Below are 45,063 nucleotides of genomic sequence, written 5' to 3'. Positions count from 1 at the left end.
GCTGGCTGGGCTGGCCCTGCTGCGGCTGGTTCGGTTGGCCCTGCTGGCCCTGCTGCGGCTGGCCCGGCTGGTAAGGCTGGTGCGGTTGCCCCGGCTGGTGGTTCTGCTGGTATGGCTGCTGGTAATCGCGCTGCGAGTACGCACCCTGGCCAGCGGCGGCGTCCGAGCGGGTCATGGGCAGCTGCTGCAGGAGCCGGCGGGCCTCGTGCGACGCTTCGGGTGCCACAATAACGTCATAGTTGGTGGCAACCACCTGGCTGGTGGAGGTGAAGTCCCGCTTGCCGCGCTGGGCTGCATACGTGACGATGCCGAACAGCATAAAGAAGGCGGCGCCCATCAGCACTGACGTGAGGATGGAGAAGTATCCGGGGGACGGGGCGAAGAAGGACAGCATCACCCCGACAAACAGGCCGAACCACATGCCGCTCAGGGCTCCGGACAGTGCCACCCTAGGGTAGCTGAGGCGCCCGGTGACACGTTCCACCATCTTTAGCTCATTGCCCACAATGGACACCATCTGGACCGGGAACTGCTGGTCGGCGAGGTAGTCCACTGCCTTCTGCGCATCCAGGTACGAGGTGTAGGAGCCAACGGTGTCGCCGGTGGGGACGGCCCGGGACTGGTCCAGGCCGTTCTGGCCACTTGCCTTGGGAGCGCCAAAAATGTTTGCCATACCCCCATTCTTGCCCATCAGCATGTGTGCTGCCTGTAAATTCAGCTAAAAGAGAGCAGACTCGGTAGCCTGTACGGGTGAGCACAACACCTACCCGCGTCTTTGTAGCGCGCCTTCTGGGACTCGACGTCTTCGACCCGCTGGGAGACCGGCTGGGGCGGCTGCGCGATGTTGTGGTGCTTTCCCGGGGAACCCAGGGTGCACCGCACGTGGTGGGCATCGTGGTGGAGGTCCCCGGCAAAAAACGCGTTTTTGTGCCCATGACGCGGATTACCTCCATTGACCAGACCCAGGTCATCTGCACCGGACTGGTCAATCTCCGCCGGTTTGAACAGCGCGGGGCCGAGACTCTGGTGGTCGCCGAGATGTTCGACCGCCGGGTCACCCTCCGGGACGGCAGCGGTGATGCCACCATCGAGGACATCGCCATGGACCAGCACCGGTCCAGGGACTGGTTCGTCAGCAAGCTCTTTGTGCGCCGCGGCCATTCCCTGTCCCCCTTGAGCCGGCTGCGTCGGAACGAGACCCTGATCATCGACTGGGCGGACGCGCTGCAAGGCGCCCACACCGAGCCCCAGGCCGCCACGCAGTTCGTGGCCAACCACGAAGACCTGAAACCGGCTGACTTCGCCGAGGCCCTTCAGGAGATGAGCGACAAGCGCCGCTTCGAGGTGGCCAGCGAACTGCAGGACGAGCGCCTGGCCGACGTCCTGCAGGAAATGCCGGAGGACGACCAAGTGGAGATCCTCTCCGCCCTGGACGTCCAGCGTGCCGCCGATGTGCTGGAAGAGATGGACCCGGACGACGCAGCTGACCTCCTTGGCGAGCTCCCCTCGGCCCAGGCCGAGGAACTGCTGCAGCTCATGGAACCCGAAGGCGCCGAAGATGTCCGTCGGCTCCTCGAATACGACGAGGACACCGCGGGCGGCCTGATGACGCCGGTTCCCGTGATCCTCCCGCCTGAAGCCACCGTGGCGGAAGCGCTTGCCCATGTCCGGCGCGAAGAGCTCTCCCCCGCACTGGCGTCGTCGATCTTTATTGCCCGGCCGCCGCTGGAGACACCCACCGGGCGTTTCCTGGGCGTGGTCCACATCCAGCAGTTGCTGCGGTTCCCGCCGTTTGAGCCCCTGGGCAACCTCGTGGACAAAAACCTGGAGCCGCTTTCCGACCAGGCCCACATCAGCGAAGTGGCCCGCACCCTGGCCACGTACAACCTCAATTCCCTCCCCGTGGTCAATGACGCCGGCCGGCTTGTGGGGGCGGTGACTGTTGATGACGTTTTGGATCATCTGTTGCCGGACGACTGGCGCGCCCATGATGGCGAAGCCCCGATAAGGAAGCTCGGTGGCCGCATTGGCTGACAGCAGTGCTCCGAAGAACCCCAACCAGCGCGGCAACGGCAAGGCTGCAGGCAAGGGAAGCCTCGACACCCCGTTGAGTGGCAGGCAACGGATCCTGCCTAAATTCTCGCCGGACCCGGATGCATTCGGCCACGCCACCGAAGGCTTTGCCCGGTTCATGGGGACGCCCCAGTTCCTGGTCTACATGACCGTCTTCTGTATCTTCTGGCTGGTGTGGAACTCCTTCGCTCCGGTGGACTGGCAGTTCGACTCCAAGGAACTCGGCTTCACGCTCCTCACGCTCATGCTCTCGCTGCAGGCCTCCTACGCTGCCCCGCTGCTGCTCCTGGCCCAGAACCGCCAGGACGACCGCGACCGTGTCTCGCTGCAGCAGGACCGCCAGCGTGCCGAGCGCAACCTCTCGGACACCGAGTACCTGACCCGGGAGCTGGCCTCCCTGCGGATCGCGCTGCGCGAGGTGGCCACCCGTGACTACGTCCGGGCGGAGCTGCGCTCCCTGCTTGAGGACATGCTGGAGGCGCAGGAGGAACTGCGCACCCACGACACCACCGGGCCGGGTCATCACGAAACACCGCGGGACAAGGTCAAGGAAAAGCTCAAGGAGAAGCGGGACCGGCAACGCAACCCGAAGACCCAGCAGATCCCCCGCGTCAAACCCAACCACTCCTCCCAGGACCGCTGACGCATGGACACCGAACATTCCCCGGGCGGCCCGCTGTCGGAGGCCGTCCAGCAGGCCCTGGCCGGCGTCATGGATCCGGAGCTCCGCCGCCCCATCACCGAGCTTGGCATGGTGGAGTCCGTCATCGTCTCCGCAGAAGGGCACGTTGACCTGGCGGTCCTGCTGACCATTGCGGGCTGCCCGCTCCGCGACACCATCACCAAGGACTCCGAACGCGCCCTGCTGGCCGTCCGCGGTGTCACCGGTGTCACCGTCACCCTGAACGTGATGGACCAGGCCCAGCGCGACGCCCTCAAGGAAAAACTCCGCGGCGCCGGCGGCCAACGCGGTATCCCGTTCAACGAGCCGGACTCGCTGACCAAGGTCTTCGCCGTGGCCAGCGGGAAGGGTGGCGTGGGTAAATCCTCTGTCACGGTCAACCTTGCCTGCTCCCTGGCGGCGCAGGGGCTCCGGGTAGGCATCGTGGACGCGGATGTGTACGGCTTCTCGGTGCCCGGCCTGATGGGCATCACCCAAACGCCCACGCGGGTGGATGACATGATCCTGCCGCCCGTCGCGTACGGCGTGAAGGTCATCTCCATCGGCATGTTCGTGACGGGCAACCAGCCGGTGGCCTGGCGCGGACCCATGCTGCACCGTGCCCTGGAACAGTTCCTGACGGACGTCTACTTTGGTGACCTGGATGTCCTTTTCCTGGACCTGCCGCCGGGTACCGGGGACATCGCCATCTCCGTGGCCCAGCTGCTGCCCACAGCGGAGATCCTGGTGGTCACCACCCCGCAGGCGGCAGCGGCGGACGTCGCCGAGCGCGCAGGCGCCATCGCCACCCAGACCGGCCAGAAAGTCGCCGGGGTCATCGAGAACATGTCCTACCTGGAGATGCCCGACGGCGGCAGGATGGAATTGTTCGGAAGCGGCGGCGGGGCGGTCCTCACCCAGCGGCTGAGTGCCGCCGTGGGAACCACGGTGCCGCTCCTGGGCCAGATCCCGCTGGACATCCAGCTCCGCGAGGGCGGGGATACGGGTGTTCCCATCGTCATCGGCCAACCCGGCACGCCTGCTGCTGCGGCGCTCTCCGGCATCGCCGGCTCACTGGCGGCCAAGCCGCGCGGGCTGGCCGGGTTGAAGCTCGGGCTGCAGCCGCGCTGACGGCCCCGCCCGCGGGGCCTAGGTTGCTTCGGTGTCGAACGGTGCGGCTTCGCCGGCCGGGAGGCGCGGCACCACGCGTTCGGGCCGCTGGGGTGCAGCGGCTGCGGCCCCTGCCACGGCGGCGACGGCGGCCGGCGCACCCGCGCTGACGGGCTTGGAGTCGTCGTCCATCAGGGCTTCCTTGATGATGCGGCGAGGGTCGTACTGGCGCGGGTCGTACTTCTTCCAATCGACCTCGTCGATGTCGATGCCGACTTCTTCCTTGATCTGCTCGCGGGCGCCGGAGGCCATGCGCCGGACTTCCTTCACCAGGTTGGCAAGCTTCTGGGTATATTCAGGGAGCCGCTGTGGACCGATCACCAGGATGCCAATGATCAGCAGGAGGAAAAACTCCGGGCCGTTGATTCCAAACACGTTAGGAAGATTACCCTTTCCGGGCTGCCAGCGGCGATTCCCGCCCGGCGGGGGCAGCAACCGCCCGCTTTACTGGGTCAAAAGGGTCACAATCCTGTTCAGTCCGCGCTGCAGCCGGTGGGCCAGGGACTCTCCCGCCACAGTACCCGACGCCGGCGCTTCCGCCGCGACACCCGCGCCGGCCTGCGCGCTGACGCGTTCCAGGATGGGCACGGCGTCATCGGCCTGCTCGGCGGGAAGGTCCGATTCGTAGGTGAACGTCCGGCCCTCGGCCCGGTAGGTCACGGACCAGGGCGAGGCGCTGCGGAGCTCCACGCCGTCCGCCGCGGTGCGCAGCGCGGCGGCGGACGAATGCTGCTCCGTCACGGTGGCGTAATGGATGCCGTCCGAAAGCCGGATCTCCACGGCAGGCTGCCCGTCGATTACCAGGGCCCGGGCCGATTCAAGGCGGAATCCCAGGCCGGCCAGTTCCGGGCATGCCCAGCCCTCGTCCCGGAGCAGGGCAAGCTGGCTGGCCGTGAGGGCACGGCCGTCCGCGGGCGTCCGGGCCGAAACATGGGACAGCGCAGCCGGGGAAGTGGAATCAGGCAGCGGCGAGCCGGAGACGGCCAGGGCACCCACGGCAAGGACCCCGGCGGCCGCCAAGGTTCCGCCTGCAGTCAATGCCACGGCACGTGCAAACCTGCGGGGCGGCTCAGGCTGTGCTGCCGGTTGCCGGGCAGCGAACTCGTGGGTCCGGGCCAGCAGGCGGGCTGTCAGGTCCTCGCTGGCCTGCGGAACAGGCGCATCGCGCAGCCGTTCGAGGTATTGGCGTTCCCTGCGCACAGCGCCGGCACAGTCGCTGCATTCCTGCAGGTGGCTGGCTGTCCGCTGGTGCCGGCCGGCAAAGGGATTGGGGGGCCTCATGCGCCGATCAGAGGATGCCGGCGATGCGCGGCAGGGACAGCTTCCGGCGGGCCTGCTGCGGGCGCGGGTCCCGGTGGGCCAGCTTTTCCCGGAGCATGGTGCGGCCGCGGTGGATCCTGGAACGCACGGTGCCCAGTTTGACGTCCAGCGCTGCGGCCACTTCGTCGTAGGACAACCCTTCGAGATCGCACAGCACCACGGCTGCGCGGAAGTCCGGCGGCAGGTCCTCAAGGGCAGCCTGCACATCGAGGTCAAGGTTGTTGAACTCGAAGCTTTGCTCGGGTCCGGGCTCACGGCCGGGAAGGCGGGACTCGGCGTCGTCCGACAGGGCGTCGAACCGGATCCTGGTCTTGCGCCGGGCCTGGTCGAGGAACAGGTTGGTGGTGATGCGGTGCAGCCAGCCGTCCAGGGTCCCGGGCTTGAAGTTTTCAAGGGACCGGAAGACGCGCACAAACACCTCCTGGGTGAGGTCTTCGGCATCGAACTTGTTGCCGGTCAGGCGGTAAGCGAGCCGGTATACCTTGGCGGAGTGGTTGGTAACCACTTCCTCCCAGGTGGGCCGGACCCATTCGACCTCAGGCTGGTGTACTGCAGGGACAGGTGCCACAACTGGTGATGACATCGTCCACTCCCCTCGTGGAATTACAAACGCCCGGATACTGTTGACATCTCTGATTCGGCGCCGATCACCTTTTGGATGAGCGGATATTCATCCTTTCAAACTTGGCTGGGAATTTCCTGATTGCGTCGTAACTTCAGCCTTGGGCGCAATGCCCGCCGGCACCGACGTTTCGGCCGGACACAGTAGGCTGTAAAAGACATTTCCCGCCCCGCCCAGAAAGCGAAATCCATGAGCGCCGACAAATCCAGCAGCTGGTCCTATGCAGAAGATCTGCCCGCTGAGGATGAGGTCATGCTGCGCGCCCGGGAACGCTCTTTTGAACTGGGTGTAGCGCCTATCGGACCGGGCGTCGGTGCTGTCCTGACCGTGCTGGCCGCCGCTTCCAAGGCCCAGACCGCCGTCGAGATCGGAACCGGCGCCGGCGTCTCCGGCGTCTGCCTGCTCCGGGGCCTCGGCAAGCAGGCAGTCCTGACCACCATCGACGTCGACGTTGAGCACCTCAGGGCGGCACGGGAGGCGTTTGCCGAGGCCGGCAGCCCGGCCAACAGGACCCGGACCATCTCCGGCCGCGCCGGCGACGTGCTGCCGCGCCTCACGGACGGCGCGTACGACCTCGTCTTCATCGACGCCGACAAGCCGGGACTCCCCGGCTATGTTGAGCAGGGCATCCGCCTCCTGAAGCGCTCCGGCCTGCTGATCATCAACGACGCCCTGGACAAGGACCGGGTGTCCAACCCGGCCGGCAGGGACGCCAACACGGTGGTGCTCCGCCAGGTGGGCCGCTCCATCCGCGACGACGACAGGCTGGCCTCGGCAATGCTGCCCACCGGCGACGGCCTCCTGGTGGCAGTCAAGAAATAGGACAGGGCCCGCAGCCCACGGGGCTGCGGACCCTGTCCGCTGGAACTGCTATTCGGTAACGCCCACCAGGCATTCCTTCAGGTTGGCCGCTTCTGCAGCGTTCAGTTCCACCACGAGTCGCCCGCCGCCTTCGAGCGGGACGCGCATGATAAGACTGCGGCCCTCCTTGGTGACTTCCATTGGGCCGTCGCCGGTGCGTGGTTTCATAGCCGCCATGAGGAATTCCCCTCCATTTTGTCCCAGGACTGATCAACCCGGTCGGGCTGTGTCCGCATGTCGAGCATGCTGCGATGCCGGAGAGTCAGTCCCCCGTCAAGGCTGCGCGTATTCTGAATGCTTTTGTCCTTGCTTGCTTATCATTATCCCGGAATTACCCGGCTGTAGCTAATCGATGGACATTTTCGTCCACCGGGTATTCGCAGCAGGCACACCGGGTGGCGCTTGGCGGCTACGGCGGATAATCCCCGCCGCCGGGCAGTTGCGCCCAGGCCCACAGCCACACGATCCACACCATCTGCAGGAGCAGGAACATCACCACCACGGTCCCGCGGTACGCCCGGGACCGGGACAGCAGCACCGCGCCGAGCGCCAGCGGGAACAGGGGCAGCAGCATCCGGAACGTGCTGGTCTGCGGGTGCAGGAACATCACCAGGTAGCCCATGTAGCAGGCACACCAGAGCCGGATTTCGGCGCCGAGCCGCACCACGGGCGGCAGGAACAGCATCGCACCGAAAAGGGCCACAAAAACAAATGGAGCCAGCAGGCCCAGGACAGGACCGAAAAGGTCGACGCCGGTGTCGAACCAAGGCTTGAAAGGCACCAGGTCGTGGCCGCGCCACACCGTTTCGGTACGGGTATACGCCTGGATGTCGCCGGTGGCCACCCACGCGGCTGCAGGCCATGCCAGCGCGGAAAGGCCGGCGACGGCGGTCAGTCCGGTAAGGGCGGCGAGGTCACCCCTGGAGTGCGCAGCCGGGGTTGCGGTTCCGTCCCGCTGGCTGCGCAAGTGTTCCATGAACCGGTACACCAGGAGCAGTCCCACCATGGCAGCGAACGGGACACCCACGGGCCGGGACAGGCACAGCAGCACCACCACCGGCATGGCCAGGAAGTAGCGGCGCCGGATCACCAGCAGCAGGGCGACGGCGAGGAGCAACAGGTTCAGTGGTTCGGCGTAGGGGACCTGCAGGACCGCCGACACCGGGAAAGCGGCGAAGAAGGCCACGCCCCACAACGCCGGCGCGTGCGCCGCCTTCTGCCGGAACAGCAGGTACACGGCCAGGGCCGCCCCCCACCCGGACAGCATGGCCACAACGGTGAGGGCGGCCGCGGGGCTCAGTCCCGTGAGCGTGCTGAGGCCACCGGCCAGCGCCGGGAAAAGCGGATAAAACGCCCACGTGTTTTCCTGGACATTGCCTGCAGCGTCGGTGGGCAGCACCGCCGGGTAGCCGTTGGCGATCACCTGGCCGTACCAGCGGGCGTCCCAGATGTTGATGAAGTTCCAGTAGTCGGGTTTGGGCGGGAACCACGGGTTGACGCCCTGATGCAGGGCTGCGGCCATAAAGATGCCTGCACTGACCAGGCGGGCGGCGAGGTAGATGGCCGAGGCCTGGACCCACCAGGGCCAGTTGCGCACCGCCGATCCGGTCCTGGCGGCGATGGACTGCGCCGAGGCGGTGAAGCCGGGGCGGCGCACTGCGGTGCTCACTGGCTGCCGGATTCCGCGGCTGGTGCGGCGGATTCCGGGGCCGGGGACCCGCCGTCGGCCGCCGACTCCAAGGCGAGCACCCGGGTCCGGAGCGCGGTCACCTCACGTTCCCTGGCAGCCAATTGGTCCCGCAGCTCGTCCAGGACCTGGTCCACCTGATCCATCCGGTAGCCGCGGAGCCCCAGCGAAAACCGCACCCGGTCCACGTCCTCCGGACGTGCCCGGGCCGGGAGCAGCACCGGCGGAAGGTTCGCGGCAGGCTGTTCGAAGCCGCCCTCAAGCAGGTCAGGAACCGGCCGTGCCGCCACCTTCCGGGCACGCCGGCCCACGCTGACCCACAGGACAGCACCAACAAGCGCGATCGCAACAAAAACCAGGAAAAAGCTCACCGTTCCATCGTGCCAGACCAGAGGGCTGCGCTACTCCGGGCGCTGCTCGCCGTTTGTGGCCGGAGAGACGGCCATGTGAAGCACATGGTCCACGGCTTCAGCAGGATCATCCACCACCTGGATCAGGTCCAGGTCCTTTTCGGACACCATGCCTTCGGCCACCAGGGTGCCCCGGATCCAGTCGACCATAGGGGACCAGAAGTCAACGCCGAGCAGCACGATGGGGAACGAGGTCACCTTTCGGGTTTGGACCAGCACCATTGCCTCAAAAAGTTCATCAAGGGTGCCCAGCCCGCCGGGAAGCACAATAAAGCCCTGCGCGTATTTCACAAACATGGTTTTGCGGGCAAAGAAGTAGCGGAAGTTGATCCCCAGGTCGACCCACTGGTTCAGGCCCTGCTCAAACGGCAGTTCGATGCCGAGGCCCACGGAGAGGCCTTTGCCCTCCACGGCACCCCGGTTGGCGGCTTCCATGGAGCCGGGCCCACCGCCGGTGATGACGGCCACGCCGGCTTCGGCCAGTTTCCGGCCCACTTCCACTCCCATCTCGTAATACGGGGTGCCGGGCTTGGTCCGGGCCGAGCCGAAAACGCTGACGGCTTTGCCAATGCCCGCCAGGGCGCCGAAGCCTTCAACAAACTCACTTTGGATCCGCAGCACGCGCCACGGATCGGTATGCACAAACTGGCCGGCGCCGGTGGTATCCAGCAGGTGCTGGTCGGACATATCCACGTGTGCCTGTTCACGGCGAAGTTCAAGGGGGCCTTTACGGCGCGGCTGGGAATTCTTGGCCGGATCTGCGTTGATGCTCATATCCCAAGGCTAACCTCAGGCGGGAGGTATCTCTTGAATCACGATCGGCGCGAACTTGGCGTGATTCGCATCATAAGGCCCGGTTGTTCGCTAGATTCTTTTTTATGACTACTCAAGTGCCCGGCGATTCGCTCGTCTCCCTGACGGCCGTCAATAAGCATTACGGCCAGCTGCACGTTCTCAAGGACATCAACCTCAACGTCCGCAAGGGCGAGGTTGTTGTGGTCATCGGGCCCTCCGGTTCCGGTAAGTCCACTCTTTGCCGCGCTATCAACCGCCTGGAAACCATCGAGGACGGCACCATTTCCATCGACGGGAAAGTCCTCCCCTCAGAAGGCAAGGAACTCGCGCAGCTCCGGGCCGACGTCGGAATGGTCTTCCAGTCGTTCAACCTGTTTGCACACAAAACCATCCTGGAAAACGTCACCCTGGGACCCATCAAGGTCAAGGGCGTGGCCAAGACCACCGCGGACAAGGACGCCATGGCGCTGCTGGAGCGGGTGGGCGTGGGCCATCAGGCGCCCAAGCTTCCCGCCCAGCTCTCCGGCGGCCAGCAGCAGCGCGTCGCAATTGCACGGGCTTTGGCAATGAAGCCGAAGGTCATGCTGTTCGACGAGCCCACGTCAGCCCTGGACCCGGAAATGATCAACGAGGTCCTGGACGTGATGGTCCAGCTCGCCAAGGAAGGCATGACCATGATCGTGGTCACGCACGAGATGGGCTTCGCCCGCAAGGCCGCCGACCGTGTGGTCTTTATGGCGGACGGCCAGATCGTCGAGGACGCCACTCCGGAAGAGTTCTTCACCAACCCCAAGAGTGACCGGGCCAAGGACTTCCTGTCCAAGCTCCTCACGCACTGATTTACGAACCTCAACTCTCAAGTTCGCATCCAGGCCGTAACCCACGGCCTTCAATGAAAGGAATGTCATGAAGGCATTTATGACCCGGCGGAAGTCACTCCTCGTGGCAGCTACCGCTGCCCTTGCACTCTCCCTGTCCGCTTGCGGCGACGGCGGCAGCACCGCCGGCAGTGACCCCACCGTGGCCGAAAAGCCCACGTTCGCCGCCGGCACCACCATGGAGAAGCTCGCCTCGGCCGGCAGCATCAAGATCGGTACCAAGTTCGACCAGCCGCTCTTCGGCCAGGTGGGCCTCGACGGCAAGCCGGTTGGCTTCGACGTGGAAATGGGCAAGCTGATTGCCGCCAAGCTGGGCATCGCTGCTGACAAAATCGAATGGTCCGAGACCGTCTCCGCCAACCGCGAGCCCTTCATCGAGCAGGGCAAGGTTGACCTGGTGATCGCCACGTACACGATCAACGACAAGCGCAAGCAGGTTGTCAGCTTCGCCGGACCGTACTACGAAGCCGGCCAGGCCCTGATGGTCAACAAGGACAACGACTCCATCAAGACCCCCGAAGACGTCAAGGGCAAAAAAGTCTGCTCCGTCACCGGTTCCACCCCCGCCGCCACGATCGTGGACAAGTACGGCGCTGAACTCGTTCCGGCAGCCACGTACTCCGCGTGCCTCGAGCCGCTGCGCAACAAGCAGGTTGAAGCGATCACCACGGACAACGTGATCCTGGCCGGTTTTGTGGACAAGGAGCCGGACGCTTTCAAGCTGGCCTCTGACGAGACCTTCACCAAGGAGCCCTACGGCATCGGCCTGAAGAAGGATGACACTGAGTTCCGTGGCTGGATCAACGACCAGCTCGAGGAATTCGGCAAGGACGGATCCTACAAGAAGGCTTGGGAGGCCACCGCCGGTTCGGTCATCAAGACCGCGCCCGAACTGCCTGAGATCAACCGCTACTAAGGCTCAACGGCAGTGCCGGGGCGCGCTTCGGCGGCCCGGCACTGCATTGCTCCCCCACCCTCCGCTTCTTGAGCCGAAGGATCATATGGACGTCATCATTGAAAGTCTGCCCCTGTACTGGGAGGGCTTTCTCCGCACCCTTTTCCTGTCAGCCGTCTCCGGGGTGATCGCGCTGGTACTGGGAACCCTCTTGGCAGCTGCCAGGGTCTCGCCCGTGGCTGCCCTCCGTGGCTTCAGCACTGTCTACGTGGAGATCCTCCGCAACACTCCGCTGACCATTGCCTTCTTCTTTGCCGCAATCGTGCTTCCCCGCCTGGGCGTCCAGTTCGCCCAGTTTGAGGTGGCGGCCATCATTGCCCTCAGCTCCTACACCGCGGCGTTCATCGCTGAAGCTGTCCGCTCCGGTGTCAACAGCGTGCCGGTAGGCCAGGCCGAAGCGGCCCGCAGTATCGGCATGAACTTCGGCCAGGTCCTGAACCTCATCATCCTCCCGCAGGCACTGCGGACGGTGATCCCGCCGTTGATCAACATCCTGATCGCCCTGGTGAAGAACTCCTCCGTGGCCGGCGCATTCTTCGTCCTGGAACTGTTCGGTTACGGCCGGCAGCTGGCCAACGCCAACGGTGACCAGGTCATCACGGTCCTGCTGGGCACAGCGTTCTTCTATCTCCTTCTCACCGTCCCGCTGGGCATCCTTGCCAGCACGGTGGAGCGAAAGGTGGCGATTGCCCGATGAGCTCGGTACTTTACGACGTTCCCGGCCCCAAGGCCCGCCGGATATCCCTGATCGGCTCCGTGGTGGGCGGCCTGGCAATCCTCGGGCTGCTGGCCTGGATCATCTTCACTTTGGGCCAGCAGGGCATCTTTGAGGGCCGGCGCTGGCAGATCTTCACCCGGGCGGACGTGTGGCGCCTGCTGGGCAACGGGTTGGGTGCAACACTGTCGGCCGCGGGGCTGGCCGCCGTCATTGCCTTCCCGTTAGGCCTGCTGCTGTGCCTGCTCCGGATCTCCGACCTCAAGGCCATCCGGATTCCCACCCGCGTTGTCCTTGAGTTCCTTCGCGGCATGCCCGTGGTCCTGATGATGCTGTTTATCCTCCTGGGCTTCGGCACATCGCAATTTATTGCGGTCGTTGCCGGCTTGGTGGTCTACAACGCCGCAGTCTTCGCGGAAATCATCCGGGCAGGCATCCAGTCCCTCCCCAAGGGCCAACGCGAAGCGGGCCTGGCCATCGGCCTGACCAGCTTCAAATCACGCATGCTGATCGAACTTCCGCAGGCTGTCCGCCGGATGATGCCGTCCCTGGTGGCGCAGCTGGTGGTCCTCCTGAAGGACACCTCGCTTGGCTACATCGTGGCCTACGGCGAATTGCTGCGGGCAGTCCAGCTCATGGCGGACGTCCTGGGACCGGCCTTCCTGTTCCCCGTGTTCTTCGTGGCCGCGGCAATGTACATCGCCATCAACATCGCCATCTCGCGGCTCGCCGTGTGGATCGAACGGCGCGGTTCCAAGAAAGCCGCCGGCGGCACAGCCAAGGCTGACCCGGTGGCTGTCGAGGCAGCTGCTCCCTAACCAGCGAAGAGAAATGGCCCGGATCGAACGATCCGGGCCATTTCTTTGCAGTGCGCCTAGCCCGCCAGCCAGTCCTGCAGCGCCTTGAGGCAGGTGCGGATGGCCTCCGCGTCCACGTGCTCATTGTCCTTGTGGGCCAGCAGCGGGTCTCCGGGGCCGAAGTTCACTGCCGGGATCCCCAGTTCGCTGAAACGGGCGACGTCGGTCCACCCGTATTTGGGCTTGGGTTCGGCTCCCACAGCGGCCACAAAGGAGGCGGCGGCCGGGTGGTTCAGTCCGGGCCTCGCTCCCGCCGCCGCGTCGGTCCGCACCACATCGAAACCGGCAAGCAACTCACGCACGTGGGCCTCCGCCTGGTCCGGGTCCTTGTCCGGGGCAAAGCGGTAGTTGATTTCCACCACGCATTTGTCCGGGATCACGTTGCCGGCGGTTCCGCCGTGGATCTTCACGGCGTTCAAGCTCTCGCGGTAGTCCAGGCCGTCCACGTTGACCGTCCGGGGCGCATAGTCCGCGAGCCGCGCCAAAATGGGAGCCGCGGCGTGGATGGCATTGCTGCCCATCCAGGCCCGCGCCGAGTGGGCGGACTCTCCCACTGTGGTGGCCTCGAACCGGCTGGTGCCGTTGCACCCACCCTCGACTGTGCCGTTGGTGGGCTCGAGAAGGATGGCGAAATCGCCATCCAGAAGGTCGCCGTGGTTCCGGACCAGCCGGCCCAGGCCGCTTTTGACCGCTTCCACTTCCTCATGGTCGTAAAACACAAAGGTGACGTCGCGCGCAGGCTCCGCACCGCCGTCGAACATGCCTGCGGCGAGTGCCAGCTGGACCGCAACCCCGCCCTTCATGTCCGTGGCACCCCGGCCGTACAGCACCCCTTCGCCGGGCACGCCGGATTCCCAGGTGGAGGGCACGGTGCCTTTGGAACCAGCCACCAGCGGCAGGGGCACAGTGTCCAGGTGGCCGGCCAGGATGACCCGTTCGGATCGGCCCAGCTCCGTCCGGGCGATCAGGGCGTCCCCGTCGCGGACAACGCTGAGCTGCGGAATGGCCAGCAACGCCTGCTCCACGGCGTCGGCGAGCTCCTTTTCGTTGCCGGAGACACTGTCGATGTCCATGATGGCGGCGGTCAGCTGCGCCACATCCTGCCTGAGATCAAGCCGTGCGGGCGCCTGGACGGCATCCGTTTCCAGGCTTGCGGCGGCGGGAGGGGGCTCGGGGGAGGTTAGGGCAGTCACGAAGCCAGTCTAGTTCGAAGCCGGTGCCTGCCCTCGTTAGACTGGAAGGCATGACTGAGACTGCCGCTTCCGCTGTGCCCGAAACCTCGACCACCGCCGCCGGAGAGCGTTCCGCATACGGCTTCGGCGTGGCCACCATCGCCACGGCCAACGGATCCGCCACCGTACTGGACGCCTGGTTCCCCGCCCCCGCCCTGGGCGTCGCTGCGGAGAACCTCCGCGCCGTCGAGAATGCCGACGAAGCCCTGACCCTGATCGCCGAAAGCGGCGACGACGCCGACCGCGGCACCGAGCAGAAGGTGGTGTTCGTCCAGATCGACCTGGACGCAGCGCCGGCCGACACCGTCGATGCCTACCTCCGGCTCCACCTCCTTTCACACCGCCTGGTGCAGCCCAACAGCATCAACCTGGACGGCATCTTCGGCAAACTGCCCAACGTGGTGTGGACCAACTTCGGCCCCGCCGCCGTGGACGGCTTTGAACTCACCCGCGCCCGGCTCCGCAAGCGCGGCGCTGTCACCGTTTACGGGGTGGACAAGTTCCCACGCATGGTTGACTATGTGGTCCCCACCGGTGTGCGGATTGCCGACGCCGACCGGGTCCGCCTGGGCGCGCACCTGGCCGAAGGCACCACGGTGATGCACGAAGGCTTCGTCAACTTCAACGCCGGCACCCTGGGCACCTCGATGGTGGAAGGCCGGATCTCGGCCGGTGTGGTCACCGGCAACGGCAGCGACGTGGGCGGTGGCGCGTCCATCATGGGCATGCTGTCCGGCGGCGGCAAGGAACGGATCACCATCGGCGAGCGGGTGTTGCTTGGGGCCAACTCCGGCGTGGGCATCAGCATCGGCGACGACTCCGTGGTTGAAGCAGGCCTCTACGTCACCGCCGGTACCCGCGTCCGCGTGGTGGGACCCAAGGACGCCGACGGCGAAGACACCACCAAGGTGGTTAAGGCCGCCGAGCTCTCCGGCGTGCCGAACCTGCTGTTCCGCCGGAACTCCACCAGCGGCGCCGTGGAGGTCCTGGCCCGCAAGGGACAGACAGTGGAACTGAACACCGCCCTGCACGCCAACTGATTCCCCGGTGGCACGAAGACGCGGCCTGCGCCGCCTCGCAGTACTCCTGCTGGCTGTGGCGCTTGTGGCCGGCGGAATCTACGCCGCCGTCTTCTTTGTACAGCGTTCCGAAACCCTCGTTTCGGAACGCTGTACGGCCGAGGCCGGTGGGAGGACTGCCGAACTCGCGCCGGACCAGGCGCTGCACGCGTCCCTGATCACCGCCGTCGCCGTCCGCCGCGGGCTGCCGGCCCGTGCCGCCAGCATCGCCCTTGCCACGGCCATGCAGGAATCAAAACTGCGCAACATCGACCACGGCGACCAGGCCGGCCCCGACTCCCGGGGGTTGTTCCAGCAGCGGCCCTCCCAGGGCTGGGGCACCGAGGCGCAGGTCATGGACCCGTACTACGCGGCCAACGCGTTTTACGACGCGCTGGTGAAGATCCCCGGCTACGAGACCCTGGAAATCACCGACGCCGCCCAGCGGGTCCAGCGCTCGGCCTTTCCCACCGCCTACGCCCAGCACGAGGACATGGGCCGGTCCTTCGCGTCAGGGCTGACCGGCCAGACACCCGAAGCCGTGCAGTGCACCCTTCGCTCCGTTGATGAGGCCGGGGATCCTGCGGAACTGGCCGCCGAACTGGAGCGTGCCTACGGGCCGCTGGGCGCCGCCGTCGACGGCCTGACCGTGACGGTACCCGCCGGCGGAAGCCAGGCATGGTCAGTGGCGCAGTGGGCGGTGGCCAATGCCAAGGGTATGGCCGTGGTCCGGGTGGACGTGGCCGGCCGAAGCTGGACGCGGGAGAACCAGGCCGGGTGGGCGGACTCCCCCGGAACCGACGGCGAAGTCCGCATCACGGTGGCCCCGGCGGACTGAGCCGGCTTATCACGCTGGGTCAGACCAACATCTCCACGACAGGCTGCACGTAGCTCCGGAACAGTTCCGGCTGGCCCATCAGCCCGTGGCTCATGATGATTTTGTCCGGCTCCAGGTACCAGGCCCGCTGCTCATTGAGAGGAAGCTCGATGATGGTCAGCGAAAAGTCCCGGGCGTCGCGACCCACCTCCATCAGCCTGTCGTCCACCAGGTCGGCGATCAGTTGGTCCGATCCGCTGGCGGCACGCTCGGCCTCAAGCTCGGCATATTCGCTCCGGCGCTCCCGGGCCCAGGTCAGAGCCGCACCGAAGTGCGCCTGGAGCACGCGCTGCAGGGCAGGGGAATTGCCGAACGCTTCGAATTCGGGCGGCGACAACTCCGGCGAGGGGTGCGGGTGGGCCTTCAGGAGCTGCTCCCACCAGGCTTCCCATTCGGTCTTGAGGGCGCTGATGCCGCCTACCTCGGCGGTGAGGTGTGTGTGGTCAGCCCGCCGGATCTTCGGTGCCGCATGGGACAGCGCCGGGGAGCCTGCGCCATCGAGCCCGGCGGTGTCCCGGACATACAGCGCGATGATCATCGGCCCGGACGTATCCGTGCTGATCTGCCACCCTGACCCGCTTGCGTGATGCATTCAAAGTCCTTCCCTGGCGTGCCCGTGCCGGGCCTGGTGCGCCAGCCCGGTGTCCCCTGGCTACAGTCTATTCCCGCGTGCTTCCGGCGGAAGTGCCGTTCACGCCTGCAGCCCGTCGAGGTGGCGTTCGAGCACGTCGGCGCACATTGCCGCGGTCATCCACTCGGGTTGCAGCAGTGCGTGCAGGCACAGCCCGTCCAGTGTTGCCAGCAGCCGTTCCGCCTCCACTACGAGGAGTTCGTCGGGGCAGTCCGCCGGCAGCAGCGTGGCCACCACCTGCCCCACCACTGCTGCCACTTCCCGGTGGCTGCGCCCTGCCATCGGAGCGAGGAAGGGCCGGATCCTGGCGGCGTTACGGAAGGCAATCCACGCGCAGAGATCCACGGCGCGTTCCTCGTCCAGGGCCAGGAGTCCGCCCAGCAGGGTTAAGACTGCCGAGCGCTGGCCGGGGGTTCCGGCGGGTTCCCGGAGCAGGTCCGGCAGCGCAGCTGCCAGGCGGCCCACCACCCGGTCCACCACGGTACCGAAGGAATACTCGAGCAGTTCTTCGCTGCCGGCAAAGTAGTGCCGGACCGATCCGACGGCCAGGCCCGCCTCATCCGCTACTTCCCGGAGGGATGCCCGTTCCAGACCGTCCACGGCGATGATCCGAAGGACCGCTTCCACAACGTCAAGGCGGCGGGCATCGGCATCTACGATTTTTGGCACCCCTTTTATTTAGCACACATGTGCCCAATAATCCGGGGACCCGCCGGGCGTGACCGGCATCCGGAACGCGGCGGTGGACGGCGGCCCGGGTGGGATAGCGTTGAGTCATGAAAATTCTGGTTACCGGGGGCACCGGTTACATCGGCTCGCACACTGTCCTTTCGCTGCAGGAGGCGGGCCACGACGTGGTTGTCATCGACAACCTGGTGAACTCCAGCGAGGAGTCACTGCGCCGGGTCGCTGAGCTGAGCGGCAAGAAGGCCGCGTTCCACCATGTTGACCTGGTGGACGAGGCCGCCGTGGAGCAGGTCTTCGCCGGCAGCGGCATTGACGCCGTCATCCACTTCGCCGGGCTGAAGGCCGTGGGTGAGTCGGTCCGGGAGCCGCTGCAGTACTACTACAACAACCTGGTGGGCACTCTGAACCTCCTGCGGGTCATGGACCGCCATAACGTGCGCACCATCGTGTTCAGCTCCTCAGCAACCGTGTACGGCGAGCACAACCCCACGCCCTATGTCGAAAAGATGGAGATCGGGGCCAACAACCCGTACGGCCGCACCAAGGAACAGATCGAGGACATCCTCTCCGACCTCGGCGCTGCCGACAGCCGCTGGCACATTGCCCTGCTGCGCTACTTCAACCCGGTGGGCGCCCACCCGTCAGGCCGCATCGGCGAGGACCCGCAGGGCATCCCCAACAACCTGGTACCGTTCATCGCCCAGGTGGCCGTGGGCCGGCGGGAAAAGCTTATGGTCTTCGGCGGGGACTACGACACCCCGGATGGCACGTGCCAGCGCGACTACATCCACGTGGTTGACCTTGCCGGCGGACACGTCGCTGCCCTGGACCACGTGGCGGACCGCACGGGCGTGTTCCGGTGGAACCTCGGTTCCGGCAAGGGGTCCTCCGTCCTGGAGGTCCTGCGCTCCTTCGAGAAGGCCGTGGGCCGGCCGATCCCCTACGAGGTCACGGGCCGCCGCGCCGGGGACCTGCCGGCATTCTGGGCGGATGCCTCCTCAGCCCTCGCCGACCTGAGCTGGGCCACCACCAAGACAGTGGACCAGATGTGCGAGGACCACTGGCGCTGGCAGAAGAACAATCCGCAGGGATATGCCCCGCAAAGCTGATTAACGCCGCCGGCCGCCCACCTCCAGGAGGTGGGCGGCCGGCGTCGTACGTATGGGGACTAGCGTGCGGGGTAGTCCCGGGCCGGTTCGCCGATGTACAGCTGGCGGGGGCGGCCGATCTTTGTTTGCGGGTCCTGCGTCATCTCGCGCCACTGGGCAATCCAACCCGGCAGGCGGCCGATGGCGAAGAGCACCGTGAACATCTTCTCCGGGAAGCCCATGGCCTTGTAGATCAGGCCGGTGTAGAAGTCCACGTTGGGGTAGAGCTTGCGCTGGATGAAGTAGTCATCGTTGAGCGCCTTCTCCTCCAGGCGGAGCGCGATCTCCAGCATCTCGTCGTTGCCGCCGAGCTTGGAGAGGATCTCGTGTGCGGTGTTTTTGACGATCTTGGCGCGGGGGTCGTAGTTCTTGTACACCCGGTGGCCGAAGCCCATAAGCCGGACGCCGTCTTCCTTGTTCTTGACCTTCTCCATGTAGTCCTCGGGCTTGGTGCCGTCGGCCTGGATCTGGCGGAGCATTTTCAGGACGGCCTCGTTGGCACCGCCGTGGGCGGGGCCGGACAGGGCGTGGATGCCTGCCGAGACGGAAGCGAAGAGGTTGGCGTCCGAGGAACCCACCAGGCGCACGGTGGACGTGGAGCAGTTCTGTTCGTGGTCCGCGTGCAGGATCAGGAGCAGGTCCAGGGCCTTGACGATGACCGGGTCCATCTCGTACTGCTCGGCCGGCAGGCCGAAGCTCAGCCGGAGGAAGTTCTCCACGAGGTTGTGGGAGTTGTCCGGGTACAGCATGGGCTGGCCGATGGACTTTTTGTGTGCGTACGCGGCGATGACCGGAAGCTTTGCCATCAGGCGGATGGTGGAGACCTCCACCTGCTCGGCGTTTTTGGGGTCCAGCGAGTCCTGGTAGAACGTGGACAGCGCCGACACCGCTGAGGACAGCACGGGCATCGGGTGCGCGTCCCGCGGGAAGCCGCTGAAGAAGCCCTTCAGCTCCTCGTGCAGCAGCGTGTGGTGGCGGATCTTCTGGTCGAACTCTTCGAGCTCGGTGGGGGTGGGCAGGTTCCCGTAGATCAGCAGGTAGGACACTTCGAGGAAGCTGGAGTGCTGCGCCAGCTGCTCGATCGGGTATCCGCGGTAGCGCAGAATGCCGGCATCGCCGTCGATGTACGTGATGGCGGAAGTGGTTGCTGCGGTGTTCATGAAGCCGGGGTCAAAGGTGACTGCGCCCGTCTGCTTCAGCAGCTTGGAAACGTCGTATCCTTCGTTCCCTTCAACAACCTGGATGCGCGGGAGCTTCAGCTCGCCACCGGCGTGGTGCAAGGTGGCGGCGTTGTTGGTCTCAGTCATGGAGTCCCCTTCATGAGGCTTCTGGGCCTCTGTCGAAAGCTTGATCCAACATCAGGTGAGCCGCGCACTGATCCTGAGTAGACAGGTTCCAACACCCGGGCTGCCTTCTTGTAGAAAGCCACCATTGATAGTCACTTAAAAAATACCGCTCCTTGGCGGGTGTCACTAATCCGAGACAGCCCAGGAGGCCCCGAAACGGCCGCTATGTGGCGCGAGTCACTCTATTGTTACAGCCCCGTTGCCGGCTGCGCGGTCAGGCGGGATACTGCGGCGTCGATCCGTTCGTCGGTTCCCGTCAGCGCCACCCGGACAAAACCGTTGCCGGCTTCACCGTAGAAAACGCCCGGCCCCACCACAATGCCAAGCCCGGCAAGGCGTGCCACCGTGGTCCAGGTGTCCTCCCCCGCTGTCGACCAAAGGTACAGGCCGGCATCGGAATTCCTGATGTCCAACCCGAATCCGCGCAGGGCCGGAACCAGCCGTTCGCGGCGGCCGCGGTACAGGTCTTTTTGCGCTTCAACGTGCGCGTCATCGCCCACCGCCACCCGCATGGCTTCCTGCACCGGGTACGGCACGATCATGCCTGCGTGCTTGCGGCTGTTGACCAGGTTGGCCATCAGCGCCGGATCACCGGCAACAAACGCGGCGCGGTAGCCGGCCAGGTTGGACTGCTTGCTCAGGGAGTAGACGGCCAGCAGGCCGTCATGGGAGCCACCGGAAACGCGGGGGTCCAGGATGCTGGGCACAGGGTTTCCGCCGCGCTGGACGTCCCATTCGCCCCAGCCAAGTTCCGCATAGCATTCGTCCGAAGCCACCACGGCTCCGATGTCACGGGCCTGGGCCACCAGTGAGCGCAGCGATTCCGCGTCCCGGACACTGCCGGTGGGGTTGCCGGGTGAGTTGACCCAGATCAGGCGCACACGGGCCCGGGTGGCGGCGTCCAGCTCATCCAGGCTGTCCGTAGCAACTGAGGTGACGCCGGCCAGGGTGGCGCCAATATCGTAGGTCGGGTAGGCAACCTTGGGACGGACGACGACGTCACCGGGCTTCAGGCCCAACAGCAGCGGCAGCCACGCCACCAGTTCCTTCGAGCCCACCGTGGGCATCACGTCGCGGGGATCAAGTCCCGCTACGCCGCGGCGGCGTTCGAACCACCCTGCGATGGCCTCGCGGAGAGCCAACGTGCCGTGCACGGTGGGATACCCCGGGGCGTTGGCGGCAGCTGACAGCGCGTCCTGCACCAGCGCCGGGGTGGGATCCACAGGGGTGCCGATGGAGAGGTTGACGGCTCCGCCGGGGTGTTCCGAGGCCTTGGCCAGGTACGGCGCCATGGCCTCCCACGGGTAGTCGGGCAGGGCAAGGCCAAAGGTGTTCACTGCAGGGCTCACGGGTGCGCCGGGGTCAGTGGTCTTGGTTCTGCGGCGGCAGCGCAGCGATCATGGGGTGGTCCTTGCCGGTGTTGCCAACCTTCGCGGCACCGCCCGGGGAACCAAGGTCGTCGAAGAACTCGACGTTGGCCTTGTAGTAGTCGGCCCACTCATCCGGGGTGTCATCCTCGTAGTAGATGGCCTCAACGGGGCAAACGGGCTCGCAGGCACCGCAGTCCACGCATTCGTCCGGATGGATGTACAGCGAACGCTCACCCTCGTAAATGCAGTCGACGGGGCACTCCTCAATACATGCCTTGTCTTTGACATCTACACACGGCTGCGCGATTACGTACGTCACGTCCCTGGCCTCTCCACGTTGGTTCCGGCGTCCCGCCGGCTCTTGCATCCGGCAACTCTGGCCGGACCCTGACTCTGTAGCCTATTATCCCCCTGCCCGTTACCGCGAACCTAGCCGGGGCGCTTGTGTGAAGCCGTTTAGTATGTTCAGGTGAGCCTGCCTGCCCCGACCCCCGCCGGATTCCTTGCCGCTGCCAAGACCGGAACGCGGGTTGTGGTCCGCTACCGCATCCCTGAAGGCTTCACGGACGCCTTGGGCGACCTGGTGGCGTGCGACGCCGGTTCCGTCACCGTCCAGACCCGGCAGGCCGCCGTCGTGATCCCCCTGGGCGCCGTGGTGGCGGCAAAGTCCGTTCCCCCGGCACCGCCGCGGCGCCGCCCGCGCAGCTGACGCCGGGTTCACTACGCACGGACGGTTCCTGCGGCCTGGCCGGCGGGTTCGGTGCGCGCATGCGTCCCGAAACGACGAATGCCACCGGCATGGCGCCGGTGGCATTCGTTGGTGCTGCGGGTTTGTTAGACCTTGGCGCGGGCGCGGTTGGCCTTGGAGCGGTCGCTGGCGTCCAAGATCACCTTACGGATGCGGATGGACTCGGGCGTCACTTCGACACACTCGTCTTCGCGGGCGAACTCAAGGGACTCTTCGAGGGTCAAAACCTTCGGCGGCGTCATGTTCTCGAAGGTGTCCGAGGAAGCTGCACGCATGTTGGTGAGCTGCTTCTCACGAGTGATGTTTACGTCCATGTCATCAGCGCGGGAGTTCTCGCCAACGATCATGCCCTCGTAAACCTCGGAGGTGGGCTGAACGAAGAAGCTCATACGTTCCTGGAGCTTGATTATCGCGAACGGGGTGACAACACCTGAGCGGTCAGCCACGATCGAACCGTTGGTGCGGTACTCGATGGGGCCGGCCCACGGCTCGTAGCCCTCGGCCAGCGAGGAAGCGATACCGGCACCGCGGGTGTCGGTCAAAAAGCGCGTGCGGAAACCGATCAAGCCACGGGCCGGAACGATGAACTCCATGCGGCACCAGCCGGTACCGTGGTTGGCCATGTTGGTCATGCGGCCCTTGCGGGAGGCCATGAGCTGGGTTACGGCGCCGAGGTACTCTTCCGGCACGTCGATGGTCATGTGTTCCATCGGCTCGTGGATCTTGCCGTCGATGGTCTTGGTGACAACCTGCGGCTTGCCCACGGTCAGCTCGAAGCCTTCACGGCGCATCTGCTCAACCAAGATGGACAGAGCCAATTCGCCACGGCCCTGAACTTCCCAAGCGTCGGGACGCTCGGTGGGGAGAACGTTCAAAGAAACGTTACCGATCAGTTCCTTGTCAAGACGATCCTTGACCTGGCGTGCGGTGACCTTGTGGCCCTTGACCTTACCGGCGATCGGGGATGTGTTGATACCGATGGTCATGGAGATTGCCGGCGGGTCAACCGTGATCAGCGGCAACGGCTGCGGGTTGTCGACGTCGGTGAGGGTCTCACCAATGGTGATTTCCTCGATGCCGGCGACAGCAACGATTTCGCCCGGTCCCGCAGAATCGGCCGGAACGCGGTCCAGTGCCTTGGTGGCCAGCAGTTCGGTGATCTTGACGTTCTTGAGCTCGCCGTTGGCGCGGGCCCAGGCGACGGTCTGCCCCTTGCGCAGGGTGCCGTTGTAGATGCGAAGCAGTGCAAGACGGCCCAGGAACGGTGAGGCGTCCAGGTTGGTGACGTGTGCCTGGAGTACGCCGTTCGGGTTGTACGTCGGCGCGGGGATGTGCTCGATGATGGTCTTGAACAGCGGCTCAAGGTCCTCATTGTCCGGAGCGGAGCCGTCCGCCGGCTGCACCAGGGAGGCACGGCCTACCTTAGCGGCTGCGTAGACAACCGGAACTTCAAGGATCTTGTCCAGGTCCAGGTCCGGAACTTCGTCGGCGAGGTCGGAGGCCAGGCCCAGCAGGAGGTCCATGGACTCGTGGACAACTTCGTCGATGCGGGAGTCGGGGCGGTCCGTTTTGTTGACGAGGAGGATGACCGGCAGGTGCGCGGCCAGGGCCTTGCGCAGCACGAAGCGGGTCTGGGGCAGCGGGCCCTCGGATGCGTCAACGAGGAGTACCACGCCGTCCACCATGGACAGGCCGCGCTCCACCTCGCCGCCGAAGTCGGCGTGGCCGGGGGTGTCGATGACGTTGATGGTGATGGTCTCACCGTTGGAGGACGGTCCGTTGTAGGCCACCGTGGTGTTCTTGGCCAGGATGGTGATGCCTTTTTCGCGTTCCAGGTCACCGGAGTCCATCACGCGGTCTTCGAGGTGGTTGTGCTCGGCAAAGGAGTTGGTCTGCTTGAGCATGGCGTCGACCAGAGTGGTCTTGCCGTGGTCAACGTGGGCCACGATCGCGACGTTGCGCAGGTCACTGCGGGAAGCAGTGTTCAGCGCGGTGTTGGTGGTGGTTTCAGACATGCGTAATGACTCGATTCAGTGGGTCAGCTGTTGTATCGCGACATTTCCAACTGGAACGCACGAAGGATCCGGCCCTTAGCACAGGGCGCCTACCACAAGTTTACCCCCTGCGGCATTTATTGGCCTAAAAACGGACGGCGCCCGCCCGGCCAGCCGGAAGCCCCCGGCCCGGCGGCCGACAACCCATGGCACGCCACACCGGAACTTTGGGTCACCATGGCTGGCGAAACCGCGCTCCATGCCACATGATTGCTCTGACACCTAATGCGAGCCCGGAGACACCCGATGCGAACTGTTTTATCCCGGACCCGCGGACGCGCTTCCGCAGCCGTCACTTTGGCGCTCTCCGGCATGGTCCTGATCGCCGGTTGCGGTGCCCCCAATGTTCCGCCGCCCGCTGCCGCACCTTCGGCAACCCAGGCACCCGCGCCATCGCCGCAACCTGCCGGCGCCTCCCAGCCGCAGGCCGCCGGAGCGAACACCAAGGCGCTGCCCGCGGGTACCCAGGTAAGGAACCCTGCCAACGGCCGGCTTGAAGTGGTGGTTCCGGACATCAGCAAAACCGTGCTGCTGATTGGCGACTCCCAGTCCGCCCCGCAGGACGGCTGGCCCCGCCTGGGCCTCGCCTCGGCCGGCTATAGCGTCTACTTTTGCGGACTCGGCGGCACGGGCTACGTCGCCGCCAATGGTGGCGTTGGAAACTACATCGACGCGCTGCTGAACGGCAACTGGCTGCTGCCTTCGGGCACGCCGGCAATGATCGTCATCCAGGGTGGTGGCAACGACGCCGGCACCGGGGCCAGCAACAGCCAGATCTCCGCGAACGCGGACCGCCTCATCGCCGAACTGAAGACCCGCTACCTGGGCACCCGGATTGTGCTTATCGGCACCCTGGCCAAGGGCGCGGCGAACGGTGGCGGCCGCCGCACCGAAGTGGACACCCTGCTGGGATCAGTGGCAGCCGCGCATGGCCTGCCGTTTATCTCAGCCGGCGACTGGCTGACCAAATACGGCGCCACCAAGGACCTTGCCGACGCCGTGCACATGAATCCGGCTGGCCGGAAGACCCTGGGTAAGGTCCTGGACGGCAAGCTGCGGGAGCTCAACCTGGAACGGAAAACCACTGTCGACCCCGACCGGCTGATGGCCCAGGGCAGCCTGGCTCCGGTGGGATCCAACCAGGATTGAGGACCGGACCCTTTACGTCCTGCTGATGAAAAGACAGGAGCCGAAGTCCTTGCGGACTTCGGCTCCTGTTTTGTGGAACGGTACGACTATGCGACCTCAGGCGGAAGCATCAGGGTAGCCCCGGGGATCGCGTTGAGAAGGGCCTTGGTGTAGTCCCTCTGCGGCGAATCGAAGACGTCGTCCGTCGTTCCGGTCTCCACCAGTTTTCCCTTCTCCATAACGCAGACGTGATCCGCGATCTGGCGGACCACAGCAAGGTCGTGGGTAATGAAGAGATAGGTCAGGCCGAGACGGGACTGCAGTTCCGCCAGGAGGTTCAGGACCTGCGCCTGGACCAGGACGTCCAGGGCCGAGACGGCTTCGTCGCAAATGATCACCTCGGGGTCGAGCGCCAGTGCACGTGCAATGGCAACACGCTGGCGCTGCCCACCCGACAGCTCGTTCGGGTAGCGCTTCATGGTGGACTGCGGCAGCGACACCTGATCCAGGAGCTCCCGGACCTTCTTTTCCCGGCTTGCGGCATCGCCGATCTTATGGACGCGCAGCGGTTCCTCGATGGTGCGGAAGATGCTGTACATCGGGTCCAGGGATCCGTAGGGATCCTGGAAGATGGGCTGCACACGCCGGCGGAATTTGAAAATATCCTTGGTGTTCAGCGTCGACGTGTCCACACCATCAAAAACAATCCTGCCGGATGTGGGTTTGAGGAGGTTCAGGACCATCTGCGCCACCGTGGACTTGCCGGACCCCGACTCCCCCACGATCGCCGTTGTGGTTCCCCGTTTGATGGAGAACGAAACATCGTCCACCGCGGTGAAGTCGGTTGACCGGGCGAACCCCGAGCGCAGCTTGAACACTTTGCTGAGGTTTTCGATCTGGAGAACCTCAGCCGGCTTGGACTTTTCAACCACGACGTCGTCGCTGGTGAGCAAATCGCTGGACTCGAGCCCCCGGTCCTTCGCCACCTGGATACGTCGTGAGGCGAGCGAAGGAGCGGAATTGACCAGCCGCTTTGTGTAGGGGTGCTGCGGGTTGCGCAGGAGCTCAAGCGACGGCCCTGCCTCCACAACCTGCCCGCGGTACATGACCACTACCTTGTCAGCGCGTTCAGCTGCGAGCCCGAGGTCGTGGGTAATCAGCAGGACCGCGGTACCCAGTTCGGATGTCATCTTGTCCAGATGGTCAAGGATCTGCCGCTGGACCGTCACGTCCAATGCGGATGTGGGCTCATCGGCGATCAGCAGGCGCGGCTGGCACGACAGGCCGATGGCAATCAGCGCCCGTTGGCGCATGCCTCCGGAGAACTCATGCGGGTACTGCTTGGCACGCCGGGCCGCGTCGGGCAGCCCGGCCTCCGTGAGGACCTTTGCAACGTCCTCGGGACCGCTGGGCAGCCCGTTGGCCTTGAGCGTCTCCTTAACCTGGTAACCGATCCTCCAGACCGGGTTCAGGTTGGACATCGGGTCCTGCGGCACCATACCGATGCTGTTGCCCCGAAGCTCAATCATGCGCTTCTCGCTGGCATGGGCAATGTCTTCGCCGTCAAAGAAGATCTGTCCGGCGGAGACCCTTCCGTTTCCGGGCAGAAGCCCGATTGCAGCCAGTGCAGTGGTGGACTTTCCGGAGCCTGATTCACCTACGATAGCCACCGTCTCGCCGGGCATGATGGTCAGGTGGGCATTCCGGACCGCGTTGACGTCGCCATTGCTTGTAGCAAACGTAATAGCCAGATCCTTGATCTCCAGGAGCGGGCGCCCGGTACGGCTTCCTGTTTCACGTATGTCGATGGACTCGTTCACAGCATCCCCTCTCAACGCTTCCGCGCCTTGGGATCGAGAGCGTCACGCAGGGCATCGCCCAGCATGATGAAGCTCAGCACGGTAATGGACAGCGCAATGGCGGGGTACAGCAGGGGCAGCGGATTGGACCGCAGCGAGGACTGGGCGGCCTGGATGTCGTTGCCCCAGGACATCACGCTGGGCGGCAGCCCAATGCCGAGGAACGACAGGGTCGCTTCCGCCACGATGAAGGTTCCCAGCGAGATGGTCGCAACCACAATGATGGGTGCCAGCGAGTTGGGCAACACGTGGCGGACAAGTGCGCTGAACTTCGAGACGCCCAGCGAACGGGCGGCCGTGACAAAGTCTGCATTGCGCACTTCAATGACCGCGCCACGGGTGATGCGGGCAATCTGGGGCCAGCCGAAAACAACGAGGATGACTACCAGGGTCCACGGATTCCTGTTCGCCCGGAAGTAGGGAACCTGGATCAGGACGATGGCACCAAGGATCAGCGGCAATGCGAAGAAGATGTCGTTGATCCTGGCCAGGACGGCGTCAATCCAGCCGCCATAGTAGCCGGCAATCGAGCCGACAATGCCGCCGATCAGCAGGACTCCCAGGGTGGTGAACAGGCCCACCGTTACGGACGCCTGGGCACCGAAGATCATGCGCGCGTAAACGTCACAGCCCTGCTTGGTGAAACCCAGGGGATGCCCCGCCGTGGCAGGCCCGTTGGAACTGGACAGCTGGCATGCTTCGGTGGCGGGGTTGATGGGAGAAAACAATCCCGGGAAGAGCGACACCAAGGCCACGACCAGGATCAGGAACGCCGAGATCAGGAACAGCGGTTGCTTGCGGAGGTTTTTCCAGGCCTCGCCCCACAGGCTGAGCGGGGCTGATTCCTCTTTGACCTGATCCACAGCCTGGAGCGGTGTTTCGGCGACTTCCGCGACGAAATGCTCCAGGCTGCGGGTGGTTCCTGGCGTTTCGCCGGGACGGTTGGGATTGTTATCAGGAGTCATAGCGGATCCTTGGGTCAAGCCAGGCGTACAGAAGGTCTACCAGCAGGTTGGATACAACGTAGATGAGGACCAGAACAGTCACAATGGACACGACTGTGGGACCTTCACCGGACAGCACGGCCCGGTATAGCCGCTGCCCCACACCTGGGATATTGAAGATGCCCTCGGTAACGATTGCGCCGCCCATCAGCGCCCCAAGGTCAGCACCAAGGAACGTGATCACGGGGATGAGCGAGTTGCGCAGGATGTGGACCCGGACCACGCGGGAGCGGGACAGACCTTTGGCCGTGGCGGTCCGTACATAGTCCGCGTTCATGTTTTCAAGCACGCTGGTTCGGGTGAGCCGCAGAACGTAGGCGAACGAACCCAGCCCCAGCACGATGGCCGGAAGAATGAGGTCCTGCACTGACGCGCCGGCGCTCACGGTTGGTTTGGCCCAGCCCAGTTGGACGCCGATGAAAAACTGCAGCACGAAGCCGAGAACGAAGATCGGGATGCCAATGACGATCAGCGAGGCTACCAAAACGGTGGCGTCGAAGATTTTTCCCTTGCGCAGGCCTGCAATCAGGCCGAAGAGAATGCCGAAGAAGCCCTCAAAGATGAGGGCCATGACGGCCAGGCGGGCGGTCACGGGGAACACTTCACCCAGGACGGCAGCGATAGGCCGGCCAGAAAAGTCCAGGCCGAGGTCGAAGGTAAAAATGCTCTTGAGGTAGAGCAGGTACTGGATCCAGAACGGCTGGTCAAGGTTGTACTGCTTGCGGAGCTGGGCGGCGACTGCCTCGTTGACGGGCCTGTCGCCGAACAGTGCGGCGATGGGATCGCCGGGGAGGCTGAAAACCAGGAAATACACCAGCAGCGTGGCGCCGAGGAAAACGGGGATCACCTGGAGGAAGCGCTTGAGGATATATGTGGTCATCAGAGGATGCCACCCCTTGAAGCGTTCAGCTTCTCCAGGTGTGTGGTGGAGCTGTTCATCAAAGAACCTTTACAGTCAGGAGCAGGTAGCGCCGGAATAGCACCGACCGCCAACCGCGATAATACTCCCGGAGTCCGGGCGAAGGATTGAGGGCAACAAAACGACGGCGGAGGTACCCCTGAAGGGAGCCCCCCGCCGTCGTCCTATTCAGTTACTTGCCGGTGATCTGGTAGTACAGCGGTACGCCGTTCCAGCCGTAGTCGACATTGGTGACGTTGTCACTCCAGCCGCCCTGGGAAACCTGGTACCACAGCGGGATGGCGGGGAGATCCGTCAGCAGGGTCTCCTGCGCCTTGTTCATCGCTTGGTTGCCTTCGCTCACAGAGGAGGCTCCGAGGCCCTTTGAGATCGCTTCATCAAACGCCGGGTTGGCGTAGCGGGCGTCATTGGAACCTGCACCGGTCTTGTAGATCGGTCCGAGGAAGTTGTACAGCGACGGGTAGTCTGCCTGCCATCCCGCACGGATTGAACCGGTCAGGGTGCCTGCGGTTGCATCGTTGCGGGCTTCCTTGAAGGTGGGGTACGGCTTACCTTCAGCCTTGATGCCAAGGGTGTTCTTGATCTGGTTCACAACAGCTTCAACCCAGGCCTGGTGTCCGCCCTTGTCGGCGTTGTAGGCGATGGAGAAAGTGCTGTTCGCGTCCCACTTCTGGATGGCATCGGCTTGCTTCCACAGGTCCTTGGCCTTGGTCTCGTTGAATTCGAGGTTTTCGTGGCCGGGGATGCTGTCGCTGTAGCCGTCCAGCACGGGGGCCGTGAAGTCCTTGGCGGGCTGGCGGGCACCGTTGAAGATGACCTTGGTGATCTCATCACGGTTGATCGCCATGGAGATGGCCTGGCGGCGGAGCTTGCCCGCCTCGCCGCTCCACTCGGGAAGGTATTCCGGGATGGCGATGGTCTGGTTGCCGGCGTACGGCTTGTTGATCGTACGGTCGCCCAGGTCGGACTCGAAGTTGGCCAGCGCGCTGGTGGGGATCGTCTGGAGTACGTCGAGGCTGTTGCTCAGGAGGTCCTGGTAGGCAGTGTCATCGTTCTGGAAAATCTTGAACGTAACGCCGCCGTTTTTGGGCTTGCGCGGACCGTCGTAGTCCGGGTTCGGAACGAGCTGGATCTGCACGTTGTGCTGCCAGCCGCCGTCGGCCAGCTTGTACGGGCCATTGCCAACAGGGGTTTCACCGAATCCCTTGGGGTCAGCGAGTGCGCCCGCGGGGACCGGAGCAAACGCGCTGTAGCCGAGGCGGAGCGGCCAGTCGGACTCAGGCTGGCCGAGTTCAACGGTAAACGTCGTATCGTCAACGACCTTCAGGCCGGACATGGTGTCAGCCGTTGAACCTTCTGCGTTGACTTCGTCGTAGCCCTTGATGGACTCAAAGAAGGAGCTGCTCAGCTGGGCGTTCTTGGCGGCCGCACCGAAGTTCCAGGCATCCACGAAGGTCTTGGCCGTGATGGCCTCGCCGTTGGTGAATTTTTCGCCGGACTTGATCTTGATGGTGTAGTTCTGGCCGTCCGGCGCCTCGATGGACTCTGCCATCTCGTTGACCGGCTTGCCGCTCGGGTCATAGCTGACGAGGCCGGCGAAAACCATATCGATGATCTTGCCGCCACCAACTTCGTTGGTGTCTGCCGGCATGAGCGGCCGCTGGGGTTCAGAACCGTCCACGATGATCACACGGTTCGTGTCACCACCGCTGGCACCGTCATTGCTGCCGCCTCCGGCGCCGCAACCGGTAAGGGCAAGCGCGGCGATTGCCGCCATGCCCAGTGCTTTGGAAGTGCGCGTGAAACGCATTCCGCCTCCTATGAGTTGTGGGAGATAACGAGGGGAATCTTGTGTTTCCCCGCAGGCCGGGCACAGCTGTCCGCTGTGACGGGGCCTACATATACGAGTAGCCTAACCGCTTGAAGTCCAAATACTGGTACTCCGTTGCCAAACCGTAACCGGCGCCGTTCGCCGCGCTAGTCGGTAAACGGAAGTTGTGCAAGTCACATGCTACTCGCGGGTAGTGGCAGCTGTGAAATCGGGAGTGGAACCGCTCCCAGCCGGAGTCCGTCGCCGCCACTTTGTGCGGCAGCCGATCAGAACGCGGCTACGCCAGCCGCCATTCCCAGACATTCCACCAGACGCCCAGCGGCCCGGCGCTGGATTTCACACCGGTGATCCGCGGCCCCACGGCGGTGGCCCCGACTGTCTGGTACAGCGGGAGGCCGTAGGCGTTCTCCCACAGCCGTTTGTCCACGGCGACCAGCAGATCATCCTGTTTGCCCAGGTCCGTGGTGCCGGAGAGCTCCGCCATGGCTTTATCCGCAGCGTCATCGGAGAACCCGTTGAAGTTGCTCCCCGCCCCGGTCCGGAAAATCTGCGGCACGCGGCTGACTCCGGCGCCGGTTCCGATCCACCCGAGGAGCGTGGCGTCGTGGTTGCTGCTGCCCAGGGACCTGGTCCAGTCGGCGTTTCCTTCGCCGGCGTCCACCACGGTGAAGCCGGCAAGCTTCGCGGAGTCACGGATCAACCCAAATGACTCCGCCCGGTTGGGGTTGTCGCGGTTGAACAGAATGCGGATGGTGGGCGTTTTGCCGGCCAACAGCTTTTTGGCGCCCTCGATGTCCACGTCCGCATAGGCTTCCGAACCGTTGTTTTTGACGGTGTCGCCGTATTTCGGCTGCGCAGGAAGGAACACGTGGGAATCCAGTGGTTTGGCATCCGGAAGCAGGTCCCCCACCACGGCCTCAACGATGGCTTCCCGGGGAACTGTCTTCAGGAACGCTTCGCGGACTTCCCGGGCGGCAAACGGCCCGGTGAAGTTCAGGTCGAGGTGGTCATAGCCGGACTGGCTGTACCTTTCCACCGTGACCCCTTGCGAGGTCAGGCCGGCGAAAATGGCCTCATTCCCGGCGGAGGGCTGCGGCGCGATGATGTCCGCCTGGCCGTTCCGGAGGGCGTCGACAGCTGCGGGGAAACTCGCGGTGAACCGGACGTTGATCTCGTCGAGCCGGGGTTCCTGGCCCCAGACGTAGTCCCGGTTCCGCACCAGTTTCATGGAGACGTCCGGCACGATGTCCTGGACGATGAAGGGGCCGCTGGAGAGGTAGAGCGAGGGGTCATCGGGGATGGCCGAAGTATTGAACCCGGAGTTCCAGAAATCCGCCACCTTTTTCAGGTCGGCGTTGACTGCCGGCTTTTCCGGGTTGCCGCGCGGTGATTCCTCGAGGAGTTTGACCAAGGCGTCCTCGTCGCTGAGGCCGCCCTTGGCCGCGACCACATGCGCCGGCAGGCCGACGTCGAACGCCACCTCCCAGTCGGCGTAAGGCTGGGTGTACTCCAGCGTGATGGACCGGCCGTCATCGCCGAGTTCGGGGAGAACCGTGCCCGCGAGGCCGCCGGTGTCCGCGGCCGAATCGAAGTACGTGGTGCCGGTACCGAGGGCCGGATCCTCGTCGTCGAAGTATCCTGACCCGGCCGCCCACGCAAGGAGAAGGTCCCCGGCGTCGATGGCCTCGCCGTCGGACCATTTGACGCCTTCGTTGACCGTGTAGCGGACCTTGAGCGGCTGGTCGGAGATCTTTTCGTAGCTGCCGAATTTGTCATTCCGCACCACCCGGGCCGTTTGGTCCAGGAAATGGAAGCCGGAGTGCGTGACGGCGCCGATCTTGGAATTGATATCGGTGTTGCCGTCAGCGCTGAAGGGGTTGAACGAGGTGAAGGCGTTTACCTCCGCCACGGTGGCAATGCCGCCGGTTTTGGTTTCCCCCACCACTACCGGTGCGCTGCCGCCGCCCTGGCAACCGGACAGAACCAGGACGGCTGCCAATGCCGCGGCGATGAGCCGCATCAGATGCCTGACAGGCATGGAGCCTCCTTGTGTTGTCCTCCCGGGAAGGGGGACCTGCCATCAGCACGTCACGCCCTCTAAACAGGATAAGCCGTCTGCCTGGTCATGGCCGGTGCTGCGGCGGGCTCAGCAACCGCGTCGCCGCGCCGTCGGGACTCTTCAGCAGGGCATCCGCACGACGGCGGTGCTCCCGCCGCTTCCCATCCTCCATGCCGTCGAGCAGGGACACCACCATCTTGGCGCGGTGGTTCCGTTCGAAGACGGGCCGGTGGTCCTCGACGAAGGCCCAGTACAGGCCGTCCCAGTCCGGCATCCAGTCGCCGGCGGGCAGGTCCGACATTTTCTTCAGGTAGTTGCTGCCGGACACATAGGGTTTGGTGGTGATGTCGGCACCTGCAGCGAACTGGCTCATGGCGTAGACGTTGGGCACCATGACCCAGTCATAGGCGTCGATGAACAGTTCCATGAACCACTCGTAGGCGTCGTCGGGGTGTATCCGCAGCAAGGACATCGCGTTGCCCAGTACCATCAGCCGTTCAATGTGGTGGGCGTATCCGGTGGCCAGTACACGGGAGATGACCAGGTCCACAGGCGCCAGGCCCGTGGTTCCATCCCACCACCCCTCCCCCAGCCCGTTCCTGTGGTTGAGCCCGTTGGCGCTCCGCATCTGGCGGCCGCGCGTGCGGTACGTGGCGCGCATGTATTCCCGCCACCCGATCACCTGCCGGATAAAGCCCTCGAGGGACGCCAGCGGGGTGGATTGGTCCGCGCCGTCCAGGACCGCCTGGACAACTTCCCGGGGGTCGAGCAGCCCGATGTTGAGCGCCGGGGTCAGCAGAGCGTGGTTGATGAACGGATGCTCGCGGGAAATCGCATCCTCGTACGGCCCGAAGTCCGCCAGCCGTTCAGTGATGAACTCCTGGAGGTGCCGGCGGGCTTCGTCGGCGCTGGTGGGCCAGGCGAACAGGTGCGGGTCGCCCGGGGCCGCCGGGAATTCCTTCGCAACCCATTCAATCGCCCGTACGACGTCGGGCGAAGGCTCCCCGGGCTGGTCGCCTTTTGCCTCGCCAGGGTAAGCCGTCAGGCTTTCGAGGTCAAAGGTTCCCTGTTGCTGCGGGTCGGAATGGCGGGCGAAGAGGCCTACTGTGGGCGGCACATAGCCGCGCGGAAGCTTCTTCCGGTTCTCGGCATCGAACGACCACTTCCCGCCCACAGGATCCCCGTTCTGGACCAGGACGTTCAGCCGGCGGCGCTGCCAGACGTAGAAGTCGTGCATGCGGGCCGGGTTATCGGCGAACCAGGAATCGATCCGGCTGCGGTCCGTAAGGAAGTTGGGCGTCTCCAGGACGTCGTCGGCACGCATCCGGTAGCCGGTGTCCCCGAGGCCCGCCACCAGGTCCTTTTCCAGCCAGTCGTCCACAACATCGAACCAGGTCACCTTCGCCGGATGGCGGTGCCGGATGAATTCCGCGAGCTGCGCCCGCGACGAGCGGTTGGCGGAGCTCTCCAAAACAGCCACGTCATGCCCCTGATCCCGCAGCCTGCGGGCGAACCGGGTCATGGAAGCACGGTGCAGGACCAGTTTGTGCGAATGGAACGAGTACTGGCGGAAGAGCAGGTCGTGCTCGATCAGCACGAACATTGTCCCGTCGGTCTCGTCGAGGTGCTGGTCAAAAAGCTGATGGGGCAGGACGAGGCGGACGTGGAGGCCGGATGTCATGACGTAACGATAATGCGAACTGCCTCCATCTGGAGCGAATACTGTGGGGATCAGCCCACTGCAGAACTTCCCGGAGGACACCGTGCCCGACTCCCCACGCCCGCTGCGCAAGCTGGGTTTCCTGACCATTGGCCTGTTTGATCCTGCGGATCCGGCCGCCGGGCACGAGAGCACGCTGCAGGTCATCGAACTGGGTGAGCGGCTGGGGTTCGACAGTGCCTGGCTGCGCCACCGGCACCTCCAATACGGGATCTCCTCCCCCATCGCTGTCATGGCCGCTGCCAGCCAGCGCACCTCCCGGATTGAACTTGGTACCGCGGTGACGCCTTTGGGGTGGGAGAACCCGCTGCGACTGGCTGAGGACCTGGCCACGGTGGACCTGCTATCCGGCGGCCGCATCAATCCGGGCGTCAGTGTTGGGGAACCGATGCAGTGGGACACCGTGAGGCAGGAGCTGTACCCGGATTCCGCGGACGTGGAGGATTTCGGTTACACCCGCGTGGACCGGCTGGGACGGATGATTGCCGGCGAACCCGTCAGGGAGTTCAGCGGCAAGCAGGGCGTGGTGGAGGAGTTCTCCAACCGCGTTGAACCGCACTCCAAGGGACTGCGGGGCCGGCTCTGGTACGGCGCTGCCAGCCGGAAGTCTGCCGTGTGGGCCGGGGAAAACGGGTTCAACCTGCTCTCCAGCAGCGTCATTTTTCCCGGTGAGGGCGAGGCCCCGGACTTTGCCCGGATCCAGCAGTCCCAGATCAGGGCCTTCCGCGCAGCGGCGGGAGCCCGTCAGCACACCCCTGCGCGCGTCTCACAGGGTCTGGTGGTCATCCCTACCGACTCCGCTTCCCCCGGACAGCGTGCCAAGTACCAGCGGTACGTCGACGAGCGGACGCCCCGCACCGCCGTGCCACAGGGGCCGAAACGGATGATGTTCGCTCCGGACCTCATCGGGACCAGCAGCGAGATTGCGGAGCAGCTGCAGGCGCACGCGGGTTACCAGGAAGTTGACGAGGTGGCGTTCGCCCTGCCGTTCAGCTTCGACCATGAGGACTATGTACAGATCCTCACGGACATCGCCACCGGCCTGGGCCCGGCGCTGGGATGGGCGGCCGCCAACCGGCAGGGATCTAAGCTTGGTGCCATGAGCCGCGACGATGAGAAGAACCCGCCCATTCCTGCCGATGTGGAAGGGAAGATCCCCAGGCGCGTGTTCGGCGACCGTCCATCCGGGCACGCGGAGCCGGAGCACGCCAAGGACTCCAAAGAAGGCCCGGCCGGCAGTTAACCCGGCCACACGGCGCCCTTCACCGGCCATCCCCGGGACAAAGGTTTGCCTTGGTGAAGGAACTGGGTGGCCTGGGCGAGGCGCTTCGATCTCGTGGTCGCCAATCAGCTCCCTATCCTTGGCAATCACTGCAGCTTCGCCTGCTGGCAGTACCCGCAGCCAGGGGCGCCAGCTGAAAGTTGCAGGACCTTGGCCGGGCCTAGAAAGATGTGGCGGGCAAATCTTTCTCGCCATCAACGATCGCGAGAATAATCCGCGCTGCCACCATGTCCGGATCCAGCCCGTCCCCGAATCGCGGCGCTGACCCGGCGATCGGATGCCCGGACAGCGCGGTGCCCGTGTGGCCTGGACGGGCGTCCATAAGTCGGATGCCTGCGCGGCGGTACTCGCGCCCCGCGGCGACAACAAAGGCCGCGAGTCCGGCCTTCGACGCCGAGTATGCCGCCAGACCGGCGACGGGCGCCTCGGCGACAACACCGCTCAGCGTGACCACGAAAGGCTCCCGGCCCTCACGTGCCGAGTCTTCGAGGTATGGCTGGCTCTGGGCAATGAGCTGGATCGGACCGGTCGTGTTCACAGCAAACAGTTCGTCCACCGTCGCGGGTTCAAGCTCCGATGCCGCGCCGAAGGCGACAACACCGGAGGCAATAACCAGCCCGTCGAGACGTCCGTGCTGCGCATTCGTATGATCCAGCACCTCATGGATCACAGAGGATTCGCGCAGATCGTGCCCAAGAGACTTTGCTGCCCGGGCGACGATGGCGCCCCGGCTCTCCAACTGCGCGGCGATGCGCGAACCCAGTCCGCCGGTGGCGCCGACCACCAGAACAACCGCACCCTGAAGAGTCGTCATGGCTAGATCCTAGGTCACGTGCTGCAGGTAGCCCAGCACCAACAGAGACGGCCCCACATGCGGAAGCATGCGGGGCCGTCTCAAAATTCTTTGGGATCAGACGTTGAAGCGGAACTCCACCACGTCGCCGTCGGCCATGATGTATTCCTTGCCTTCAATCCTGACCTTGCCGCGGGACTTCGCTTCGGCCATGGAACCGGCGGCCACGAGGTCGTCAAAGGAGACCACTTCGGCCTTGATGAAGCCGCGCTGGAAGTCGGAGTGGATCACGCCGGCAGCCTGCGGGGCGGTGTCGCCCTGGTGGATGGTCCAGGCACGTGATTCCTTCGGTCCTGCCGTGAGGTAGGTCTGCAGGCCCAGGGTGTGGAAGCCGACGCGGGCCAGCTGGTCCAGGCCGGATTCGTCCTGGCCGTTCATCTCCAGCATTTCGCGGGCTTCCTCCTCGTCCAGTTCCACGAGGTCGGATTCCAGCTTGGCATCGAGGAAGATGGCGTCCGCGGGGGCCACCATAGCGCGCAGTTCGTCCTGCTTCTCCGGGCTGCCCAGGATGCCTTCGTCAGAGTTAAAGACGTAAATGAAGGGCTTGGCCGTCAGCAGGCCGAGCTCCCTGAGGTGCTCCATCTCCAGCTTGTCGCTCTTGATGGAGGAGAACACGGTGTCGCCGCGTTCCAGCACTACCTGCGCCGCCTTGATGGCAGCGAGCTCAGCGGCTTCCCGCTTTTTGATTTTGACTTCTTTTTCGATCCGCGGGATGGCGTTTTCGATGGTCTGGAGGTCGGCCAGGATCAGCTCGGTGTTGATGGTTTCCATGTCCGAGCGCGGATCCACCTTGCCGTCAACGTGAATGACGTCAGGGTCATCGAACACGCGGACCACCTGGGCGATGGCCTCCGCCTCGCGGATGTTGGCCAGGAACTTGTTACCCAGGCCTTCGCCCTCGGACGCACCCTTCACAATGCCGGCGATGTCAACGAAGGACACCGGCGCCGGGAGCAGCCGCTGGGAGCCGAAGATCTCAGCGAGCTTCTGCAGCCGCGGATCAGGCAGGTTCACGACGCCGACATTGGGTTCGATGGTGGCGAACGGGTAGTTCGCCGCCAGGACCTGGTTGCGGGTGAGCGCGTTGAAGAGAGTTGATTTGCCGACGTTGGGCAGTCCGACGATGCCAATAGTTAGAGCCACGAGCATAGATTCTACCTGCCGCAAATTGTCGGAGCCCCATGCAACAGTAAGGACATGGATGCATTTGCCCTGATTCTGGCCTTGTTCACGTTGCTGCTGGGCGTCTTCGCTGGCGCCGCCGCCGTCTTTTTGGCGCTTCGGAAGAAGTCCCGTGGGCTGGAGGAGGACTTCGATGCCGTCTCGTCCCGGCTTTCGGAGGTGAGCGCCAGGTTCGCAGCGGCCGACGCCGAGCGGCGGCTTTTGGCGGCACAGAACCGGGAGCTCGGCGAGGCCAGGTCGCAGGACGGCAGTGTGCTCCGCGCCCTGGCGCCGGTGGCGGAGAAGCTCACCGCTGTCCAGCAGCAGGTGGCGCTGCTGGAGCGGGACCGGGTGGAACAGTACGGCCAGCTGGCCCAGCAGCTGCAGGAGGCGCGGCTCTCGGATGAACAGCTGATCCGGTCCACCCACGCCCTCGAATCGGCATTGCGGTCCAACAGTGCACGCGGCCAATGGGGCGAGGTGCAGCTGCGCCGCGTGGTGGAAGCCTCCGGCATGCTCCGCCACGTTGATTTTGTGGAGCAGCTCCACAGCACCGGCGGCGAGTCCGGCGTCCGCCCGGACCTGGTGGTCCAGCTGCCCGGCCAGAAGCAGCTTGTGGTGGACGCCAAGGTGCCGCTGTCCTCCTACCTGGAAGCCCAGGAGCTCGGCACTGCGGACACCCGTCCCGCCGGCCTTCCGTCCGCCATGGAACGCCGCAACCAGCAGTCCCTGCTTGTGGCGCACGCCAAAGCGCTCCGGGCGCACGTGGACGCGCTGGGCAACAAAAAGTACTGGGATATTCCCGGCAATTCACCGGAACTGGTGATCTGCTTCCTGCCCGCCGAATCGATTCTTGCCGCCGCCCTGAACGCGGACCCGGAGCTCCTGGACCATGCGCTGTCCCGCAACGTGGTGCTGGCCTCCCCCAGCACGCTGCTTGCGGTCCTGAAATCCGTCGCGTTCACGTGGCGCCAGGACGTCCTCACGGACAGTGCCCGCGAGCTGTTTGAGCTGGCCAACCAGCTGTACGACCGGATGGGGACGCTCGGTGAGAACGTCACCAAGCTGGGCGCCTCGCTGAAGTCCTCAGTGGACCGTTACAACTCGATGGTGGGGACCCTCGAGGCCCGGGTCTTGCCCACTGCACGCAAACTCAACTCGCTGGACGCCGCCGGGCTGGCGGCACCGCCCGCCATCGAGGTAACACCCCGGGCAGTGGCGGCGCCGGAACTGCAACGCGACGAAGAAGCGGCGTAAGCCAGGGCAGCGCAGGCGAGGTCAGTCGCGTGCCTTGCGCCCGCCCAGGGCGCGGGTCACGTCGCCGGCCTGCTTGAGGGTGGCCCGGAGTTCCTTGGGCAGCGAGAACAGCAGGTCTTCCTCAGCGGTGACCACTTCTTCAACGCTGCCGTAGCCATAGTCGGCCAGCAGGCGCAGCACGTCCTGGACCAGGACTTCCGGGACCGACGCCCCTGAGGTCACGCCTACGGTGGCAACACCCTCAAACCAGGCTTCGTCGACTTCGTTGGCAAAGTCCACCCGGTAGGAGGCCTTGGCGCCGTACTCGAGGGCCACCTCCACCAGCCGGACCGAGTTCGAGGAGTTGGCGGATCCCACCACAATGACCAGCTCTGCCTGCGGCGAGATCTTTTTGATCGCCACCTGTCGGTTGGTGGTGGCGTAGCAGATGTCGTCGCTGGGCGGATCCTGCAGCGTGGGGAAGCGGGCCTTGAGCAGCCGGACGGTTTCCATGGTTTCGTCCACGCTCAATGTGGTCTGGGAGAGCCAGATGACCTTTTCGGGATCCCTGACGGTTACCTGGTCCACTTCGTGCGGGCCGTTAATGATCTGGATGTGGTCCGGTGCTTCCCCGGCCGTACCTTCGACTTCCTCGTGGCCGTCGTGGCCGATCAGCAGGATGTCAAAATCGTCTTTGGCGAACCTGACGGCTTCTTTGTGCACCTTGGTCACCAGCGGGCAGGTGGCGTCGATGGTGCGCAAACCGCGTTGCTCGGCGGATTCCACTACGGCCGGCGAGACACCGTGGGCTGAGAAGATCACCAGCGCACCTTCGGGGACCTCGTCCGTTTCGTCAACGAAGATGGCACCCTTCTCCTCAAGGGAGCTCACCACGTGGACATTGTGCACAATCTGTTTGCGGACATAAACGGGCGGGCCGTAATGCTCCAGCGCCTTCTCCACTGCAATCACCGCGCGGTCCACGCCGGCGCAGTAGCCGCGCGGGGCTGCCAGCAGCACCCTCTTCGCCCCGGAAACGGGGGCTGCGGCTGCTACTTCCTCGGGCGAGCGGCGCCTACGCGGAATGGTTGGCATCGAAAGGGAAACAGCGGTGGAGGTCATTTCCCCATGCTACCGGTTTGGCTGTGCCCGCCGCCTCGAGGAGACCCCCGCCACAACCCCTGCCAGCAGGAGCACTCCCCCGACGACGGCGGTAACCCCGGCCCAGCTTTGGAAGCTTGCGGCTGCGGCCGGAACGAATTCGTCCCGGAACAGGTTTCCCAGGTCGTTGCCGGTGTCCGTGCCGAGCGCCATGGCTGATCCAACCCCGGTCCCGACGGCCCACAATCCCGCGAGCAGCAAGGCACCCACCCCCGCAGCGGCCAGCACTGTCCATTTACGCCGCGCTGCCACCAGAGCCAGCAGCAGCGCAACGGCCGAGCCAATCGCCAAAAGGTATGCAACCGGTGCAAACGTAGCCAGCCGTTCAGTCAGTTCCTTCTGCTGCGGCTGGCCCACGCTGATAAGCGTCTCGGCGGGTGGCGCCAGCGGGATGCCGATGGCGCGGGACACCTCGCCGGTGGCAAGGGACACCAGCGGCGCCACATCGAGTGTCAGCGTTGACGGGGTGCCGGCATCCGGACCGGAGACGGCAAAGCTCAGCCGGTGGCTTTTGCGCAGGGTTTCCTCCCACGCCGCCGGGTAGCCGGGAAGGGACGTCAGCGACGTGGCCGCATCCGCAAGGACCGGCTTCACCAGTTCGGACACAATGCCCGGGACGGCGCTGGTATCGATGGTTCCGACGGCGGCGGCGGCCAGCCGCTGCTGGAATTCGGCGTTGGTTCCCAGGGGAGCCGCCAAACCAACAAAGCCTTCCTCCTGGACGATGGTGCGTTCCAGCCAGATGGCCGGGACGGCCACGGCAGCCAGCAGCACGGCCAGCAGCGTGGCAACGGCGGAAACAAAAGTGCGCACAACAGGTCCTTCAGGGTCGACAGCGGTCAAACCATCCTAGGCAACGATCCTGACCGGCCGCTGTCAGACCCCGGTGATAGAGGTTATGGATAAGGTTGGTTGACCGCCGCACAAGAGATGAAGGACCCCATGTCCCCCGTTCCAGCCCCGTACGGACAGCCGCATGTCTGAGCAGGCAGCCCTGCCGGACAACGCGCCTACCACCCTGCCTGCCACGGCCGCGGAAACCAGCCCTGATAACCCCTGGCCGCTCCAGCTGTTGTCGCAGAAGCTGAAAGCCCACATTGACCGGACCCCGTCGGCCTGGGTTGAGGGACAGGTCATCGAGCTGAACAGGCGCGGCACCAACGCCTACCTGACGCTGCGGGACGTCAACGCGGAAGTGTCCCTGCCGGCGTCGGTGTGGAGCAAGGTGCTGGAACGCCAGGACCTGCCGCTTGAGCGGGGCTCCCGGGTGGTGGCCCTCCTGAAGCCGGAGTTCTGGATCAAGACCGGACGGCTGAACATGCTGGTCCGCGACATCCGGCCGGTGGGCCTGGGTGATCTCCTGGCCCGGATCGAGCGGCTTCGCCAGGCCCTCTCCGCTGAGGGCCTGTTTGCGGATTCGCGCAAGAAGCCCCTTCCACTGCTGCCCCACAGGATCGGCCTGATCACCGGGCGGGATTCCGACGCCAAGAAAGACGTCCTGCGCAACGCAGCCCTCAGGTGGCCTGCCGTCGAATTCGAGATCCGCGAGGTGGCGGTGCAGGGCAATACGGCCGTTTCGCAAGTGATCCGGGCGCTGCGTGAACTCGATGAACGCCCCGACGTGGATGTGATCGTGATTGCCCGCGGCGGTGGTGCCTTGGAGGACCTGCTGCCGTTTAACAGTGAGGAACTGGTGCGGGCCGTCGCTGCGGCGCTCACGCCGGTGGTCAGCGCCATTGGCCACGAAGCCGACCGGCCGCTCCTCGATGACGTGGCAGACCTCCGGGCTTCCACCCCCACGGACGCCGCCAAGCGCATCGTGCCGGATGTCTCCGAGGAACTCGCGGGAGTCCGCCAGGCCCGCGAGCAGCTTCGGCGCTGCATGGACCGGCTGGTGGACCGGGAGACGGACCGGCTCACCGCGTTGCGGTCCAGGCCTGTCCTCGCGGCGCCGGAAGGCCTGGTGACAGTCCGGGAGGACGAGTTGGAACGGTTGCTGCGGCGGTCAGCTGCCGCCGTCAACTCCTCCGTGGTCCGCGCCGCAGACCAACTCCAGCACCTCAAGGCCCAGGTGCGTGCGCTGTCGCCGCAGAAGACCCTGGACCGTGGCTATGCCGTCGTCGAACTTGCCAGGGCCGGCGCCGTCCCGGGTACGGCCGCCGGACACGCAGTGGTGCGCCACCCGGCGGAGGCGCCGGCTGGGGCCCCGCTGTCCATCCGGGTGGCGGAAGGCCGGTTTGGCGCCACCTCCACCGGCAGCGGTGGCACCGTCGAAACAGAAGAGGACAACGTGGAAGCAGGAGCAGCACATGAGTGAGCAGCAAATGGCAGGGGCCGACGTCAGCGGGCTGAGTTACGAGGAAGCCCGCGAGCAGCTGGTGGCCGTGGTGTCACGGCTGGAGGCCGGCGGCGCCAGCCTTGAGGAATCCCTGGGTCTCTGGGAACGCGGCGAAGCGTTGGCACAGCGGTGCGAGGAATGGCTCGAGGGCGCCCGGAAGCGGCTGGCAGCGGCCCGGGACCAGCCGCTCTAAGGCCATCCCCTTAGCCGGTCAGGACCTGGCCACCAGTTTCCGCTCGGCCGCCACATCGAACTCTGCCTTGGGCCATTCGAGGTTAAGTCCGGTCAGGGCACCGAGCAGCAGGTGCTGCACGGCGATCCGGGCGTACCATTTTTTGTTGGCCGGGACCACGTGCCAGGGTGCGCCGGGCGTGCTGGTCGCGTCGATGGCGGCCTGGTAGGCGGCCATGTAGTCCGGCCAGAAGGCCCGCTCGTCCAGGTCGCCGCGGCTGTATTTCCAGTGCTTCTCGGGTGTGTCCAACCGCGCCAGCAGCCGTTTCTTCTGCTCGTCAGCACTGATGTGCAGCATCACCTTGACCACTTTGGTGCCGGCGTCCGCCAGCCGGGACTCGAATTCGTTGATGGCCGCGTACCGCCGCTTGATCTCCTCCGGGGCTGCCCAGCCGTGGACCCGGTGGATCAGGACGTCCTCGTAGTGGGACCGGTCAAAGACCCCCACCATGCCGGCCGCGGGAACCTCCTTTTCGATCCGCCACAGGAAGTCGTACTGTTTCTCTTCCTCGGTGGGGGCTTTGAAGGCCTTGAACTGGACCCCCTGCGGATTCATGGCTGCCATGACGTGGCTGACAATTCCGCCCTTGCCGGCGGTGTCCATGGCCTGCAGGATCAACAGGACGCGCCGGCCACCGCCGAAACGGGACTCGGCGAACAGCTTTTCCTGCAGTTCGCCCAGATCGTCGTCCTGGCCGGCCAGCAGCGCCTTGCCGCTTTCCTTGTTGCCCGGATACCCGGGAGTGGAGTCAGGATCCACCTCCGCCAGCGAGAATTTTTTCCCCGCCCGCAGGGTCTGGGCGGGGTCCTGTTCGAAGCCGACCACAGTGGTCATGGCGAATCCTTCCGGCGAAGTTCACGGGCCTGAACAGCCCGTGAACTCAGGCTAGTTCCCCTTGTACCTGCTGAGGAAGTCCCCCATCCGGCCGATCGCTTCCTCGATGTCCTTGACGTTGGGCAGCGTGACCATGCGGAAGTGGTCGGGGCGCACCCAGTTGAACGCCCGCCCGTGGGACACCAGGATTTTCTCCTCCCGCAGCAGGTCAAGGACAAACTTCTCGTCGTCCCGGATGTGGAATGCCTCCGGGTCCAGCCGGGGGAACAGGTACAGGGCCCCGCGGGCCTGCTGCGTGCTCACGCCGGGAATGGCGTTGAGCATGTCGTACGCCTTGTTCCGCTGCTCCAAAAGCCGGCCGCCGGGCAGGATGAGGTCGTTGATGCTCTGGTAACCGCCCAGCGCCGTCTGGATGGCGTGCTGGGCGGGAACATTGGCACAGAGCCGCATGTTGGCGAGCAGGCTGATGCCTTCGAGATAATCGGCGGCGTCCTTCTTCGGCCCGGAGATGGCCATCCAGCCGGCCCGGTAGCCGCAAACCCGGTACGCCTTGGACAGTCCGCTGAAGGTCAGGCACAGGACATCGTCGCCGGTGAGCTTGGCCATGTTTACGTGGACGGCATCCTCATACAGGATCTTCTCGTAGATCTCATCGGCAAAAAGCACCAGGCCATGCTTTTCCGCCAGCGCCACGATCTTTTTCAGCGTCTCTTCGGGATAGACGGCGCCGGTGGGATTGTTTGGGTTGATCACCACAATGCCCTTGGTCCGCGGGGTGATCTTGGCTTCCAGGTCCTCAAGGTCCGGCTGCCAGCCCGAGTCCTCATCGCACAGGTAGTGGACGGGTTTGCCGCCGGCCAGCGCAACGGAAGCGGTCCACAGCGGGTAGTCCGGGGTGGGGATCAGGACTTCGTCAGCATCGTCCAGCAGCGCCATCAGGGACATGGTGATGAGTTCGCTGACGCCGTTGCCCAGGTAGATATCGTCCACGTGGATGTTCTGGATGCCGCGGGTCTGGTAATACTGCGACACGGCGGTGCGGGCGGAAAAGATGCCGCGTGAATCGCTGTAGCCCTGCGCGTGGGGAAGGTGGCGGATCATGTCCACCAGGATGGCGTCCGGCGCTTCGAACCCGAAGGGTGCCGGGTTTCCAATGTTCAGTTTGAGGATCCGGTGACCCTCCGCTTCCATTTGCTGGGCGGCCTGAAGAATGGGTCCACGGATGTCGTAGAGCACGTTGTGAAGCTTGGTGGACTGCCTGAATTCTGCCATTCCTCAAATATGCCACAGG

General features: G+C 64.9%; 43 protein-coding genes and 1 pseudogene. 17 read left to right on the top strand and 27 right to left on the bottom strand.

The annotated features are described in order from the left end of the window. The coding region (locus tag ASF72_RS19960) for a general stress protein (RefSeq protein ID WP_235504655.1) at positions 1–673 on the bottom strand (673 nt) is incomplete at its 3' end. Positions 674–750: 77 nt separating this feature from the next. Here ASF72_RS19960 and ASF72_RS05340 point away from each other — a divergent pair. The 3 genes from ASF72_RS05340 to ASF72_RS05330 are packed head-to-tail and all read left to right on the top strand — an operon-like array spanning position 751 to position 3,865. Further along, on the top strand, positions 751–2,034 hold the full coding sequence (locus tag ASF72_RS05340; RefSeq protein ID WP_050685903.1) for a magnesium transporter MgtE N-terminal domain-containing protein: 1,284 nt from the start codon (positions 751–753) through the stop codon (positions 2,032–2,034). After that, positions 2,018–2,716 carry a DUF1003 domain-containing protein gene (locus ASF72_RS05335; RefSeq protein ID WP_050685901.1) on the top strand — a complete coding sequence of 233 codons (699 nt, stop codon included), beginning with the start codon at positions 2,018–2,020 and terminating at the stop codon, positions 2,714–2,716. Before ASF72_RS05340 ends, ASF72_RS05335 begins: the two co-directional genes overlap by 17 nt. Before the next feature lie 3 nt (positions 2,717–2,719). Beyond that, positions 2,720–3,865 (top strand): Mrp/NBP35 family ATP-binding protein, encoded by a 1,146-nt coding sequence (locus ASF72_RS05330; protein WP_056597093.1) that lies wholly within the window; start codon positions 2,720–2,722, stop codon positions 3,863–3,865. 18 nt (positions 3,866–3,883) lie between these two features. On the opposite strand, the gene ASF72_RS05325 is transcribed toward ASF72_RS05330, so the two are convergent. From ASF72_RS05325 to sigE, 3 genes are all read right to left on the bottom strand, one after another. Then, the gene (locus tag ASF72_RS05325) at positions 3,884–4,279 is read right to left on the bottom strand and encodes a preprotein translocase subunit TatA (protein ID WP_050685897.1); all 396 of its coding nucleotides are present in this window, start codon (positions 4,277–4,279) and stop codon (positions 3,884–3,886) included. Between the two features lie 69 nt (positions 4,280–4,348). Further along, a complete protein-coding gene (locus tag ASF72_RS05320) occupies positions 4,349–5,185 on the bottom strand; it encodes a hypothetical protein (RefSeq protein ID WP_056597091.1) in 837 nt (278 codons plus the stop codon). 7 nt (positions 5,186–5,192) lie between these two features. After that, positions 5,193–5,807 (bottom strand): RNA polymerase sigma factor SigE, encoded by a 615-nt coding sequence (gene sigE, locus ASF72_RS05315; protein WP_050685895.1) that lies wholly within the window; start codon positions 5,805–5,807, stop codon positions 5,193–5,195. Between the two features lie 228 nt (positions 5,808–6,035). On the opposite strand from sigE, the gene ASF72_RS05310 reads away from it, so the two are divergent. Then, on the top strand, positions 6,036–6,668 hold the full coding sequence (locus ASF72_RS05310) for an O-methyltransferase (RefSeq protein ID WP_050685894.1): 633 nt from the start codon (positions 6,036–6,038) through the stop codon (positions 6,666–6,668). A 48-nt stretch (positions 6,669–6,716) separates the two neighbouring features. Here the strand turns inward: ASF72_RS05310 and ASF72_RS19955 are convergent, their stop codons facing one another. The 4 genes from ASF72_RS19955 to ASF72_RS05295 form a co-directional block, all read right to left on the bottom strand. Next, complete coding sequence (locus ASF72_RS19955) at positions 6,717–6,884, bottom strand: DUF3117 domain-containing protein (RefSeq protein ID WP_009357720.1); 168 nt, start codon at positions 6,882–6,884, stop codon at positions 6,717–6,719. Between the two features lie 232 nt (positions 6,885–7,116). Next, positions 7,117–8,376: a hypothetical protein gene (locus tag ASF72_RS05305; protein WP_056597088.1), complete on the bottom strand. Its 1,260-nt coding sequence runs from the start codon at positions 8,374–8,376 to the stop codon at positions 7,117–7,119. After that, positions 8,373–8,765, bottom strand: a complete 393-nt coding sequence (locus ASF72_RS05300) for a DivIVA domain-containing protein (protein WP_056597086.1) — start codon at positions 8,763–8,765, stop codon at positions 8,373–8,375. The genes ASF72_RS05305 and ASF72_RS05300 overlap by 4 nt, the downstream gene beginning before the upstream one ends. A gap of 30 nt (positions 8,766–8,795) precedes the next feature. Further along, positions 8,796–9,578 carry a TIGR00730 family Rossman fold protein gene (locus tag ASF72_RS05295; RefSeq protein WP_050685891.1) on the bottom strand — a complete coding sequence of 261 codons (783 nt, stop codon included), beginning with the start codon at positions 9,576–9,578 and terminating at the stop codon, positions 8,796–8,798. Between the two features lie 104 nt (positions 9,579–9,682). Between ASF72_RS05295 and ASF72_RS05290 the strand changes: the two genes are divergently transcribed. The 4 genes from ASF72_RS05290 (at position 9,683) to ASF72_RS05275 (ending at position 12,965) form a co-directional block, all read left to right on the top strand. Beyond that, positions 9,683–10,438 (top strand): amino acid ABC transporter ATP-binding protein, encoded by a 756-nt coding sequence (locus tag ASF72_RS05290; RefSeq protein WP_056597084.1) that lies wholly within the window; start codon positions 9,683–9,685, stop codon positions 10,436–10,438. A gap of 67 nt (positions 10,439–10,505) precedes the next feature. After that, on the top strand, positions 10,506–11,393 hold the full coding sequence (locus tag ASF72_RS05285; protein ID WP_050685889.1) for a glutamate ABC transporter substrate-binding protein: 888 nt from the start codon (positions 10,506–10,508) through the stop codon (positions 11,391–11,393). An 85-nt stretch (positions 11,394–11,478) separates the two neighbouring features. Further along, positions 11,479–12,129: an amino acid ABC transporter permease gene (locus ASF72_RS05280; protein ID WP_050685887.1), complete on the top strand. Its 651-nt coding sequence runs from the start codon at positions 11,479–11,481 to the stop codon at positions 12,127–12,129. Further along, positions 12,126–12,965: an amino acid ABC transporter permease gene (locus ASF72_RS05275; protein ID WP_050685885.1), complete on the top strand. Its 840-nt coding sequence runs from the start codon at positions 12,126–12,128 to the stop codon at positions 12,963–12,965. The genes ASF72_RS05280 and ASF72_RS05275 overlap by 4 nt, the downstream gene beginning before the upstream one ends. 56 nt (positions 12,966–13,021) lie before the next feature. On the opposite strand, the gene dapE is transcribed toward ASF72_RS05275, so the two are convergent. Continuing rightward, complete coding sequence (gene dapE, locus ASF72_RS05270; RefSeq protein WP_056597467.1) at positions 13,022–14,152, bottom strand: succinyl-diaminopimelate desuccinylase; 1,131 nt, start codon at positions 14,150–14,152, stop codon at positions 13,022–13,024. Between the two features lie 95 nt (positions 14,153–14,247). Here dapE and dapD point away from each other — a divergent pair, with 95 nt between their 5' ends. Both dapD and ASF72_RS05260 read left to right on the top strand, forming a co-directional pair. Beyond that, positions 14,248–15,276, top strand: a complete 1,029-nt coding sequence (gene dapD, locus ASF72_RS05265) for a 2,3,4,5-tetrahydropyridine-2,6-dicarboxylate N-succinyltransferase (RefSeq protein ID WP_050685884.1) — start codon at positions 14,248–14,250, stop codon at positions 15,274–15,276. Between the two features lie 7 nt (positions 15,277–15,283). Beyond that, complete coding sequence (locus ASF72_RS05260) at positions 15,284–16,132, top strand: hypothetical protein (protein ID WP_050685882.1); 849 nt, start codon at positions 15,284–15,286, stop codon at positions 16,130–16,132. 19 nt (positions 16,133–16,151) lie between these two features. Here ASF72_RS05260 and ASF72_RS05255 read toward each other — a convergent pair whose 3' ends face one another. Continuing rightward, the gene (locus tag ASF72_RS05255; RefSeq protein WP_050685880.1) at positions 16,152–16,763 is read right to left on the bottom strand and encodes a hypothetical protein; all 612 of its coding nucleotides are present in this window, start codon (positions 16,761–16,763) and stop codon (positions 16,152–16,154) included. Between the two features lie 99 nt (positions 16,764–16,862). Continuing rightward, entirely contained in the window at positions 16,863–17,471 is a 609-nt protein-coding gene (locus ASF72_RS05250; protein ID WP_050685878.1) for a TetR/AcrR family transcriptional regulator, read from the bottom strand. Between the two features lie 107 nt (positions 17,472–17,578). Between ASF72_RS05250 and galE the strand changes: the two genes are divergently transcribed. After that, positions 17,579–18,598, top strand: coding sequence for a UDP-glucose 4-epimerase GalE (gene galE, locus ASF72_RS05245; RefSeq protein WP_056597082.1), 1,020 nt, complete (start codon positions 17,579–17,581; stop codon positions 18,596–18,598). A 59-nt stretch (positions 18,599–18,657) separates the two neighbouring features. Here the strand turns inward: galE and ASF72_RS05240 are convergent, their stop codons facing one another. From ASF72_RS05240 to fdxA, 3 genes are all read right to left on the bottom strand, one after another. After that, positions 18,658–19,944 (bottom strand): citrate synthase, encoded by a 1,287-nt coding sequence (locus tag ASF72_RS05240; protein WP_050685874.1) that lies wholly within the window; start codon positions 19,942–19,944, stop codon positions 18,658–18,660. A gap of 227 nt (positions 19,945–20,171) precedes the next feature. Beyond that, positions 20,172–21,332 carry a succinyldiaminopimelate transaminase gene (gene dapC, locus ASF72_RS05235; protein WP_082484036.1) on the bottom strand — a complete coding sequence of 387 codons (1,161 nt, stop codon included), beginning with the start codon at positions 21,330–21,332 and terminating at the stop codon, positions 20,172–20,174. A gap of 13 nt (positions 21,333–21,345) precedes the next feature. Beyond that, on the bottom strand, positions 21,346–21,672 hold the full coding sequence (fdxA, locus tag ASF72_RS05230) for a ferredoxin (RefSeq protein WP_050685972.1): 327 nt from the start codon (positions 21,670–21,672) through the stop codon (positions 21,346–21,348). 150 nt (positions 21,673–21,822) lie between these two features. Between fdxA and ASF72_RS05225 the strand changes: the two genes are divergently transcribed. After that, positions 21,823–22,062 carry a putative acetyltransferase gene (locus tag ASF72_RS05225; RefSeq protein ID WP_050685872.1) on the top strand — a complete coding sequence of 80 codons (240 nt, stop codon included), beginning with the start codon at positions 21,823–21,825 and terminating at the stop codon, positions 22,060–22,062. 125 nt (positions 22,063–22,187) lie between these two features. Here the strand turns inward: ASF72_RS05225 and typA are convergent, their stop codons facing one another. Further along, positions 22,188–24,116 (bottom strand): translational GTPase TypA, encoded by a 1,929-nt coding sequence (gene typA, locus ASF72_RS05220; RefSeq protein WP_056597081.1) that lies wholly within the window; start codon positions 24,114–24,116, stop codon positions 22,188–22,190. A 285-nt stretch (positions 24,117–24,401) separates the two neighbouring features. Between typA and ASF72_RS05215 the strand changes: the two genes are divergently transcribed. Next, positions 24,402–25,304 carry an SGNH/GDSL hydrolase family protein gene (locus tag ASF72_RS05215; RefSeq protein WP_056597079.1) on the top strand — a complete coding sequence of 301 codons (903 nt, stop codon included), beginning with the start codon at positions 24,402–24,404 and terminating at the stop codon, positions 25,302–25,304. Between the two features lie 86 nt (positions 25,305–25,390). Here the strand turns inward: ASF72_RS05215 and ASF72_RS05210 are convergent, their stop codons facing one another. From ASF72_RS05210 to ASF72_RS05185, 6 genes are all read right to left on the bottom strand, one after another. Further along, entirely contained in the window at positions 25,391–27,103 is a 1,713-nt protein-coding gene (locus ASF72_RS05210; protein ID WP_200933617.1) for an ABC transporter ATP-binding protein, read from the bottom strand. Positions 27,104–27,114: 11 nt separating this feature from the next. Beyond that, entirely contained in the window at positions 27,115–28,107 is a 993-nt protein-coding gene (locus tag ASF72_RS05205) for an ABC transporter permease (protein ID WP_056597077.1), read from the bottom strand. After that, positions 28,097–29,026 carry an ABC transporter permease gene (locus tag ASF72_RS05200; RefSeq protein ID WP_056597076.1) on the bottom strand — a complete coding sequence of 310 codons (930 nt, stop codon included), beginning with the start codon at positions 29,024–29,026 and terminating at the stop codon, positions 28,097–28,099. Before ASF72_RS05200 ends, ASF72_RS05205 begins: the two co-directional genes overlap by 11 nt. Before the next feature lie 211 nt (positions 29,027–29,237). Further along, on the bottom strand, positions 29,238–30,875 hold the full coding sequence (locus ASF72_RS05195) for a peptide ABC transporter substrate-binding protein (protein WP_056597074.1): 1,638 nt from the start codon (positions 30,873–30,875) through the stop codon (positions 29,238–29,240). A gap of 298 nt (positions 30,876–31,173) precedes the next feature. Beyond that, entirely contained in the window at positions 31,174–32,934 is a 1,761-nt protein-coding gene (locus ASF72_RS05190) for an ABC transporter family substrate-binding protein (RefSeq protein WP_056597072.1), read from the bottom strand. An 85-nt stretch (positions 32,935–33,019) separates the two neighbouring features. Beyond that, complete coding sequence (locus ASF72_RS05185; protein ID WP_056597070.1) at positions 33,020–34,636, bottom strand: cryptochrome/photolyase family protein; 1,617 nt, start codon at positions 34,634–34,636, stop codon at positions 33,020–33,022. 82 nt (positions 34,637–34,718) lie between these two features. On the opposite strand from ASF72_RS05185, the pseudogene ASF72_RS05180 reads away from it, so the two are divergent. Beyond that, positions 34,719–35,747, top strand: a pseudogene (locus ASF72_RS05180) (LLM class flavin-dependent oxidoreductase); the annotation flags it as partial. Positions 35,748–36,117: 370 nt separating this feature from the next. Here ASF72_RS05180 and ASF72_RS05175 read toward each other — a convergent pair. Both ASF72_RS05175 and ychF read right to left on the bottom strand, forming a co-directional pair. Continuing rightward, a complete protein-coding gene (locus ASF72_RS05175) occupies positions 36,118–36,771 on the bottom strand; it encodes an SDR family NAD(P)-dependent oxidoreductase (protein ID WP_056597069.1) in 654 nt (217 codons plus the stop codon). Between the two features lie 96 nt (positions 36,772–36,867). Next, on the bottom strand, positions 36,868–37,953 hold the full coding sequence (gene ychF / locus ASF72_RS05170) for a redox-regulated ATPase YchF (RefSeq protein WP_050685970.1): 1,086 nt from the start codon (positions 37,951–37,953) through the stop codon (positions 36,868–36,870). 54 nt (positions 37,954–38,007) lie between these two features. On the opposite strand from ychF, the gene ASF72_RS05165 reads away from it, so the two are divergent. Further along, entirely contained in the window at positions 38,008–39,228 is a 1,221-nt protein-coding gene (locus ASF72_RS05165; protein ID WP_056597067.1) for a DNA recombination protein RmuC, read from the top strand. A gap of 21 nt (positions 39,229–39,249) precedes the next feature. Here the strand turns inward: ASF72_RS05165 and ASF72_RS05160 are convergent, their stop codons facing one another. Beyond that, positions 39,250–40,329: a 4-hydroxy-3-methylbut-2-enyl diphosphate reductase gene (locus ASF72_RS05160; protein WP_050685853.1), complete on the bottom strand. Its 1,080-nt coding sequence runs from the start codon at positions 40,327–40,329 to the stop codon at positions 39,250–39,252. 9 nt (positions 40,330–40,338) lie between these two features. Next, positions 40,339–41,181, bottom strand: coding sequence for a hypothetical protein (locus ASF72_RS05155; protein ID WP_050685851.1), 843 nt, complete (start codon positions 41,179–41,181; stop codon positions 40,339–40,341). 163 nt (positions 41,182–41,344) lie between these two features. Between ASF72_RS05155 and xseA the strand changes: the two genes are divergently transcribed. Together xseA and ASF72_RS05145 are read left to right on the top strand one after the other, a co-directional pair. Continuing rightward, positions 41,345–42,685, top strand: coding sequence for an exodeoxyribonuclease VII large subunit (xseA, locus tag ASF72_RS05150; protein ID WP_056597065.1), 1,341 nt, complete (start codon positions 41,345–41,347; stop codon positions 42,683–42,685). Continuing rightward, a complete protein-coding gene (locus ASF72_RS05145) occupies positions 42,678–42,899 on the top strand; it encodes an exodeoxyribonuclease VII small subunit (RefSeq protein WP_050685847.1) in 222 nt (73 codons plus the stop codon). Before xseA ends, ASF72_RS05145 begins: the two co-directional genes overlap by 8 nt. A gap of 18 nt (positions 42,900–42,917) precedes the next feature. Here ASF72_RS05145 and ASF72_RS05140 read toward each other — a convergent pair whose 3' ends face one another. Further along, positions 42,918–43,772: a polyphosphate kinase 2 family protein gene (locus tag ASF72_RS05140; RefSeq protein WP_056597063.1), complete on the bottom strand. Its 855-nt coding sequence runs from the start codon at positions 43,770–43,772 to the stop codon at positions 42,918–42,920. A gap of 51 nt (positions 43,773–43,823) precedes the next feature. Next, a complete protein-coding gene (locus ASF72_RS05135) occupies positions 43,824–45,044 on the bottom strand; it encodes a pyridoxal phosphate-dependent aminotransferase (RefSeq protein WP_050685843.1) in 1,221 nt (406 codons plus the stop codon). Positions 45,045–45,063: the final 19 nt, after the last annotated feature.

The sequence above is a fragment of the Arthrobacter sp. Leaf141 genome (assembly GCF_001424565.1).
In the GTDB taxonomy this organism is placed as follows: Bacteria; Actinomycetota; Actinomycetes; order Actinomycetales; family Micrococcaceae; genus Arthrobacter.
This window is presented reverse-complemented; position numbering and strand designations above follow the sequence as displayed.

Excerpts from the sequence above, each read along its gene's own strand:
- ASF72_RS05140 (WP_056597063.1), bottom strand. The coding sequence starts at position 43,772 with ATGACCACTGTGGTCGGCTTCGAACAGGACCCCGCCCAGACCCTGCGG.
- ASF72_RS05330 (WP_056597093.1), top strand. The coding sequence starts at position 2,720 with ATGGACACCGAACATTCCCCGGGCGGCCCGCTGTCGGAGGCCGTCCAG.
- ASF72_RS05145 (WP_050685847.1), top strand. The coding sequence starts at position 42,678 with ATGAGTGAGCAGCAAATGGCAGGGGCCGACGTCAGCGGGCTGAGTTAC.
- ASF72_RS05215 (WP_056597079.1), top strand. The coding sequence starts at position 24,402 with ATGCGAACTGTTTTATCCCGGACCCGCGGACGCGCTTCCGCAGCCGTC.
- ASF72_RS05275 (WP_050685885.1), top strand. The coding sequence starts at position 12,126 with ATGAGCTCGGTACTTTACGACGTTCCCGGCCCCAAGGCCCGCCGGATA.
- typA (WP_056597081.1), bottom strand. The coding sequence starts at position 24,116 with ATGTCTGAAACCACCACCAACACCGCGCTGAACACTGCTTCCCGCAGT.
- ASF72_RS05240 (WP_050685874.1), bottom strand. The coding sequence starts at position 19,944 with ATGACTGAGACCAACAACGCCGCCACCTTGCACCACGCCGGTGGCGAG.
- ASF72_RS05255 (WP_050685880.1), bottom strand. The coding sequence starts at position 16,763 with ATGCATCACGCAAGCGGGTCAGGGTGGCAGATCAGCACGGATACGTCC.
- xseA (WP_056597065.1), top strand. The coding sequence starts at position 41,345 with ATGTCTGAGCAGGCAGCCCTGCCGGACAACGCGCCTACCACCCTGCCT.
- ASF72_RS05190 (WP_056597072.1), bottom strand. The coding sequence starts at position 32,934 with ATGCCTGTCAGGCATCTGATGCGGCTCATCGCCGCGGCATTGGCAGCC.
- ASF72_RS05200 (WP_056597076.1), bottom strand. The coding sequence starts at position 29,026 with ATGACCACATATATCCTCAAGCGCTTCCTCCAGGTGATCCCCGTTTTC.
- ASF72_RS05310 (WP_050685894.1), top strand. The coding sequence starts at position 6,036 with ATGAGCGCCGACAAATCCAGCAGCTGGTCCTATGCAGAAGATCTGCCC.
- ASF72_RS05160 (WP_050685853.1), bottom strand. The coding sequence starts at position 40,329 with ATGACCTCCACCGCTGTTTCCCTTTCGATGCCAACCATTCCGCGTAGG.
- ASF72_RS05290 (WP_056597084.1), top strand. The coding sequence starts at position 9,683 with ATGACTACTCAAGTGCCCGGCGATTCGCTCGTCTCCCTGACGGCCGTC.
- sigE (WP_050685895.1), bottom strand. The coding sequence starts at position 5,807 with ATGTCATCACCAGTTGTGGCACCTGTCCCTGCAGTACACCAGCCTGAG.
- ASF72_RS19955 (WP_009357720.1), bottom strand. The coding sequence starts at position 6,884 with ATGGCGGCTATGAAACCACGCACCGGCGACGGCCCAATGGAAGTCACC.
- dapD (WP_050685884.1), top strand. The coding sequence starts at position 14,248 with ATGACTGAGACTGCCGCTTCCGCTGTGCCCGAAACCTCGACCACCGCC.
- ASF72_RS05205 (WP_056597077.1), bottom strand. The coding sequence starts at position 28,107 with ATGACTCCTGATAACAATCCCAACCGTCCCGGCGAAACGCCAGGAACC.
- ASF72_RS05195 (WP_056597074.1), bottom strand. The coding sequence starts at position 30,875 with ATGCGTTTCACGCGCACTTCCAAAGCACTGGGCATGGCGGCAATCGCC.
- ASF72_RS05185 (WP_056597070.1), bottom strand. The coding sequence starts at position 34,636 with ATGACATCCGGCCTCCACGTCCGCCTCGTCCTGCCCCATCAGCTTTTT.
- ASF72_RS05280 (WP_050685887.1), top strand. The coding sequence starts at position 11,479 with ATGGACGTCATCATTGAAAGTCTGCCCCTGTACTGGGAGGGCTTTCTC.
- ASF72_RS05295 (WP_050685891.1), bottom strand. The coding sequence starts at position 9,578 with ATGAGCATCAACGCAGATCCGGCCAAGAATTCCCAGCCGCGCCGTAAA.
- ASF72_RS05175 (WP_056597069.1), bottom strand. The coding sequence starts at position 36,771 with ATGACGACTCTTCAGGGTGCGGTTGTTCTGGTGGTCGGCGCCACCGGC.
- galE (WP_056597082.1), top strand. The coding sequence starts at position 17,579 with ATGAAAATTCTGGTTACCGGGGGCACCGGTTACATCGGCTCGCACACT.
- ASF72_RS05320 (WP_056597091.1), bottom strand. The coding sequence starts at position 5,185 with ATGAGGCCCCCCAATCCCTTTGCCGGCCGGCACCAGCGGACAGCCAGC.
- ASF72_RS05285 (WP_050685889.1), top strand. The coding sequence starts at position 10,506 with ATGAAGGCATTTATGACCCGGCGGAAGTCACTCCTCGTGGCAGCTACC.
- ASF72_RS05135 (WP_050685843.1), bottom strand. The coding sequence starts at position 45,044 with ATGGCAGAATTCAGGCAGTCCACCAAGCTTCACAACGTGCTCTACGAC.
- ASF72_RS05165 (WP_056597067.1), top strand. The coding sequence starts at position 38,008 with ATGGATGCATTTGCCCTGATTCTGGCCTTGTTCACGTTGCTGCTGGGC.